Below are 55,588 nucleotides of genomic sequence, written 5' to 3'. Positions count from 1 at the left end.
CTGCACCACCTGCCGGACTCCGACACCGGCCGGGAGCGCCTGCGCGATGAGATCATCTGCGGGTGCGCTCCGGCGGCGCGTCGGGTAGCACTGCGCTTCCGCAACCGCGGCGAGGAGCTCGACGACCTGACCCAGGTCGCCACCATCGGTCTCATCAAGGCCGTCGACCGGTACGAGCCCGACCGCGGCGTGCCGTTCGCCAGCTACGTGCTGCCCACCATGCTCGGCGAGATCAAGCGCTACTTCCGCGACCGCACGTGGACCGTCCACGTGCAACGGTCGCTTCAGGAGCTGCACCTGGCGGTGTGCCGGGCGGTGCCGGAGCTCAGCCAGCGGCTGCAGCGCACACCCGGGGTCGAGGACCTCGCCGAATACCTGCACGTGCCCGCCGAGCAGGTGCGCCGGGCGCTCGACTGCGCCACGGCGTACACGGCGGGCTCGCTCAACGCGCCGGTCGGCGAGGACGGCGCCGAGGGGCAGTTGCAGGACCTGCTCGGCGATTACGACGGCGAGGTCGAGGGCCTGCCCGACCGCGACGCGCTGTTCCAGGCCATCGACAGCCTGCCCGAACGGGAGCGGCGCATCCTGCACCTGCGCTTCGTCGACTGCCGCACCCAGACCGAGATCGCCGAGCAGGTGGGCGTCTCGCAGATGCACGTCTCCCGCCTGCTCACCCGCGCCCTGATCGTCCTGCGCGACCGCCTCACCACCGACGAGGACTGACCACGAAGCCGTGCAGTTTCGGGGAAAGTGCTGGAATCCGGGCCGAGATTCCTGCACTTTCCCCGAAACCGCCCATCCGCGCTCAGGTCACATGCGGGCCGGGGCGGCGATGCCGAGCAGGTCCAGGCCCCGGGCGATGGTGCGGCCGGTCAGGTCGCACAGGGCCAGGCGGCTCGCCCGTACCTCGCCCTCGGACTTCAGCACCGGGCAGGTGTCGTAGAACGACGTGTACGCCCCGGCCAGCGCCTGGAGGTACACCGTGATCCGGTGGAACTGGAGCGTCTGGCCCGCCAGCGCCACCACGGCCGGGAACAGCAGCAGCTGGAGTGCCAGCGCCCGCTCGGCCGGGTGCGTGACCAGCACCGGCGCCGACCGGTCCGGCACGACCCCGCCCCTGCGGAAGATCGACTGAATCCGCGCGTACGCATACTGCAGGTATGCCCCGGTGTCGCCCGTGAACGACAGCATCCGGTCCCAGTCGAACGTGTAGTCCTTGCCGCGCTCGCTGGACAGGTCGACGTACTTGATCGCGCCGATGCCGACCGCGTGCGCGACCGACGCCTTCGTCTCCTCGTCCAGGTCGGTGTTGTCGACCAGGGCCAGCGCCCGCGCCACCGCCTCATCGAGCAGGTCGGCGAGCTTGACCGTGCCACCGGCCCGCGAGGCCAGCTTGCGCCCGTCGGCGCCCAGCACCAGCCCGTAGCCCACGTGCAGCGCCTCGGCGGGTTCGGCCAGCCAGCCCGCGTCCCGAGCGGTCTGGTACACCATCTCCAGGTGCTGGCGCTGCTCGTTGCCGACGACGTACAGCATCCGGTCGGCGTGCAGCTCCTGCGTCCGGTACCGGATGGCGGCCAGGTCGGTGGCGCCGTAGCCGTAGCCGCCGTCGCTCTTGCGCACGATGAGCGGCAGCGGCTCGCCGTCGCGGCCGGTGAACCCGGCCGGGAAGGCGCACTGCGCCCCGTTGCTGTCGCGCAGCAGCCCGAGCGACTTCAGCTCGTCGACCACGGGGGCCAGCCGGTCGTTGTAGAACGACTCGCCGCAGAAGTCGCCGCTGGTGAGGGTGACGCCGAGGGTGGCGTACACGTTGAGGAAGTATCTCTCGCTCTCGGCCACCAGCAGCCGCCACAGCCGCAGCGTCGCCTCGTCCCCGGCCTGCAACGCGACCACCCGGGCCCGCGACCGGTCGGCGAAACCCGGCTCGCTGTCGAACTTGGCCCGCGCGGCCTGGTAGAAGCCGCTCAGGTCGCCCACCGACAGCTCGTGCACCGCCTCGGCCTCGCCGACGTCGAGCAGGTGCTCGATCAGCATGCCGAACGGGGTGCCCCAGTCGCCCAGGTGATTGGCCCGCACCACGTCGTGGCCCAGCCACTCCAGCACCCGTGCGGCGGCGTCGCCGATGACGGTCGAGCGCAGGTGGCCGACGTGCATCTCCTTGGCCACGTTCGGCGCCGAGTAGTCGATCACCACGGTGCGCGGCGCCTCGGCCAGCGGCACCCCGAGCCGCTCGTCGGCGTTGACCTGCGTGACCATCCGCGCGATCGCGTCGTCGTGCAGGCTGACGTTGATGAATCCGGGCCCGGCCAGGGTCGCGTCGGCCAGGTCGGCCAGGTCGGCGGCGGCCAGCACCTCGGCGCCGACCTCCCGCGGGTTGCGGCCGAGCCTGCGGGCCAGGGCCAGGGCGCCGTCGGCCTGGAAGTCGGCGTGCTGCGAGCGGCGCAGCGCCGGGTCGGCGGGGCCGCCGGCGACCGCCGCGAAGGCGGCCGCGAACCGGTCGTGCAGCAATGATTCCAAGTCGATCATGAGGGCAGCGCTTTCTGCGAGAAGGCAGGGCATGGCGAAGGCAGATCAGCCGGGGGTATGGCGGCAGCGACGCTGGCGGGCGCGGAAAGCGCTCAGCGGGCTGCCGGAACGCGTCGTCGCGCGACGCGGGACCCGAACGCGGGCAGGGACCGGCCAGGACGGCGGTCGCGGAGCCACTGCGGGGTCATGCGCCAGACCATACCCGATCGGGTGCGAAACCGGGTCGTGTGATCCGCGCGACGGCGCCAGGATGGACCCATGACCCAGGCACCCGACTACCGCTTCTACGGCGATCTCGCCCCCTGGTGGCCGCTGATCTCCCCACCCGAGGAGTACGCCGAGGAGGCCGCGTTCGGCGCCCGCGTGCTGGACACCGCCACGATCGGAGTCCGCGAGGTGCTGGAACTCGGCAGCGGCGGCGGCCACAACGCCGTCCACCTGCGCGAGCGGTACGCGATGACGCTGGTCGACCTGTCCGAGCCGATGCTGGCGATGTCGCGGCTGCTCAACCCCGACAGCCCGCACCACGCCGGCGACATGCGCACCGTTCGCCTCGACCGCACCTTCGACGCCGTCTACGTCCACGACGCCGTCGACTACATGCTCACCGAGGACGACCTGCGCGCCGCCGTCGCGACCGCGTACGCCCACACGCGACCCGGCGGCCTCGCCGTGTTCGTGCCCGACGAGACCGCCGAGAGCTGGCAGCCCGGCAGCGACCACGGCGGCGCCGACGCCCCCGACGGCCGCGCCGCCCGCTACCTGTCCTGGTCCTGGGACCCCGACCCCACCGACACCTGGACCGCCACCGAGTACGCGTTCCTGCTGCGGGAGGCCGACGGCACCGTGCACAGCGTCCACGAGACCCACCGCACCGGCCTGTTCGGACGCGGGGTCTGGCTGCGCCTGCTCGCCGAGGCCGGGTTCGACGTCCGCGTCGTCGAGGAGGAGACCAGCGAGGACCGGCCGCCCCGCGAGTTCTTCACCGGCCACCGCCCCGCGATGGACTAGCGTGGTCCGGGTACGCCGGAACCGCCGGTGAACGGCACCGGAAGGCTCCTGCTCATGCCCGGCATCCACGCGCCCCGTCCCGCCGTGCGCCGCACCGTGCTCGCCGCCGGGACGCTGGCCGCCGCGCTGCTCGGCGGCTGCGGTGCCGACCACGCCGGCATGGGCCACGGGATGTCGGCCCCCGCCGCCGGATCGTCGTCGGTGACCTCGTTCAACGACACCGACGTCATGTTCATCCAGATGATGATCCCGCACCACCAGCAGGCGGTCCGGATGTCCGACCTGGCCGTGACCAGGGCCGGCGACGCCCGGGTCAAGGAGCTCGCCGCGCAGATCAAGGCGGAGCAGCGGCCGGAGATCGCCACCATGCTGGACTGGCTGGACGCGTTCAAGCAGCCGACGCTCGCGCCCACGGGCATGGACATGGGCCACGGCCCCGACCACGGCGCCATGGCCGGCATGGCGACCGAAGCGCAGCTCAAGGCGCTGTCGCAGGCGTCCGGCACCCCGTTCGACAAGATGTTCCTGACCCTGATGATCGCCCACCACCAGGGCGCGCTGACCATGGCCGACCAGGAGCTGGTCGACGGCACCAACCCGCTGGCCCGGCAGCTGGCCCAGCAGGTCGTCAACAGCCAGTCCACCGAGATCGCCACCATGCGCTCGGTGCTCGACCGCCTGTAGCCGCCGCCTCCGCCTCTGCACGTGCGGCCGAGCACACCCCCGTCCCACACCGCGTCCGGCGCCCCCTCCACCAGCCCCAGCGGGCGACTTCGCGCCGCTCCCACCGGCTTGCGCCGCTCCCACCGGCTTGCGCCGCTCCCACCGGCTTGCGCCGCTCCCACCGGCTTGCGCCGCTCCCACCGGCTTGCGCCGCTCCCACCGGCTTGCGCCGCCCCACCGGCTTGCGCTGCACCCTGCGCTTGCTCTGCACCTACGCGCTTGCTCGGCACCCTCGGGCGCATCACGGTTGGGCTGCTCGGGTGATCGCTGTCTGCGGTCGAAACATCGCGTCCTGCCGCAGAAATTGACCGCGAATGCCGATCACCGGGCTCCGGATCGGCTTGATCGCGGTCTGCGGTCACCTTGGCCCGGTTGGGGGCGGCTGGGGAGTGGGGGGGGGGCGGCGAGCTAGGGGTGTGCCAAGGGGTTGGGGGGCGACCGCTGGCCGTCCGAAGGATTGAATCACTCTCGTCGATCTGACAATATCGACAACCATCGTGCTATTCCGGCATTCGGCGACTATCCACACCCCCTGGAAGGAAGCCACATGCGGTTCACCCACCGCGTAGCGATCGCATTCACGCTGCTCGCAGCCGCCCTCCCGATCCCGGCCACCGCCGCGGGCGCGGCGGCGCCACCCCAGGCGGCGTCACCCCGGGCGGCGCTCGCCCAGATCGAGGAGCGGGTCTACGTCGAGTCGACCGTGGACTCCAACGGCGACGGGCGGCTCGACCGGATCGCCATCGACATCGCCCGGCCGTCGACGGGCGGGCCGTACCCGGTCGTGTTCGAGCAGAGCCCGTACCGCAACGGGCTGGCCAGTGCCGCGAACCACGGCGTGAACGTCAGCGCCCTGCCGCAGGAGGGCCTGTTCCCGCTCGCCCCGGGCGCCCCGCCGACGGCCGGGCCCGGCGTCAGCGTGGCCAGGCCGGTGCCGGACCTGCCCGACTGGTACGACGACTACTTCGTACCCAAGGGGTACGCGGTCGTGCTCGGCCACAGTATCGGCACCGGCGACTCGGACGGCTGCCCGACCAGCGGGGACATGCAGGAGACGCTGGCCACGACCGCGGTGATCGACTGGCTCAACGGCCGGGCCCGCGGGTTCAGCGCGTCGGGTGCGCAGGTGACGGCGTCCTGGAGCACCGGCAACGTGGGCATGATCGGTGTGTCGTACAACGGCACGCTGCCGAACATGGCGGCCGCCACGGGCGTCGCCGGGCTCAAGGCGATCGTGCCGATCTCGGCGATCTCCAGCTGGTACGACTACTACCGGGCCAACGGGCTCGTCGTCGCCCCGGGCGGATACCAGGGCGAGGACACCGACGTGCTGGCCAGGGCCGTGCTCGACCGGACCGACTGCACGAGCCGGATCAACCAGATCGAGACCGACCAGGACCGGGTCACCGGCGACTGGAAGCAGTTCTGGGCCGACCGGGACTACGTCGGCAAGGCGAACAAGGTCGCGGCGGGCGTGTTCGTCATCCACGGCCAGGCCGACTGGAACGTCAAGGGCCAGCAGTACGCGCAGTGGTGGGACGCGCTGCGGGCGAACAACGTGCCGCGCAAGATCTGGCTGCACAACGGCGGCCACGGCACGACCTCGCGCGCGGACTACAAGGCGACGGTCGAGCGCTGGTTCGAGTACTTCCTCAAGGGCATCGACAACGGCATCCTCACCGAGCCCCGGGCCGAGGTGCAGTTCAAGGACGGCACCTGGCGCCAGTACGCCGACTGGCCCAACCCCGGCGCCGCCCAGGCCGTGTTCAAACTCGACGCGGCGTCGGCCACCGCACCCGGCGGGCTGACCCTCGGCACGCCGACGGGCACCACGGCGCAGTCGTTCACCGACAACGGCCGCACCAGTACGGCGACGACACTGGTCGCCAGCCCGGACAGCGCCAACGGCAACCGGCTCGTCTACCGGACCGGCAACCTGGCGAGCGCGGTGACGCTGACCGGCTCGCCCAAGGTCTCGCTGCGCCTGGCCGTGACCAACCGCAACGACGCCAACGTGACCGCGCTGCTGGTCGACTACGGCGGCACCGGGACCAGCACCACCCCCGTGATCGTGACCCGCGGCTGGATCGACCCGCAGAACCGTAACAGCCGCGCCACCAGCGAGAAGGTCGTGCAGGGCACGGAGTACGCGCTGAACTTCAGCATGCAGCCCAAGGACTATGTGTTCGCGGCCGGTCACCGGATCGGCCTCGTGGTGATCTCCACCGACTACGACTACACGCTGCGGCCGCCGGCCGGGGCCGCGCTGCGGCTCAACCCCGTCGGCAGCACCCTGACGATCGCGCAGACGGGTCTGGCCACCGGCGACGACTACTCGATCTCGGTGTCCCCGTCCGGTGGCGCGACCAATCCCGGCGGCACGCTGAGCGCGACGGTCGCCACGGCGGTGACCAGCGGGTCCAGCCAGAACGTGGCGCTGTCGGCGGCCGGGCTGCCGACGGGGGTGACCGCCTCCTTCAGCCCGTCGACCGTGGTGGCGGGCGGCAGCGCCACGCTGACGCTCAGCACCACGGCGTCGGTCGCGCCGGGGACATATCAGGTCACCGTCACCGGTACGGGCACCGGCGCCACGCGTACCGCGAGCTATGCGCTCACCGTCAACGGGCCCGGCGGCTGCAACGGCACCAACCCGGCCGATGTGGGGATCCCGGACGCGGGGGCTGCGGTGGAGAGCACGGTCACGATCAGCGGCTGCCCGGGGGCGGCCTCGGCGTCGTCGACGGCGGAGGTCCACATCGTCCACCCGTACCGCGGCGATCTCGTGGTCAGCCTGGTCGCGCCGGACGGGTCGAGCTACTCGCTGAGCAACCGCTCCGGCGGCAGCGCCGACGACATCCACCAGACCTTCACGGTGAACCTGTCCGGTGAGACCGCCAACGGCACGTGGCGGCTGCGCGTACAGGACGCGGCGGCTGCGGACGTCGGCCGGATCGACACCTGGACGCTGACCCTCGGCCCGTAGGCGCCACCGTGCCACGGCCCCGCGACGACCGCCCGACAGCGGTCGCCGCGGGGCCGCGGCACAGGCGAGGTGCGGTCCTCACACCCGCCCGATGATCTCGCCGTGCAGGACGGTGAACCAGCCGTCGGGATCGGCGGCCCACTTCTGCCACCCGGCGGAGATCTTCCCCAGCTCGTCCTCGGTGGACAGGCCCTCGCGCAGCAGCTGGTCGGCCAGGGCCGACTTCAGGATGCGGTCGGCCCACATCCCGCCCCACCACTGCCGGTCGGTCTCGTCGGCGAAGCACCACAGGCTGGCCGACGCGGTGACCTCGCCGAACCCGGCCGCCCGCGCCCAGGACAGCAGGCGCCGCCCGGCGTTGGGCTCCCCCTGGTTGTGGTGGCATGCCTGGAAGTACAGGTCCAGCCAGCGGTCCAGGGCGGGCGACTGCGGATACCAGGTGAACCCGGCGTAGTCGCTGTCCCGGGCGGCCACGATCCCGCCGGGCCGGCACACCCGGCGCATCTCGCGCAGCGCCCCGACCGGGTCGGCGACGTGCTGGAGCACCTGGTGCGCATGTACGACGTCGAAGCTCGCTTCCGCGAACTGCAACCCGTGCACGTCGGCCACGACGAAGTCGATGTTGTCGACGCCGCGCGCGGCGGCCTCGGCGCGGGCCAGTTCCAGCGCCTCGGCGGAGACCTCTACGGCGGTGACCCGGCCCGGGGCGACGATCTCCGCCAGGTCGCAGGTGATGGTGCCGGGGCCGCAGCCGACGTCGAGCAGCGACATGCCTGGGGCCAGGTGGGGCAGCAGGTAGGCGGCGGAGTTCTCGGCGGTGCGCCAGCGGTGCGAGCGCAGCACGCTTTCGTGGTGGCCATGGGTGTAGACCTGTTTCGGCATACCGCCCACGCTAGTCTGCGTCCTGTATTCCGAGACAATTTTCCCATGATATGAACACGCGTCGTGAAACGGCATGTCGGGAAGCCTTATGGATGCGCGATACTCGCCGGATGCATGTGGACTATCAGTGGCGCGACGGGTTCGACAACGGTGAGGTGGAGCGGCTGCACGCCGAGGGCTTCGGCTATGAGCCGACCGGCCACGACTGGCTCGCCCAGGTGGAACGGCACAGCCTGGGCTGGGTGTGCGCCCGTGCGGACGGCCGCCTGGTCGGCTTCGTCAACGTGGCCTGGGACGGCTCCGCGCACGCGTTCCTGCTCGACACCGTGGTCGCCGCCGACCTGCGCCGCCACGGTGCCGGCGCCCGGCTGGTCGCGGTCGCGGCCGAGCACGCCCGCGCCGCCGGATGCGAGTGGCTGCACGTCGACTTCGAGGACCGCCTGCGCGACTTCTATTTCGAGGCGTGCGGCTTCACCCCCACCCCGGCGGGCCTGATCCGCCTGGGGTAGTGGGCGGCGCGGCTGCGCTCGGCCGCTGACCTGGGCGAGCGCCCTGGCCGCGGTGGCAGCGATCATCGCCGCCCGCCGCCCGCCGCGTGCGCTGAGTGGGGCAGGGGTGCGTGCAGTTTCGGGGAAACTGCACGAATCCGGCCCATGATTCCCGCACTTTCCCCGAAACTGCACGCCGACCGGGGGACGGGCGCGGGGAGGGGGAGGGACGGGCGGGAGGGCGGTCAGAGGACGTGTTTGCGGGCGCGGTCGCGGGAGCGCTGCGTACGCGGCATCCGGGAGCGCGACGTCCACGATTCGGCCTCGCAGCGTACGCAGCTGCGTACGCCGCCGACCGCGATCCGGTCGCCGTCCTCGCCGACGTACTCGAACCCGTCCTGACGCAGTTGCTGCCCGCAGTTCGGACACTCCTCCAGGGACGTGCTGGTCGCGATGTACGCGACGCTGTGCTCGGCTTCCCGGATGGTGGAGTATGCCTTGTCGTCGCCGACCCGCAGCCGCGGGTTGCGCGGCGCCCCGGCGAACGGCCCGGTCTCGGCTTCGGACACCGCCCCGCCGATGGCGCCGAGCGTCTTGAACCGCTGCCGCAGCCGCGCGAACATCGTCGAGCTGTGCTCGGCGAGCCACTGGTCGTCGGACTCGGCGCGCCACGCCTCGTCGTAGGCCATGTGCCACATCCCATCGCGCCAGGAACCGTGGTCGACCGTCGCCACCGCCATGGCCCCCGCCACCGACCACTCCGCTTCGTCATAGACGTTGGCCTATCACGTCGACTGTACGTCGATCGAATTCGATGTCATAGGCCAACGTCTATGGAAAACGGGGCGCTCGGCGGGGCGCTCGGCGGGGCGCTCAGCGGGGCGCTCGGCGGGGCGCTCAGCGGGGCGCTCGGCGGGGGTCTGCTTGGCGGGGGTGCCGCGCCCGGCCTGGATGCGTCAGGTCCGGGCCGGGCGCGGCGGTAGGGCTCAGGACGGGACCGGTACCCGAGCCCGGCTGGTCGCCTCCACCAGTGCCAGAGCAGCGGAGGCGACCGCGCATGCGGTCATGGTGTAGTAGATCCCCGGATAGTTCCACCCCGTCGCGATCAGCCCGGCCAGCGGACCGCCCGCGGCCAGGCCGATGTCCCAGAAAGAGGTGAACGCGCCCAGGGCCGCACCCTGCTGCGACTGCTCGGTCCGGTTGATGACGACCAGGGCCAGCGCCGGGAACAGCAGCGACAGCCCGGCCCCGACGATCAGGCCGCCCGCGACCGCCACGATCAGGTTGGGCGCGACCGCGATCGTGAGCAGGCCCACGGCCTCGACCAGCGCCGACCACAGCGCGACCCGGCTGGGGCCGAGCTTGTCGGGCAGCGCGCCGAGGAACAGCCGCACCCCGACGTAGGTGAAGCCGTACGCGTTGAACGCGGCGATGCCGCCGCCGATGCCGCGTGCCTCCAGGTGCAGCACCACGAACGCGGCCAGCGCCGCGTAGCCGAACGCGGCCAGGGACAGGGCGATGCCGGGCAGCACCGCCGACGGAGCCACCAGCGGCGGCCGGGCCGTCGGCGCGGCCTGCTCGGGTCGGGGCTTGAGCGTGATCAGCAGCGCGCCGACCGCCGCCGCCGCGACGCAGAACAGCCATACTGCGGTGTAGCCGCCGGTCCACTTGAGGATCAGCGTGCCGATCAGGGCGCCGAGCGTGATGCCGGTCCACATGCAGATGCCGTACAGGCCGACGACCCGCCCGCGCCGCGCGGTGGGCGACAGCAGCACCAGCCACGCTGCTCCCGCCGTGTAGATCATGCCCTCGCCGGCGCCGTGCAGGATCCGCACCGCCACCAGCACGACCTCGTTCGCGGCGAGCAGGTAGGCCAGGCTCGCCGCCGCGCAGACGGCCGCTCCGGCGAGCATGACGCCCTTGTAGCCGCGCCGGTCGGCGTACCGGCCCGCGATCGGGCGGGTCACCACGGCCGACACCGCGATGGCGGCGATGACCACGCCGACCATCACGTCGCCGCCGTGCAGTTCGCCCTTCACGTACAGCGGCAGCACCGCCAGCGATGCCCCGACGCTGAGCAGGCAGCAGAAGATGGCTCCGAACAGGGGCTGGAACGGCGCGTAGAAGCGCAGTGCCTCGAACCGTCCCGTCATCGACCGCTCCGCTGGTGCGGGATGCCCGCCGGGCGTACGTGGAAGAAGTGCGTGGGCAGGTGCACGGCCACGCCCGCCCAGATCTCGGCGCACACCGCCAGGCCGGGCTGGGCGAACGTGCCCGGCGGCGGCTCGGCGATGCGGATGCTGGACCGGCCGCCGTCGAGCAGCCGGGCCGCCATCGCGAAGTCGCCGACCAGCGCGCAGCCGGGGTCGACCATCCGGGTGCGGCTGATGATCGTGCCGTTGCGGGCCAGGTCATCCAGCAGGGTGCCCTTGCCGACCAGGTTGAAGTAGTAGTCGTGCGGGTTGATGATCATCGCGTGGGCGGTGGCGCCGGTCTGCTCGATCTCGTTGCAGGCCGCCATCAGCCCGGCCACGTAGTCGCCGTGGTACGGCAGCTCGGCGATGCCCGGGTGGCTCAGCAGCCCCTGCTCGCCGATGGTCAGCGCCTGGTTCTCCGCCGTGGCCAGCCGCACCAGCAGCCGGAAGTCCACGAACACGGCCAGCGCCTCCTGATCGTCGACCAGCTCCGGCGGGATCTGCACCCACGCCCGCACCGGCGCCGTCTTCGCGCTGGACATGCCGAACTTGAACGCCGCCTCGCGGCGCAGCCCCGACTCGTGCACCGTGGCCGCCTCGTCGACGGTGGGGCGGCTCTCACTCCAGAACCGGGTCTCCTCCCCGTCCACCGGCCGCTTCTTGAACAGGTTGCGGACGGTCACCCGGGGCCGGTCCTTGGTCGGCTGGAACGCGTCGGTGATGGTGAAGTCGAAGACGACCTCGGCCTTCTCCCGGTCGGCGGCGTACGCGCGGGCGAACGCCTCCCCGGGGGACAGGCTGCGGTCCACGGGCGTCACAACGGCGGTGCTCACAACGGTTCTCCTGTCATAGCGCGTGCTCAACAAGGCGTTCGTAGAAGGGAAGGTGGTGGTCGTAGTACGACCGGAGCAGGTCGTGGTTGGCGACCGTGGCCCGGTACTGCTTGGCCGGGACGGTGAACCCGCTGCTGTTGCTGGCGTCGACGTGCCACTGCCTGGTGCGCTGCCACTCGGCCCGGTCCTGCGGCTCCCAGGTCAGCGCCTCGGGCCGGAACGGCAGCCCGACCGCCGCGCAGTACGCCGCCACCACCGCGGCGGGCTCTTGCAGCAGCCGGTCGGCGTCGACCACCACCGGCTCGCGGCCCATCACGGTGCGGGCCAGCTCGAACAGGTGCCACTGGTGCTCGTAGCCGACGTCCGAGCACGACATGGTCGGCTTCATCGCGAAGTGCGAGCTGATCGCCTTGGCCGGGTCGCGCACGATGAACGTGTGCTCGATGCCCGCGATCTCGTCCGGGTGGTCGTGCAGGTACTGGTAGCGGTACTCCATCGTGTCCTTGAAGAACACGGTCCGGTCCCGGCCCAGGTCGACCAGGTGCGCCATGATCTGCCCGGGGGTGCGGCAGACCGCCGTGCCGCCGTCGCGGTCCGGCAGCGCGGTCTCCTGCCAGTCGGTGAGCGTGACCAGCGGTTCGTGTACGACCGTGACGTCCCCGCGGGCGATCATCATGCGCAGGAACGCCGTCGAGGCGGCCCGCGGATGCGCCCACATGGCGATCACGGTCACATCGACCACCAGGTCGGCGACCGGTCCCAGCGGTGCTCGCGCAGCTCGGCCAGCAGGTCGGGGCTCAGTGCCGTGCCGTCGCTGACGCCCAGGTTGGCGCGTACGTGGGCGCTGCGGCGCATGCCCGGGATGACCGTGCTGACCGCCGGGTGGTGCAGGATGAACCGCAGTGCCAGCTCCGGCAGGCCCACGCCGTCGGGCAGGATCTCCTTGAGCCGGTCGGCCCGCGCCACGCTCGGCCCCAGGTTCTCCTCCCCGAAGTACGTGGACCGCCAGTCACCCTCGGGGAAGACCGTGTCGGCGTTCAGCGTGCCGGTCAGGGCCCCCTCGTCGAACGGCACCCGCGCGATGATCGCGACGTCGTCGCGCTGGGCCCGCTCGAACAGCTCGTCCTCGGGCGCCTGGTCGAAGATGTTGTAGATGACCTGGATCGCGTCGATCAGCCCGGTGTCGAGCGCCTTCAGGCAGTTGGCCGGCTCCCACCGGTTGACGCTGATGCCGATCCCGTCGATCAGGCCCTCGCGCTTGAGGTCGCTCAGCGCCTCCTGCCAGCGCCCGTCGTCGGCCCAGCGGTCCTCCCACACGTGCAGCTGCATCAGGTCGATGCGGTCCACGCCCAGGTTCTCCAGGCTGCGCTCGGTGAACTCGCGGATGTGGTCGGCCGGGAAGACGTCGTCGAGGGTGTCGGCCGGGCGCGGCGGCCACTCCCGGTTCTTCGGCGGGATCTTCGTCGCGACGTACAGGCGGCGGTCGGGGTGGCGCTTGAGCAGGGCGCCGAGCAGCTGCTCGCTGACGCCCCGGCCGTACACCCAGGCGGTGTCGAAGAAGTTGCAGCCGAGCTCGACCGCCTCGTCCAGGGCGCCGGGCGCGGTGTCGTAGTCCCAGCCGGTGAACCCGCCCGGGCCGCCGCCGATGCCCCACATGCCGTAACCGACCTCGCTGACCTCCCAGCCGAGCCGGCCCATCTTGCGGTGCTGCATGTATTTCCTCTCGTTGTTGCTTCAGTGCGCCGGTGTGAGCGCCGGCAGGTCCAGGCGGCCCAGCGGGGCCAGATGGCGGTCCAGGTGCTCGCGGTAGGCCTCGATCGGGGCGTACAGCCACTCGTCGGTCAGGCCCCAGCGCTGCTCCAGGTGGCGGCACTCGTCCTTGGCGAACAGACGCGGGTTGTCGGTCAGCAGCCCGCCGAAGCGGCGCCCGACCGCGTGCTCGGTCGCGCCCGGCGGCACCTTCAGCAGCGTGAGCAGCGTGTTCAGCTCCGCGTCGCCGGTGTCCAGGGCGGCTTCGCGCAGCCGGGCCAGGAAGTCGGTGTTCGGGATGCGCTCGATCGGGCGGCCGACCCGCGACAGCACATCGCCGAAGCAGACGCTCTCCGGGTGGAAGACGTGCAGCGTGCGGCCCCACGCCGCCGGGTCGGTCACCCCGGCCACGACGCGGCGGGCCACGTACCCGACCGGGGTGTAGTCGGAGCGGCTTGCCGCACCCGGGCACACCCCGAGCCGGTGGTAGGCCGACAGCAGCAGGTGGGTCAGCGCGCGCCGGTTCGGGAAGCCGTTGTCGGCGTCGGGCATCACCTCGCCCAGCCGGTAGACCGTGATCGGCGCGCCCTGGGCGGCCGCCTGCGCCAGCAGCCGCTCGGCGACCCATTTGGACCGGCCGTAGCCGCTGTGCGGGGTGGTCGCGGCGGCCACGTCGAAGCGCTCGCCCAGCGGGCGGCCGTGCCGCACCGCCTCGGTGTCGAGCACGCCGAGGGTGGACACGTGGTGCAGCTGCTTGGTCCGGTGCGCCAGGGCCAGGCGCAGCACCTCGTACGTGCCGGTCACGTTGGCGGCCCGGTGGGCGCGGTAGTCGAACAGGAAGTTGACCAGCGCGCCGTTGTGCAGCACCGCGTCCACGGTGCGGGCCAGGTGCTCCCAGGCGGCCGGGTCCAGGCCGAGCAGGGGCCGGCCCAGGTCGCCCGCGTACGCCCGCAGCCGCTGCCCGAACCGCGGCTGCCACAGCCCCTGCTCCGACAGCGTCGCCACCACCCGGGACATGGCCCCGGCGTCGTCGTCGGCCCGGCACAGGCACACCACCTGTATCGACGTGCGCGACAGCAGCTCGTAGACCAGCCTGCTGCCCACGAACCCGCTGGCGCCGGTGACCAGCACCGTGCGCGGCTCGCGGCCGCCGCCGACCAGGGCCGGGACGGCCAGCCCGGCCGTGGCGCGGGCGTCGTGGTCCATCAGCGCCGACTCGTCCACCTCGGTCTCGGCCGGGTCGGCCACCCGGCTGGCGACCAGCCCCGACAGCAGCTCGGCGGTCGGGTGCGCGAACAGGTCCTGCACCCCGACCTTGACGCCGCAGTCGCGGGTCAGCACCGAGGTCAGCGTCAGCGCCTGGAGCGAGTCGCCGCCCGCCCGCACGAAGCTCTCGTCGGCGCGCAGCTCCGGGCGGCCGAGCGTACGCCGGAACAGGGCCAGCATCCGCGCGGTGGGCTCGTCGGCACCCGGGCCGTCGTCGGTGAGGGCGGCGGCGTTGCCCGCCAGCCACGCGTCCAGCCGCTGGCGCAGCGCGGCCCGGTCGACCTTGCCGTTGGCGTTGCGCGGCAGCTCGGCCAGCACGAAGTGGTGGCGGGGCAGGCTGTTGCGCGGCAGCGCCCCGCGCAGGTGCTCGCGCAGGGCGGCCTCGGTCACCACGCCGTCGACGAACAGGGCCAGCGACTTGGCGCCGTCGTGCTCGGCCACGAGCACCCGCGCCTGCCGTACGCCGGGGCAGGTCTCGGCCACCGTCTCGATCTCGCCCAGCTCGATGCGTACGCCGCCGATCTTGACCTGGAAGTCGCGCCGCCCGTGGAAGTGCAGCAGCCCGCGCTCGTCGTAGCGGCCCAGGTCGCCGGTGCGGTAGAGCCGCTCGCCCGGCAGCTGCGGGAACGGGTTGGGCACGAACACCTGGCCGGTCCGTTCCGGATCGCCCAGGTAGCCGCTGCCCAGGCAGGCGCCGCCGATGGCGATCTCGCCGACCGCGCCACGCGGCAGCGGCCGCAGCGCCTCGTCGACGACCACCGCGTAGCAGTTGTCGATCGGGCGGCCCAGCGGGACCGCGCCGGACTCCTCCGGGTTGACCCGGTGGAAGACCATGCCGATCGACGCCTCGGTCGGGCCGTACCCGTTGGTGAGGCTCACCGCGGGCAGCAGCGCCATCAGCCGGTGCGCGAGCTGCCGGTTCATCTCCTCGCCGCCGACGATGAGCCGCCGCAGCGTGCTGATGCGCGCCAGCGCCCGCTCGTCGTGGTCGACCAGCGTGACCAGCGCGTTGAAGATGCTCGGCACGAAGTCGGTCATGGTGACGCCGTACTCGGCGACGGTGTCGACGGTGCGGCCCAGGTCCAGGAAGTCGCCCTGGGCCGGCACGACGGTGCGCCCGCCGGTGGTCAGCGGCCAGAACAGCTGCCACACCGAGGAGTCGAACGTGTGCCGGCTGTTCTGGAGCACCACCTGCTCGCCCGCGCCGAAGTAGCGGGTCATGAACCGGAACCGGTTGGTCAGGCCGCCGTGCAGGTTCATCGCGCACTTGGGCGTGCCGGTGGTGCCGGAGGTGAAGATGCCGTAGATGACGTCGTCGGGGCCGAGCGCCACCCCGGGCCTGCGGGCGGGCGCGGCGTGGGCGCCGACGGCGAACGGCAGCGCCCGCTCGCGCCAGGCGGGCGGCAGCGCGGCCGCGTCCGCGCACAGCACCACCGGGGCGGCCAGCACCGACAGCGTCGCCGCGAGCCGGTCGGCGGGCCAGGACGGGTCCAGCGGCACGAAGGCCGCCCCGAGCTTCATCAGCGCCAGGTACGCCACCGGCAGCTCCAGGCTGTTGCCCAGCAGCACCGGCACCGCCGTGCCCAGGGCCACGCCGCGGCCGGGCAGCGCCGCGGCCAGCGCGTTGGCGTGGTCGTCGAGCTCGCGGTAGGTGAGGGTGCGCCCGCCGTAGCTCACCGCGGGCGCGTCGGGCCGCTCGTCGACCCGGTCCTCGATCATCGCCGGGATGGCCCGGAACGGGCCGTGGTCGACCTCGCGCCCGGCCAGCCGCCCCAGCAGCAGGTCGCGCGAGGCGGCGCCGAGGCCGTCGGCGGCGGCGGGGGACAGGCCCGGATCGGCCAGCAACGCGCGTACGACCTCGGCGAACAGCTCCGCCACCGCGTGCGCCGCGCCGGTCCACGGGTCGCCCGGCGCGACCGCCACGTCGGCGGTCAGCCGGTGCTCGACGATCCGCAGGCTGATCCGCACGCCGGTCTGCGGCCGGCCGGTGCCCTGCCCGAGCAGGACCTCCAGCGCGGGCTCCGGATCGGCGGGGAAGGTGTCGAGCAGCTCCCGCACCTGCTCGCGAGCTTCGGCGCCGTCGTGCTCGCGCAGGCTGTCGGGCCAGTCCCGCAGGCAGTGCCAGCTGTCCGCCTCGCGGACCCGGACCGGCATCGTGCGGGCCAGCCGGGTGGCCGTCTCGACGGCGGCCAGGGCCGCGGCGCAGACGAGCTCACCGGGCCGACCGCTGCCGCCCGATTCCGGGTACGCGGGGATGGTGCACGAGTAGCGACCGTTTCCCGGGGTGCTGCCGGAGCCCATCCGTCCTCCATCGTCGGTGGACGTCCGGGCGCGGGGTGGGCGCACACGGTCCATCCATCCATACGTGCACATGCCTGATGGAGGGGAAGACTAAGGCATCCAACGGAGTTTGCGAATATCTCCGGCGATCGTTTACGAGACTTTAAATAGTTGTCCGCAAGATTCACATGCGGCTGCATCAGGAGAGAAGTCGCCCGGCCGCCATCATTTCATTCATTCCCGTGATCGCGGTACGCTCCCCGGCGACGGCCTCGGCCAGTGCCCGTCCCACCGCCGGGGCGATCTGCACGCCGTACCCGCCGAGCCCGGCGAGCCAGTGGAACCCGTCGGCGGCCGGGTCGGGGCCCACCACCGGGACGTCGTCGGGCGTGCTGGTGCGCAGGCCCGCCCAGGCGTGCCGGACCCGCCGCGCGGGCAGCGTCGTGGCCTCCCGCAGCCGCTCCAGCCCGATGGCCACGTCGAGGTCGTCGGGGCGGGCGTCGCCGGGCACGGCCGGTGTGGCGTCCACCGGCGACACCAGCAGCGCACCGGACTCCGGTTTGCAGTAGAACGTCTCGGTCACGTCGCAGACCATCGGCCAGGCGCCCGCGTCCTCGGGCGCGTCCACCAGGAACGCCGTACGCCGCCGGGGCACCAGCCCCACCGGGCGCACCCCGGCCAGCGCCGCCACCTCGTCGGCCCAGGCCCCGGCCGCGTTGACCACCACCGCCGCGCGCACGTCGCCCGCGCTGGTGCGCGCCCGCCAGCCGCCGCCGTCGCGGGCCAGCTCGTGCACCCGGGCCCGGGTCAGCACCAGCCCGCCGGTGGCGGTCACGGCGCGCAGGAAGCCGCGGTGCAGCGCGTCCACGTCGATGTCGGCGGCGGCCGGGCGCAGCAGTGCGCGGGTGAACCAGTCGCGGCGCACCACCGGGCAGTGCCGGGCCACCTCGTCCGGCCCGATCTCGTACGCGGGCACCGGCGCCGTGGCACCCCGTGCGAGCGCCTGCTCGAACAGCTCCTCGGCCCCCGGCGGGCACAGTGCGACCACCCCGCGCGGGGTCAGCAGCGGGTGCTCGGTGAACCCGTCCGGCGGCTCGGTGAAGAACGCCCGGCTGGCGGCGGTGAGCGCGCGCACGGGCGGATTGCCGTAGTACTCCGAGAACAGTGCCGCCGAGCGGCCGGTGGCGTGGTAGCCGGGTGCGGCCTCCATCTCCACCAGCGTGACCGTGCCGTGGCGGGACAGGAAGTAGCCCGCCGCCGCTCCGGCGATCCCGCCGCCCACGACGAGGAAGTCTGTCATGCCTGCGAGACAGTACCGGCAATGATGGACGTATGTAAATGCCTGATCGTCAGGCGGGTGCGGGGACGGCCGCGTCCGCCCGGCGCAGCCGCCGGATCGGCGGGACGACCAGCAGCAGCACGCAGCCGGTCACGCCGACGGCGCACCCGGTGAGCAGCAGCTGGCCCGGCCCCAGCAGCCCCGCCAGCGGCGCGGCGAGCACCTGCCCGACCGGCACCCCCAGCACCGACCCGGCCACCTCGTACGCCGACACCCGGTTGAGCACGTCGCGCGGGATGTGCGTCTGGATGCTGGTGGCCCACATGACCGACCAGAACGCCCAGGACAGCCCGCCCACGGCATGCCCGGCCAGCAGTACCGGCAGCGGCGTGTCCAGCGCGGTGGTCAGCGGCACCAGCACGAACCCGACCAGCACCACGGCACCGGCGGCCAGCGGCCGCACCGGCTTGAGCCGCATCGCGGCCAGCCCGCCGAGCACCGTCCCGGCCCCCATCGCCGACATCGCCCACCCGTACGCCGCGTCGCCCAGCCGGTCGGTGATCAGCGCCGAACCGATCGGGATCAGGGGTCCGAACAGGACGACGCCGTACCCGAACCAGATCAGGATCACGCTCCACATCCAGCTGCGCGACCGGAACTCGGTCCAGCCCTCGCGCAGGTCCCGCCGCAGCGTGGCGGTGGTGGCGGCGGCCGCCGGCGGGTGGGCGGGCAGGCGCAGCGCGAGCAGGCAGACCGCGCTGACCGCGAACGTGGCCGCGTTCAGGGCGTACACCGTGCCCGCGCCCGTCGCCACGACCAGCACCGCCGACAGCGCCGGGCCGAGCAGTTGCGCACCCGCGTCGGCCACCCGCAGCACCCCGTTGGCCCGCTGCACGTCCGCCGCCAGCAGCGGCACCATGCTGGCCACGCCCGGCTGGAACATCGCCGCCGCCGAGCCCGCCAGCACCGACATGCCCGCCAGCAGCCACAGCGGGGAGTGGCCGGTGAACAGCGCCACCGCCGTCACCGACTGCGTCGCCACCCGGACCAGGTCCGCGCCGACCATCAGCCGCCGCGCCCCGGCCCGGTCGGCCAGCACGCCGCCGAACAGGATCAGCCCCACGAACGGCACCATCCACGAGGCCAGCACCAGGCCCACCCCGGACGCGCCGTGCCCGGCGCCGCGCACCGCCAGCGCCACCGCGACGGGCAGCATCCCGTCGCCGAGCAGCGCCACCGCGCGCGCCACGAAGTACAGCACGAAGTCACGCGTCCACAGCCGGGCCATCCGTCCGCCTCCCCAGGTTCGTACCGATCATGAACCGAGAACTGTAAACACCCCTTCCCATTAAGGGGTGTGGCGCTGGTCACGGCGAGCCGCGGTGTTACATGGATCCGATACCAAAAGGGAAGGTGGCCGACATGAACCACGAAACGCCCACACCGCTGCTCGACGCGCAGTGCGAACCGAACGGGCGGCGCTGGACCCTCGCGCTCGTCCGCGAGCTGCCGCACCCGCCGCGCACCGTGTGGGCCGCCCTCACCGATCCGGAGCAGATCAACCGCTGGGCGCCCTACGACGCCGACCGCGACCTCGGCACCACCGGCGGCGCCGTGCTGACCATGGTCGACGGCGACCAGCGCCATGACCTGCCCGCCGAGGTGCGCCGCGCCGAACCGCCGGTGCTGCTCGCGCACACCTGGGGCGAGGACGGCCTGCGCTGGGAGCTGGCCGCCGCGGCGGCGGGCACCCGGCTCACCCTGCGCCACACCACGGCCGACCGCGACTGGCTGCCCCAGGTCGCCGCAGGCTGGCACCTCTGCCTCGACGTCCTCGCCCGCCTGCTCGACGGCGAACCCGTCCAGCCGATCCGCGGCCAGTCCGCCATGGACCACGGCTGGCCCGCCCTGCGCGACGCCTACGCCGCCACCCTCGGCCCGCGCTGACCGGTGCGGGGGATGATCGCTGTCTGCGGTCGATAGCGCACGTGAGCGTCGTGTCCTGACCGCAGAAGGTGATCACCTGCCCGATCGCCGGACGAAACCTGGAGGCGATGTGTAGTCCGCGTCGCTAAGGTCGCCGCGTGGCATCGAACTTCGAATGCGTCGGCCTCGCCGTGGGCGATCGCGCCGAACTCGCGGAACTGGTGAGCCGCGCCCTGGCCGGCGCCGAACCGGTCGGCCACGTCGGCGGCATCGACGTGTGCGTGTGGCAGGACCCCAGCGGCGTCCGCCTGGTCTTCTCCCTGAAGAACGGCAAGATCCTCGACTTCGTGCCGTCGTTCGCGGGCACCGAGGGCGCCCGCCTGTCCGCCGTACGGCCCGCCAACGACGAGGTCGCCATCGCCAACGTGGTCGACGGCGACGGCGAGATGATGACCATGCTCGCCGTCGAGCTGGAGCAGCGGCGCCTGCTGACCGGTGCGGGGCGCTCCGTGTCGGGCCCCGCCAGCGTGATCGCCTTCGGGCAGGACGTCAGCGTCCACGCCGATGAGGACGCGTTCGCGGCCTCCGACGCCAGCCTGCTCGATCCGGACGACGCGGGCACCGAGCCCCCCGCCGACCACTCCGAGCAGGGCCTGCCGTGGCCGCCCCGGATGGGGCCGGAGTCGTTCATCTCGTACGGCGTGTTCGGCCCCGCCGAGCAGGCGCAGGCCCTCGCCCGGCTGCACGGCACCGTGCTGGACGCGCAGCGGCGCACCGTCGCCGCCACCGGCCAGTCGTTCGTGGTCGCCCGGGTGCGGACGGTCGGTTTCGAGACCGACCTGTGCCTGCCCGACCTGCCGGACGCCGAGCTGCCCCAGCCGGGCAACGTGATCGGCGGCCACGTGTTCCTGGTGGCGTCCCTGCCGAGCCTCACCAGCCCCGACTCGGCCCGCCGCTCCTGGCTCCCCTGGCGCCGCTGACCCACCACCTGGGCGAGACAGTCAAGATCGTGCGAGTTGCCGGGCAATCGGGCGTATGCAGAGCACTCTTTCGCCCGATTGCCCGGCAACTCGCACGATCATGGACAGGCTCGTGGGCGGGGCGGGGCGGGGCGGGCTGGGTGGGTCAGGTGTGGGTGACGGTGAGGCTGGAGACTCCGGCTACGGCGTCGACGACGTAGCGGTCGGTGGCGGTGGCCCAGCCGGGCGGGGAGAACACCGAGCCGCCCGCCACGCCGAGGTGGCGGGTGCCGTCGACGGTGACGTCCGCCGCGCCGCCACCGGCGCTGACGCGGACCGGGACGCCGTCGGGCAGCCGTACCAGGAAGTCGCTCGCGCCGCCCGCCATCCGGACCGTCAGCGTCCCCTGCGGCCGCGGCAGCACGGTCTCGATCCGGGTCGACCCGGCCGCGAAGTCGACCGTTCCGAGCCGGCCCGCGCCCATGTCCACCACGGTCTCGGCGGCGCCGCCGGAGAACCGCAGGTCCCAGCGCACCTCGCGGTTGAGCAGCACCTCCACGGCGGCGGCCCCGTGCTCCCCGGTCGAGGCCAGGTGCAGCTGGTGGCGGCCGCCCGACTCGACGACCTCGGGCGAGAGCGCGGAGTCGCTCGGCGTGCTGACCCGGTACAGGTCGTCGCCGAGGTCGGCCGCCCGCACCGTGACCGTCGTCGCGCCGCTGACCACCGTCAGGGCGGCGGTGTCGCGGCCGCCCCGGGCCGCGGAGACCGTGTGCGCCGCGCCGAAGCCGTCCCGGCCGCGCCCTGGTTCGTCGCGCCCGGGTTCGCCGCGCCCGGGTTCGCCGCGCCACGGGCCGCACCCCGCCGCGAGCAGCGTCACCAGCAACGATCCAGTCAGGACGGCACGTCGGTTCATGACCCGTCGTTACCCGCCACCGCGAGCCCTTACACCGCGACGGCTTGCGGTCTAGAGTCACCGCGTGGCTACGGTCGACGCGGCGGTGGACGCCGAGCGGGTGCGGCGCTACTACGACAGCAACGCCGCCGCCTTCGAGCGGCTCGGACAGGGCGGCGCCTCCATCCACCGCGCGGTCTGGGGGCCGGGCGCCACCACCCGCGCCGACGCGTTCCACTACGTCGACGAGCTGATCCTGGCCGCGCTGCCGCCCGACGTCGCCGTGCCGTCCGTCGTGGACCTCGGCTGCGGCCTCGGCGCGAGCCTGCTCCACCTGGCCGCCCGCACCGAGCTGACCGGCGAGGGCGTCACCATCAGCGCGGCGCAGGCCAGGCGGGCCGCCGAGCTGATCGAGCAGGCCGGCGCGGGCGCGCGGGTACGCTGCCGCCAGGGCGACTACCTGGCCCTGCCCGACGACCTGGCCGGCTCGGCCGACCTGGCGTTCTCGATCGAGGCGTTCATCCACAGCCCGGACGCCGACGGCTACTTCCGCGAGGCCGCGCGCTGCCTGCGCCCCGGCGGCCGCCTCATCGTCTGCGACGACTTCCTCACCTCGGCCGCCCCGCCGGACTCGCCGCGCACCGCCCGCCGGATGGCCGAGTTCCGCACCGGCTGGCACGTCGGCTCGCTGCTCACCGTCGACGAGGTCCGCGCGGCGGCGGCCCCGCACGGGCTGAGCCTGGTCCGCGACGTCGACCTCACGGCATACCTGGAGCTGCGGCGCCCGCGTGACCGGTTCATCAGCACGCTGCTGGCCGCGGGCCGGGTGTTCCGGCCGTCCGGGCCGTACTGGCAGTCGCTGGTCGGTGGTGACGCGTTGCAGTGGGCGCTGCTGCGCGGCCTGCTCGGCTACCGCTTCCTGGAACTGCGCCGCACCGCCTGACTTCTCAGCCGGCCGCCTGCTCGACCAGCGCGGCGATGCGGGCCGCGTCGTCGGCGGTCAGCTTCGTGATCGCGTACGCGTTGGGCCACATGTTGCCGTCGTCCAGGTTCGCCACGTCGCTGAAGCCGAGCGTCGCGTACCGCGTCTTGAACTTCTGCGCGGGCTGGAAGTGGCAGACGATCTTGCCGTCGCGGGCGTACGCGGGCATGCCGTACCACAGCTTCGGCGCCAGGTCGGGGGCGCTGGCGGTGACGATCGCGTGGACCTGCTCGGCGAGCGCCCGGTCGGTCTCGGACATCTCGGCGATCTTCGCGAGCACCGCGGCCGCGTCCGCCTCCCTGGCCGCCTCGGCGCCGCGCCCGCCGCGGCGGGCGGCCGCCTTCAGCTCCTGGGCGTGGTCCTTCATCGCGGCGCGCTCATCCTCGGTGAACCCCTCGAACGCGCCCTCCTTGGCGGCGGCGCTCCTGGCGGTCTTCTTCACGGCCATCGTCGGCTCCCTTTTTCGCGATCGTCCTGGGCTGATCTTCATGCTAGGCAGCCGCCCAGGTCGGGCGCTTCTCCGAACCTGACCGATCGCACCCCGCCCGCGCCGCCGTGCCCCACCCGCCCGGCCGCGACCGCCGTCCGCCCGCGTCCGCCCGCGCCCGGGTTCGTGCAGTTTCGGGGAAACTGCGCGAAAGCACGCCAAGATTCCTGCACTTTCCCCGAAACTGCACGAAACGCACGCTGATCATGGCGGGTCTGGTGGTCGAGGTGGGGGCGGTTTAGGGTGGGGGCGTGGCCAAGGCGGTGCTGGAGCATGAATGGCGGGTGGACGCGGGGCTGGACGAGGTGTTCCGGCACCTGGCCGACCCCAACAGCTACATCGGCCTGTCCCCGCTGGTCGTGACCGTCCGGGACGTGCGCATGGCGGTGGACGAGCGCGACCGGCCCGTCCTCGACTACATCGCGGTCGAGCGCTTCAAGTTCCTCCGGAAGCTGCGCTGGGACAACCCCATCAAGGTGCGCATGCGTACGCTGCCCGACCAGGGGAAGCTGGCCCAGAGCGTGAAGAGCCCCGGCGGCGTGCGGTTGGAGTCCACGGTCGAGCTGATCGCCGACGGCGACGGCACCCGCATCCTGGAGCGGCTGGACCTGTCGATGCCCGCCCCGCTGAAGGGCTTCGTCACCGGCCAGGCCCGCTCGGTGCAGCTGTTCCGGGCGGCCGAACTGGCCCGCCGGATGGCGCGGTCCTGAGTCAGCGCCCGGCCGCGAGCTCCCGCAGCGCCGCCACGTGCGGGTCGGTGCCGGTCGCGGCCAGGTCCTCGACGTACACCGCCACGACCCGGTCGCCGTCCCCGAGCCGGGCCCGCAGCGCACGCCAGCCCCACAGGTTCGGGTGCGGCAGGTCGGTGCACGCCTCGGCGGGAGCGAGTTCGGCCAGGACGGTGTCGAGCTCGGCGGGGGTCAGCTCGTACGACGCGTCGCCGCTCACGTGCCCGCAGGTGCCCGCGACGATCACGGCGGGCAGCAGTCCCGCGCCCACGTTCACGTGCGCGAACTCGATCCCGTCACCGAGCGGGAGGCCGAGCCCGAACGCCGACGGCGGCCGGTAGCCGGGGATCGCCTGCTCCCGCTGCGCGCGGGCCGCGTTGATCTCCTCGACGGTGTGCCACTGCTCGCTCATCCGCCGATGATCGCACGCTCCGGTGCGCGCAGCGGTATGCGGTCGATCACCGTCCAGCTGTAGTAGGTCACCGGATCGCGGTGCTGGACCACGTCCACGACGTGCACCTCGCCGACGGTCATCGGCGCGTGGCTGGGCCGCACCCGGGTGCGCAGCGCGCTCTGCACGTCGCCGGAGTCGCCCGCGCCGGACGCGTAGGCCAGGGTCAGGTGGCCGGGCATGGCCTCGTACTCCAGCGCACCCGGCCCGAACAGCTCCCCGATCACCTTGCGGGTCAGCGTGTACACCGTGTGCAGGGGCTGGCCGGGCAGGTCGCCGTCGAGGTCGAGCGCGACGGTGCTCGCCCCGGCCAGCGGCGATCCGGCGGTGAGGGTGAACGCGGGCACCCCGCTGAGCGCGGCGCGCAGCCGGGAGGCGAACTCCGCCCGGACAGCCGCGTCGACGGTCGCGGACGGGACGCCCATCACCGGCGCGACGGTGGCGTGGATCCAGTGCGGCGCCATGGGCGGGATGAAGTCGTACCCGGACATTATCCGGCCGCAGTCGTCGACCAGCCGGGCCAGATCGCGGTCGCGGTCCAGGTCGGGCACCAGGTAGACGTGCAGCAGGCCGAAGCCGTCGGGCCAGGTGCGCCTGCGGCCGAGGAACCGCCTCATCGCCGCGATCACTGCCCGCGCGGGGGCTGCCACAGCTCGACGCGGTTGTCCTCGGCGTCGTACACCCAGCCGAACCTGCCGAACTCGCCGTCCTCGACCTCGTCGACCACCTTGACCCCGGCCGCCCGCAGCTGCGCCAGCATCGCGTCCAGGTCGTCGACGCGGAAGTTGAGCATGAACGGCTGCCGGGCGTCGCCGAAGTAGTCGCTGTCGGCCTCGAAGACCGACCAGGTGGTGGAGCCGCCGGCCTGCCAGAAGAACCGGTGCCCGCCCCAGGCGGAGACCTCGATCCCCAGATGGTCGCGGTACCAGGCCTTGAGGGCGTCGGCGTCGCGGGCGCGCAGGAACACCCCGCCGATCCCGGTCACTCTCTGCATTCGGACAGTGTGCCAGAAGTCCGGCGAAAGTCCAGGCATTCTGGATCTTCCAGAGCGCTCGACGCGGCGGCGCGGCGGGCGGATGATGCTGGCATGCTTCGTTCGATGATCGGCGGTGTCCCGGCCGACGCCACCGCGCGTGTCGTGGACAGCCGCAACCCGGCGGACCTGTCCGATGTCGTCGCGCAGATCGGGCTCGGCGAGCCCGCCGAACTGGTCGCGGCCGCCCGGTCGGCCCACGCCGCGCAGCGGGCCTGGGCCGACGTGCCCGCTCCGGTGCGCGGTCAGGTCGTCGCCAGTGTCGGCGCCCTGGTCGAGGCGAACGCCGAGGCACTGGCGCGGCTGGTCACCCGCGAGATCGGCAAGCCGCTGGCCGAGGCGCGCGGCGAGGTCCAGGAGATCGTGGACACCTGCCGCTTCTTCCTCGGCGAGGGCCGCCGCCTCTACGGCCAGACCGTGCCGTCGGAGATGCCGGACAAGCAGCTGTTCACGTTCCGCGAGCCGGTCGGCACCGCGATGATCATCACGGCGGGCAACTTCCCGGTCGCCGTGCCGTCCTGGTACCTGGTGCCCGCGCTGCTGTGCGGCAACACGGCCGTCTGGAAGCCCGCCGTGTACGCCGCCGCCAGCGCCGACGCCCTCTACCGGCTGTTCGTGCGCGCCGGGCTGCCCGAAGGCGTGCTCAACCTGGTGCACGCCGACGGCCCGCAGACCTTCGCCGGGCTGCGCGCGTCACTGGAGCAGGGCCTGGTGCAGAAGGTCGGCTTCACCGGTTCCACCGAGGTCGGCCGGGCCGTCGGCGAGCTGTGCGGCCGCCACCTCCAGACGCCCTGCCTGGAGCTGGGCGGCAAGAACCCGATGGTCGTCACCGAGGACGCCGAGCTGGACCTGGCCGTCGAGGGCGCGCTGTTCGCCGGGTTCGGCACCGCCGGGCAGCGCTGCACCTCGCTGGGCACCGCGATCGTGCACGAGTCGGTGCACGCCGAGTTCCTGCGCCGCCTGTCCGCCGCCGTCGCCGCGGCCGCCATCGGCGACCCGACGCAGGACGTGCTGTACGGCCCGCTGCTGGACGAGCGCTTCGCCACCTCGTACGAGGGCCATCTGAAGTCCATCACCGACAGCCAGCGGGTGCTCGGCCCGACCGGCCGGATCACCGCGGCCAACCCGCGCCCCGGGTTCGTCGGCGACCCCGAGCGCGGCCTGTTCTACCACCCCGCCGTCGTCGACGGCGTACGCCCCGGCGACGCCCTCTTCGACGAGGAGACGTTCGGGCCGATCATCGGCGTCACCACGTACCGCAGCCTCGGCGAGGCGATCGAGCTGGCCAACGCGCCCGGCTACGGCCTGTCCAGCGCGATCTACACCACGGACCCGGCCAAGGCGTTCGCGTTCCGGCGCGGCATCGGCGCGGGCATGGTCAGCGTCAACAACTCCACCTCCGGTGCCGAGGCGCACCTGCCCTTCGGCGGCAACGGCCGCTCCGGCAACGGCAGCCGCCAGTCGGGCATGTGGGTGCTGGACCAGTTCACCCGCTGGCAGGCGATGAACTGGGACTACTCCGGCCGCCTCCAGAAGGCGCAGCTGGACGTCGCCGTCATCACCCCCGACCTCGACTACCGCCTCTGACCGTCCTCTCGCCCGAGTTGCCGGGCAATCGGGCGCATCGGAGCCCCGCATCGCCCCGACTGCCCGGCAACTCGGACAGAGGTGGCGTCGTCAGGGGGTGACGGTGTCCAGGTCGTGCAGGCCCTTGAAGGTGTCGGTCTGGATGGCGTCGTCGGGCACCGCGGCGATGCGCAGCTGCTCGACCGCGGCGGCCACGAAACCGTCCGAACCGGCCACCAGGTAGGTGGCGGGCGGCTCGACCAGGGCGACCTCGGCCAGCTTCGCGGCCAGCTCCGCCCGGCCGACGCGGTGGTACGCGATCGGCATCTGCGCGAACTCTCCCGCGTACAGGTGCTGCTCGCGGGCGGCGTGGACCAGGGCCACCGGGGTGCTCGGCTGGTGGGCGCGCAGATGGCGCAGGATCGACCGGAACGGGGTCACGCCGATGCCGCCGCCGATCATGACCAGCGGCCGGTGCGCGTCGTCGGTCAGGCGCAGGTGGCCGCCGATGCCGAACACCTGCATCGCCGCACCCGGCTGCAACGCCCGGAAGTGCTGCTGGAACGGCGAGTTCGACGAGTGGTCCAGCGTGAACCACACCTCGTCGTCGCCCGGCGCCGAGGCGAACGAGATCTCGCGCACCGGCTTGGTGAACCGGCGCAGCAGCTGCGGGAAGAACAGGTGACCGTACTCGCCGGGGCGGAAGTCGAGCCGCCCGTCCGGACGGAACCGATAGGTGTGCACGTCACCGTACTCGTGGGTGCTGCCGATCAGGTGCAGCCGGGGCATGCGGACCTCATCTCTGGACGGGATGTCGCGCACATCCTCGCAGAAACCACTGGGCCGCCCGACGCCCGGCCGCGACGATGGGCGGATGGCGCCCACCTCACCCCAGCACCCCGGACCGGGTGCGCCGACCCTGGCCTGGCTGGCTCGCGTGCTGCCGCACCCGGTCACGGCCGTGGCCGCGCTTCGGGGCGGCATCGCCAGCAGCGTGAGCGCGGTGCACACCACCGACGCGGTCTACGTGCTGCGGCTGTGGTCGCGGCCCGGCTGGGAGGACGACCCGCCGGTCTTCACCGCGTACGACGAGATGCGCGCCCTGGCCATGCTGGAGCGCAGCGGCCTGCCCGTGCCCCGGCTGGTCGACGCCGACCCCGGCGGTGCCTGGTGCGAGTTCCCCGCGCTGCTGATGACCTGGCTGCCCGGCACCATGCTGCACGGCGCCACCCACCGGGCCGACGGGGCCGAGGAGCTGACGCCGGACATGCTGCGCCAGCTCGTCGAAGCGGGCCACGTCCTGCACTCGCTGGACGGGGCCGGGCTGCCGGACTGGCTGCCGTACACCGATCTGGGGCGGGTCGGGCCGCCGCCCACCAGCACCCGGCCGCAGCTGTGGCGCGACGCCGTCGCGGCCGCCCGGCCCGCACCGCCCGCGCCCGGCGTCTTCCTGCACCGCGACTTCCACCCGGGCAACACGCTGTGGCGCGACGGCCGGCTCACCGGCATCGTCGACTGGACCAACTCCTCGCGCGGTAGCGCCGGCTACGACTTCGGCTACCTGCGGGTCAACCTGCTGCTCGCGTACGGCCAGGCCACGGCGGACGCGCTGCTGCCGCTGCTGGGCGGGCGCGACCGCCACGGCGATCTGCTCGCCTTCTTCGACATGTACTGCGACGACGAGCTGCCCGGCCCGCTGGAGCTGGTCGAGCCGTACCTGGCGAGCCTGCTCGCCTGACCCCGCGCCCACGCCCGCCGGCCCCTTGACCCTGCGCACCGGGGGACGCCCTCCAGCCCGTGAGTTCCATAGACGTTGGCCTATCTCATCGAAGACGATCTCGTGTCAGTCGATGTGATAGGCCGACGTCTATGAAAGGTGGGCTGCGCGGCCGGCGTTCCAGCGTGGGTGTTCCAAGCCGCGAACCAGCCCGCACCCGGCTGCCGTTGATCTCATCATCAGCGTTTTCACAGCTTGGTGCCGTTAGGACGGCGACAAGGTGTCGACGGAGGGAAGTGATGGGTAGATGAACGGGTTCTGGCGGGAACGGTTGCGGGCTGATCTGCCCGCTTCCCTGGTGGTGGTCCTGGTCGCGCTGCCGCTGTCGCTGGGCATCGCGGTCGCGTCCGGGGCGCCGGTGATCGCGGGCCTGATCAGCGCGGTCGTCGGCGGCATCGTCGCCGGCGTGCTCGGCGGCTCGGTGGTGCAGGTCAGCGGCCCGGCGGCCGGGCTGACCCTGATCGTGGCGCAGACCGTCGCCACGTTCGGCTGGCGCGGCGCCTGCGCGATCACGGTCGCGGCGGGGCTGCTGCAACTGCTGCTCGGCGCCTCGCGGGTCGCCCGCGCGGCGCTGGCGGTGTCCCCGGCGGTGGTGCACGGCATGCTCGCCGGGGTCGGCGTCGTGATCGTCCTGTCGCAGATCCACGTGCTGCTCGGCGACGCGCCGCAGGCCTCGCCGCTGGCCAACCTCAGGGCGCTGCCGCGCGAACTGATGCACAACCACACCACGGCGGTGCTGATCGGGGTGCTCACCCTGGCCGTCCTGGCGCTGTGGCGGTATGTGCCGGCGCTGCCCAGGTGGATCCCGGCGCCGCTGGCCGCCGTCGTGATCGGCACCGTGACCGCGGCGGCCACCGGCTGGCCGGTGCAGCGGGTGGAGATCCCCGACGACGTGCTGTCGTTCGAGGCCGGGCCGCAGTGGCCGACCGGACCGCTGCACCTGGCGCTGGCGGCGGTCGGCGCCGTGGCGATGGTGGCCAGCGTGGAGTCGCTGCTGTGCGCGGTGGCCGTCGACCGGATGCACGCCGGGCCGCGGGTCAACCTGGACCGGGAGCTGTGCGGGCAGGGCGCCGCCAACCTGGTCGCCGGGGCACTGGGCGGCCTGCCGGTGGCGGGGGTGATCGTGCGGTCGTCGACGAACGTACGCGCCGGAGCCCGCTCGCGGCTGTCCACGGTGCTGCACGGCGTCTGGATCCTGGCGCTGGTCGTCGCCGCCGTGCCGGTGATCGAACTGATTCCGCTGCCCGCGCTGGCGGCGCTGCTGGTCTATACCGGCGTCCAGATGGTCAACCTGACCCACGCCCAGCAGGTGCACCAGCACCGGGAGACCCCGGTCTACCTGCTGACGCTGCTGTCGGTGGTGGTGCTGGGCCTGTTCGAGGGCGTCCTGGTCGGGATGGGCTGCGCGCTGCTGCTGTCGGTGTGGCGGCTCACCCACGCCACGGTCCGCGCCTACCTGGACGGCCAGGGCTGGCACGTCGTGGTCGAGGGCTCGGTGACGTTCCTGGCGGTGCCGCGACTGAGCCGGGAGCTGGCCCAGGTGCCCGCCGGGACCGCGGTCTCGGTCGAGCTGAACGCCGACTTCATGGACCACGCCGCGGTGACCGCGCTGCACGACTGGCTCGTCGGGCACGAGCGCGGCGGCGGCACCGTCGAGGTGCACGAACTGCACCACGACTGGTACGCCGGTGCGATCACCGGCCAGCGGCCGCCGGCCCGCAAGCCGCACCCGGCCGCGTGGTGGCTGCCCCGCATCCACCGCCCAGCCGGGGCCGCCCCCGCCGCGCCGGACGCGTCCATGCCGGACGGCGTATCGCACGGCGGCGGGGCGCGCGAGCGGCTGGCCCGCGGGGCGCGGATGTTCCACCGCCACGCCGCCCGGCGGATCGCGCCGCTGCTGGCAGACCTCGCCCGCACCGGCCAGCAGCCGACGCAGCTGTTCATCACCTGCTCGGACTCGCGGCTGGTGCCCAGTCTGATCACTGCCACCGGCCCGGGGGACCTGTTCGTGGTGCGCAACGTCGGCAACCTGGTGCCCGACTCCGGCGACGGCGACGCCGCCGGGGTCGGCGCGGCGGTCGACTTCGCGCTCAACGTGCTCGAGGTGCGCACCATCACCGTGTGCGGCCATTCCGGCTGCGGCGCGCTGGCCGCGCTGCTGCGGCCGGTGACGCACCCGGCGCCGATGCCGCACCTGGGCCGCTGGCTGCGCCACGCCGAACCGAGCCTGGCGAGGGTCGAGGCGGCCGCGCCGTCCGATGTCGACCACCTGACCCGGCTGTGCCAGACCAACGTGGTCCAGCAGCTGGAGCACCTGATGTCGTATCCGGCGGTGCGCGAGCGGGTCGCCGCCGGGCGGCTGGAACTGGTCGGCATGTACTTCGACCTGGCTACCAGCCGGGTCCACCTGCTCGGCGCGGACCAGGCGTTCGTGCCGGTCGAGGCCCTGAGCCGGAGCTGACCGCGCGCCGGGGCGGCCCTCAGGCCGCCCCGGCCGCCGCCTCGACCAGCGCGTCGGCGAAGCGGGCGGCCGGTCCGGTGCGCGCGTCGCGGGTGCGCAGCGCGGCGTACACGGCGCGCCTGGGCGGGTCGCTCAGCTCGCGGATCGCCACATCGGCGCGTACGGCCGGCGCCAGCAGCCCCGGGACCAGGCACACCCCGAACCCGGCCGCCACGAACGCGAGCTTGCCCATCCAGCCGCCGGTCTCGATCTCGACGCGCGGGGTGAACCCGGCCCGCCCGCACGCGCTGGTCAGCACTGCCGCCGCGCCCGCGTAGTCCTCGACCCACGCCTCTTCGGCCAGGTCGGCCAGGTCGACGCGCTCGGCTGCGGCCAGCCGGTGGCCGCGCGGCAGGGCCAGCAGCAGCGGATCGTCGAGCAGGTGCACCACGCGTACGCCGTCGAGCACGGGCAGGCCGGGCGGGTAGTCGGTGACCACGACCAGGTCGAGCTTGCCGTCGCGCAGCCGGGGGAGCAGCCGTGGGGTGACGCCTTCGGCGAAGCTGACCCGTACGCCGGGTTCGTCGGCGGCGAACCGGATCAGCGCCCGGGGCAGCAGGTGCCCGACGGCGGTGGGCACCGCGCCGACGCGCAGCCGGGCGGGTTGGCGGGTGCGGGCCGCCGCTACCTCCTCAGCGGCCCGCTCGACCCGGGCCAGGATCGCCGCCGTGTGCGCGAGCAGCGCCTCGCCCGCCGGGGTGGGCCGCACCCCTCGGGCATGCCGGTGCAGCAGCGGGCCCCGCAGCGCCGCCTCCAGGGTCGCGAGCTGCCGCGACACCGCGGACTGGGTGTAGCCCAGCGCGGTGGCGGCGGCGCTGATCGAGCCCTGCTGGCACACCTCGTGGAACGAGCGCAGCGCGGTGAGGTCCATCGGGGCAGCGTAGTCAGCCATGCGGAACACGCATGGCTCAGATGACATACGTGCGCTACTGCACCGGGCCGCGACCGCCCACAATGATCGAGTCGATCTGGAAAGGACAACGTGATGTCGCACGTCGTACGCATACCGGCGCCCGAGGGCCTGGCCGGGTCCCCCAATTACAGCCACGTCGTCCACGGCACCGGCCGCCTGGTCGCCGTCGCCGGGCAGGTCGCCTTCGACGCGGACGGCAGGCTCGTCGGGGCGGGTGACCCGCTCGCCCAGGCCCGCCAGGTCTTCGCCAACCTCGGCACCGCCCTGGCGGCGGCCGGGGCGACCTTCGCCGACGTGGTGAAGCTGGGCTGCTTCGTCACCGATGTGGCATACCTGCCCGCGATCCGCGACGCGCGGGCCGAGGCGATGGGGGAGGTGCTGCCCGCGAGCACGGCGGTGCAGGTCGTGGCGCTGTTCCGGCCCGAGCTGCTGCTGGAGGTCGAGGCGTGGGCGATCGTGCGGGAGGACCGGGCGTGAGGGTCGCCGTCTGCGGGCTGGGCCGCATGGGCGCGGCGTTCGCCGGGGTGCTGCTGGCCGCCGGGCACGAGGTCGCGGTGTGGAACCGTACCGCCGGCCGCGCGGGCGACCTGGTCGGGCGGGGCGCGGTCGAGGCGCCGACCGCCGCCGCGGCCGCGTCCGGCGCGGACCTGGTCGTGCTGATGGTCTTCGACGGTACGGCCAGTGAGCAGGCGCTGTTCGCGGCCGACGGCATCGCCGCCGGTGCCGCCGCGGGCACGCTCATCGTGAACGCGAGCACGGTCGGGCCGGACGAGTCGGCGGCGCTGGCCGCCCGCGCCGCCGACGCGGGCCTGCGCTACCTGGAGGCGCCGGTGCTCGGCTCGGTGCCCGCGGTGCTGTCGGGCACGCTGACCGTGCTGACCGGCGGCGACCCGGCCGACGCGGCCGAGGCGGAGCCGGTGCTGACCGCCTGGTCGCACGCGGGCCGCCGCCGCCACGCCGGGCCCGTCGGCGCGGCGACCGCGCTGAAGCTGGTCGCGAATCTGGCCCTGGGCGTGGTGGCGGCGGGCCTGCACGACGCCGTCACCCTGGGCGAGGACCTCGGCCTGCCCCGGGACCTGGTGCTGGACACCCTGGCCCTGGGCGCGTTCGAGCGGATCGCGGGGCGCAGCCGGGAGCGGCTCGGCGCGCAGGACTACACCGGGGCGCCGTTCACGCTGGGTGCGCTGGACAAGGATCTGCGGCTGGCGGCGGCGTACGCGCGGCGCCCGGTGCCGGTGCTGGCGGCGGCCGTGTCGCTGACCTGCGCCGCGGTGGCCGACGGCGAGGGGGACCGCGACATCTCGGTGCTCGGGCGGGGGACGGGGGCCTGAGGACCGCGCCGCAGGTCAGGGGCGGCGGCCGGGGACGTATCCTTCGGTGCGATGAACACCGGCACCGCTCCCGCCCTGGCCGCCTTCCTCGCCGCGTACCTGGGGGACTGGCCCGACCGTGACGGGCTGACCGTGGTCGGCTCCGACCTGCGCACCCGGCCCGGCTGGGACGGCCAGGTCCGCGAGGTGGTCGGGATCTCCCGGCCCGGCGGCGGGGTGCTGTCCGTGCCGCCCGAGATCGCCGACGCGGTACGCGCTGCCGTGCCCGGCTGGGCGGACGTCCCGGCGCGCCTGCCCGCCGCCGTCGGCCGCCCCGAGGCCCGCACCTTCGCCGGGGTGTTCCGCTGGACCACCGCGCCCACCGGCCTGCCCGACGCCGGGGTCTGGGTGCCCGCCACCGACCCCCGGCTGCCCGAGTGGCTGCGCCCGTTCGGCGGCGACGCCCTGGTCGCCTTCGACGAGCAGGGCCGGTACGCCGCCGGGGTCGGCGTCAAACGCCACAACCCCGCCGGCATGGAGATCTCCGTCGGCACCGACGAGGCCCACCGCGGCCGCGGCCTGGCCTCCCGCCTGACCGCCCAGGCCGCCCGCTGGATCCTGTCCACCGGCGCCGTCCCCATCTACCTGCACGACCCGGTCAACACCGCCTCCGACCGCACCGCCCTCGCCGCCGGCTTCCCCAACCCCGGCTGGCACATCCACGGCCTCCACTAACCCCATCCCCCACCCCCACCCCACCCTGCCCCCGCACCACTGGCCCGGGACCACCAGGTTGGCCCGGCACCGCCACGATTCCGGCGCAAGTTGTGTCGTGATCGCTAACTGCGGTCACGATGTGCGCTACAACCGCGCGCTCTGACCGCAACTGGCGATCATCCGCCCCCGCCCCCGCCCCCTCCCGTTGATCATGAACTTATGGCCGGGTTCGACGGTGTGTCGCCACCCTGGCACCGTGATCACCGGCCGTCGTGGTCGGGCGCGATGCAGATCCCGTCCGCAAACGCCGATCTTCGGCCAGCTGGCCGTGCCGACCACGGCGGCGCCGACGCGAGCGGCAGGGAGGCGGATGATCGCCAATTGCGGTCCGATCGCGCGGTTGTAGCGCACATCGTGACCGCAGTTAGCGATCACAACGCAACTAGCGCCGAAATCGTGGCGCTGCCGGGCCAACCTGGCGCTGCCGGGCCAACCTGGCGCTGCCGGGCCAACCTGGCGCTGCCGGGCCAACCTGGCGCTGCCGGGCCAACCTGGCGCTGCCGGGCCAACCTGGCGCTGCCGGGCCAACCTGGCGCTGCCGGGCCAACCTGGCGCTGCCGGGCCAACCTGGCGCTGCCGGGCCAACCTGGCGCTGCCGGGCCAACCTGGTGGTGCCGGGCCAGCGGCGCGTGGTGGGCTCGGGCCGAACTGGCGTTGGTGATCACGGTGCCAGGGTGGCGACACACCGTCGAACCCGGCCATAAGTTCATGATCAACTGGGTGGGTCGGGGTGGGGAGGGCCGGGTGGGGCTGGGCGGGTAGGTGGGGTGGGGGTCGGCTGAATCGGAGGTGCGGTCGAGGCGGGCGGGGGATCATGGCGGTGTGCCGACCGATCCGGACCAGGTCGCCGACGCGCTGTACGCCGCCTCACCGGACGGTTTCGTCGCCGCCCGTGACGCCGCCGTGGCCGAGGCGAGAGCTGCGGGCAGGGCCAAGGATGCCGCCGCGATCGGCAGGCTGCGCCGGCCGACGATCGGTGCCTGGCTGGTCAACCGGCTCGCACTGACCCGCCCCGACCTGACCGCGCAGCTCGCCGACCTGGCCGACCAGCTCCGGCGGGCACAGCGCGACCTGGCGGGCGACCGCGTACGTGCCCTGTCGACCCGCCGCAAGAACCTCCTCGCCGACCTGACCGCCCAGGCGGCCGACCTGGCCGTGCAGGCCCAGCCAGACGTGTCCGCCGCCCGCCTGCCGCTGACGGAAGCGGAAGAGTCGCTGGCGGCCGCCCTGGCCGATCCGGACATCGCCGAGCAGGTGCGCACCGGCCGCCTGCTGCGAGCGGTGTCCTACACCGGCTTCGGCTTCGCGACCGCCGAAGCCGACCAGCGCGACGAGGCCGACCAGCACGACGAGGCCGACCAGCACGACGAAGGCAAGCAACACGATGAGGCCGGCCAGCAGGACGGGGACGACCGGCGCGATTCGGCGGGGCGGCTGGACGAGGCCGGAGCGGCGTCCGGTGGACCTGTCGCGCCTGAGGAGCCGGGCGCGGCACCGGGGCGAGCTGCGCGGCGGCGGGGTGGCCGCACCGCGCCGTCCTCCCCGGTCGCGCCGGAGCCGGTCGCGTCCACCCCGGTCGTGCCAGCGCCGGTCGGCAGGGATCGGGTGGACAACGTCATCGACATCGGCCGCCACGACCGTGCCGCATCCCGCCGTCGCGGCGCGGCCGCCGCACCCGGGCATCCCACACCCGGGCATCCCGCGCCCGAGCGCCCCGTGCCGCCCCGGGCCGGTGCCGCTGCTTCAGCCGACGAGACCGTGTCCACGCAGGTCGAGGCGGCCGTCGACAGAGCGCCGGAGCGGTCCGAACAGGAGCGGGCGCGGCGGGAGCTCGCGGCCGCGCAGGCGGAGCTGGCCGAGGCGGCTGAGCGGCTGGGCGCGGCCGACCGGGCCCAGCAGACGGCGGCAACGGAGCTGGCCGAGGTCGAGCAGGCGCTGCTGGCGCTGGCAGCGCGCCGCGAACAGGCCCGAACCGATTCGGTACGCGCCAAAGCCGAGCACAGCGCCGCGCGCCGTGCCCTGGTCGCCGCCGAACGCAGGCTCACCAGGGCCGAGTCGGCCTGAACCGCAACGGTCCGGGCGTCGCGTCGCACGCCGCCCGGACCGCTCCTCCGCGCACTGCCCCGGGCCCCCAGGCCGGACAGGCATACGATTCTTACATGATTTGCTTCAAAAATTGCAACTTCAGATGTGCTCTTGTCTTAACAGAGTCAACGTTTTAACCTAACAACACCGTCGGCGCGACTCAGGCGCCGGCTCCGCGATCCAGGCGGGCGTTGGCGACTCCCCGAAGTCCCGGCGCCCGCTTTTGCCTGTCCGGCCGTACGCCCGAGCTGTCGACGGCGCACGAAAGAGTGTCCGGTTTGGTGGCTGTCGCATCACCGTCGCAGCTCTGGCCGATGTGGACGGCACCGGGCACACTCGGTCGGAAATACGCTCAGTAGTTTCGTCGTCTACTGGTTGACACCGGTGGGGTTGGTCTATATATGCTGCTCGCGCGCGGATAACCAGCAGTTTGGTACGGCAGCACCACAGCAAACCGCTGGTTGTGTCGGTGTGCTTCCACGTCCTGTCCGGGGCGTTGCGGGCCCGGGCCGGTAGGCACCGTCCCGCGTGGCCGACTCATCGAGCTGGAGGCGACGATGACCCAGACCCCGACGGCACCACCGACCGACGCGAGCCTGTACGACCTCATCGGCGGCGCCCCCGCCGTACGCGAGGCCGTGTCCCGGCTCTACACCTACCTGCTCGCCGACGAGCAGCTGCGCGGCTACTTCGACGGCGTGGACCTGGCGGCGCTCAGGGGCCACATGGCCCAGCTGCTCACCTACGTCCTGGGCGGGCCGGGGACGTACCCGGTGGAGCGGTTGCAGGCCGCGCACGCCCGCCTGGAGATCAGCGGCGCGGACTTCGACCGCACGGCGCAGTACGTCGCGGGCGTGCTGTTCGAGCTGCACGTGCCGATGGACATCATCCTGGAGATCGGGCAGATCCTGGCCGGGGTCCGCCCGATGATCGCGGCGGCAGCCTGACCATGGACGCCGCCCGGTTGCAGCGCAGTTTCGCCGTGGTCCTCCATCAGGGGGACCGGGCGGCGCAGCACTTCTACGCCTACCTGTTCGTGGCGTACCCGGAGCTGCGCGACATGTTCCCGATCTCCATGGCCGCGCAGCGCGACAAGCTGCTGCAGGCGCTGGGCCACATCGTGTCGCATGTCGACCGCCTCGACCGGGCGGCGCCCTACCTGGAGAGCCTGGGCCGCGACCACCGCAAGTTCTCGGTGGTCGGCTCGCACTACGCCCAGATCGGCCAGGCGCTGCTGGCGACGCTGGAGCACTTCCTCGGCGACGCGTGGACCCCGGAGCTGGCCGGCGACTGGGCCTACGCGTACGACCAGGTGTCGGCGGCGATGATGCGGGCGGCCGAGCACGCCGCGCGCAGCCAGCCCGCCTGGTGGACCGCGGACGTGCTGGAGCACGAACTGCGCGGGCCGGACCTGGCCGTGTTCACGGTCCGGCCGACCATGCCGCTGCCGTACTGGCCGGGGCAGTCGCTGTCGCTGGAGTGCCCGCTGCGGCCCCGGGTGTGGCGCTACTTCTCGCCCGCCAACACCCCGCGCGCCGACGGGACGATCGAGTTCCACGTCCGGGCGTACCGGGGCGGCCAGCTCAGCCCGGCGCTGGTCTACCAGCTGCGCGAGGGGGACCAGATCCGGCTCGGCGCCGCGGTCGGCGACCGGCTCACGCTGCTGCCCGGCGGCGGCCGGGACCTGCTGCTCATCGCGGGCGGCACGGGACTGGCCCCGCTTCGGGCGCTGGTGGAGCAGGTCGAGGTGGAGACCGGCTCGGGGGTGCCGGTGCGCGGGGTCGAGCTGTACGTCGGCGCCCGCACCGACACCGACCTGTACGACCTGGAGACGCTGCGCGGCCTTCAGGCGGCGCACCGCTGGCTGTCGGTGGTGACGGTCACGGGCGACCGCGGTCGCGACGACGTGGTGGCCGCGGCGCTGAGCGCGGGCAAGCTCGGCGATCTGGAGATCTACGCGTGCGGTCCGCCGGCGATGGTGGCCGCCGCTCGGGAGGACCTGGCGGCGGCGGGGGTGCCGGCCGACCGGGTGCATGTGGAGGAGTACGACGGCACGCGATACCGACCATCCACCACCGGCGCGGGATACTCCGCGGCGGCCCGCTAGAAAGCAGGCAGGGTGACCCCGATCAGCTCCGCTAGCGCCCACGAGCAGCCGGACCTGCGCAGGCGGGTGCCGCACACGCCAGAGTCGATCATGCGCTACCACCTGCCGGATGCGGCCGGCCGCAAGCGCGGCTACGACAAGGAGGCGGTCGACCGGCTGCGGCGCGGCCTGGCCGAGGACGTGGACGCCCTCAACGCGTACATCCTGGCGCAGCAGGCCGAGCTCGACCGGGTCAAGCGGCTGGGCGACCGGTTCCAGCCGGTGGACGCGGCGGCGCGGGCCCGGCAGGTCGCCGCCGAGGCGGTCACGCTGACGGCGCGGGCGCAGGCGCAGGCCGACACGGTGATCGCGGCGGCGCAGGAGCAGAGCCGCCTCATCGTGGAGTCGGCCGAGAAGCAGGCCGCGCTGATCATCGATACCGCCCGCCGCGACGCCGACCGGGCGGCGGCCAGCTACCGGGCCACGGCCGGGGGCGCCTACAGCCCCGACCGGGAGCGGCTGGCCCGCGACGTGGCGATGCTGGCGACCTGCCTGCGCGCGCTGGAGACGGCCCGGTCCAACCTGCCCGCGATCCAGGCCCAGTTCGACGCGGTGATCATGGCGTTCGGGCACCAGCTCGACGAGTTGCAGGACTCCGCCGGCAACTGACCGGCTAGCGGGGCACGGGGCACGGGGACAGGCTTGCCGAAGGCATCGGGCTTGTTCGATGATTATGCGCAGTGGAGGATCCACGATGCGGTATCCCCGTCCGCTCGATGAGACGCGGCACGACCCCGGAAGGGCCGAACGCATGCCTCTTCCCAGCGCACCGCCGGCGCTCCCGCCCTTCGCCGAGCGGTACAACCGACTGCTGGAGACGATCCAACCGGGCGGCGTGCGCCAGACCGACGAGATGGTGGCCCAGGCGACCGAGGTGTCCGCGCAGTACATCGGGATGCTGCGCACCGGCAAGCGCACCAATCCCGGCCACGAGCTGGTCGGCCGCATCGCGGCCCACTTCGGCGTCGACGTCGGCTACTTCCTCGACCCGGACCGGGCCGCCGCCGTCGACAAGGAGCTGCGCCTGCTCGGCGCGCTGCGCGACTCCCGCGTACGCCGTCTGGCCCACCGCATGTCCGGGCTGTCGGCGGCCAGCCTCGACCTCACCGCCGAGATCATCGAGCGTCTCCGCCGCCTGGAGGGTCTGCCCGACACCGACTGACGGCCGGGCCCGATCACAGGTGAGGCGGCTTGCGAGGGCGTGCTCCAATGTCCGGCATGTCGGATGATATTGAAGCGAGGCTGGCCGTGGCCGCCGAGGCCGTGCGCGAGCATCAGATGGTCACCGTGCGCTGCGCCGAACTGCGTGGTCGCGTCAACGATGTTCAGGAGCATGTGCGGTTCGCCACCGGCCGGCACGCTATCGAAGCCGACGATGTCGCGAAGTTGGAAGGCCTGTCGCTGACCCGCATCCTGGCGGCGCTGCGCGGCTCGCGCGACGACGCGCTGGCGCGCGAGCGTGCCGAGGAGCAGGCCGCCGCCTACCGGGTGGCCGAGGCGAGGGAGCGGCTGCGGGTGGTCGCCGACGAGCTCGCCGCCGCCAAGGCCAAGCTGGCGTCGCTGCGCACCGCCGAGGCCGACCACGCCGCCGTGCTCGCCGAGAAGGAGCAGCACCTCGCCGCGGTCGGCGACCCGCGCGCCGCGCGCCTGCTGGAGCTGGCCGAACGGCGCGGCTGCCTGACGGCCGAGGCCAAGGAGCTGCGGGAGGCCGTCGCCGCGGCCGTCCGGGCCGCCGACAGCCTCGACCAGGTCGCGCTGCTGCTGAGCAAGGCCGACGACTGGTCCCGCTACGACACCTTCTTCGGCGGCGGTGCCTTCAGCAGCTCGATGAAGCACGAGCGGATGGACGAGGCGGCGGCGGCCGCGGCGCTCGCCGACCGGCACATCGCGGTGCTGCGTAACGAGCTCGCCGACGTGCGCGGCATGGACCTGACCCTGCCGGAGCTGGCACTGGCGGACTTCACCCGGTTCGCCGACGTGTGGTTCGACAACATCTTCACGGACCTGGCCGTCCGCGACCGGATCAAGACGGCCATCGCCAACGTCGAGCGCTCGACCCAGCGGGTCTCGGGTCTGCGCCGTACGCTCAACCAGCGCCTGGCCGACGCGACCGCCGCCCTCGACGGCGCCGAGCGGGAGCGCCGCCTCCTGCTGGCAGGCTGAGCCTGGTCGAACCCGGCCCGCGTCCTGGCCGAGGTTTAGCGGCGGCCGCGCCGGGCAATGGCCACAGCGCCGACGATCGGAGGGCGCGATGGGACACCTCGTCCAGCACGAACCGACCGCAGTGCTCGACCCGCGCTACAGCGGGGGCGGGGCCGAACCGGTGCCGTGGGCGCAGGCCCGGGTGCGCCTGGTGGACGCGCCGGTGTTCTGGCTGTCGACCGTACGCCCCGACGGCCGCCCCCACGTCACCCCGCTGCTGGCGGTCTGGTCGGAGGAGGCGCTCTACTTCTGCACCGGCGCGACCGAGCGCAAGGCCCGCAACCTGGCCGACAACCCGCACTGCGTGCTCACCACCGGCACCAACGCCCTCGACGAGGGCGTGGACCTGGTCGTCGAGGGCGAGGCCCGGCGGGTGCGCGACACCGCCGAGCTGTGCCGGGTGGCGCTGGTGTACGAGTTCAAATACGGCCCCGACTGGCGCTACGAGGTGCGCGACGAGGCGTTCCACCACGTCGGCGGCCGAGCCCTGGTGTTCCGGGTGGACCCGGTGCGCGCCCTCGGTTTCGCCAAGGGCGCCCGGTTCGGCCAGACCATCTGGACCTTCCCGCAGGCCGGCGACGCGACCTGACGCGACCTGATCAGCGCACCAGGTCGGCGTAGACGACCGACTCGGTGTATCCGTCCTCCTGCGCAGTGCCCGAGCCCGGCGCGAGCCGGGCGGCGGCGGCCGCGAGCGCGTCGCGGGCGGCGTCCGGTGCCGACCACGGCGACATGGCCAGGAACTCCGGCTTGTCCCCGGCGTACACCTGGTAGTCGGCCGGGTCCGTCGCGGCGCGCTCGCCCGTGCCGACGTAGCGGCGGCCGGGTCCGGCCGCGCCCCGGCCGGTGATCGCGCTCTGGCCGTCGAAGACCAGGTCGAACAGGTTGCCGGTCATCATGGGGGTGACGTTGTAGCGGAATCCGACCGTCGGGTCGGCCACCGCCCGCCAGGTGGAGCCCATCCACTCCAGGGGCTGCCAGCCGCCGCTCTGCGCCGCCGTGGCCCAGCGGCCCGGGTTGGCGTCGGCCTGCACCATCAGGTCCACGCCCTGCGCGTCCAGGCAGGCCGCGTACGACACGAGCAGATCCGCACACGGGTCGAACCCGGCCGGGCGCTGCCCGAACGGGTAGCCATAGGCGAACGCGGGCAGCGAGGTGGCGAACCCGACCCGGAACCCGGCGACGTCGACGCCGCTCGCGTTGGCCCGCCCGGCCGCACCCGCCGAAGGGCCCTCATCGAGGCCGAGCAGGTCCAGCTCCAGCGGGGTCAGCGGCACCTTCTCGTTGCGGAACAGCAGGTTGCGCTCGAAGTCGGGCGCGTCGGGCCGCACCTCGTCGGGACCCCACAGGAACGTCGCGTTGGGCACGCGTGCCTCGGTGGCCACGTACGCCGTCCCGGTCGTGCGGTAGGCCGGGTCGGCGAACAGGGCGACCTCGGCGGGGTCGTGGCTGACCCGGTAGCGCGCCTGGTTGTTGCTGGCCACGACGTACACGCCGTAGTCGCGGGCGATCTCGGAGAAGGTGCGGCTGAAGGCGCGTACGAAAGTGTCGGTCGCGGCGAGCAGCACCTGCTTGCGCGGATCCACCCCGCCGAAGCGCGCCTGGTAAGCCGCGATCTGCGGTGCGTACGCGACGTTGAGCTGCGCCAGCGCCCCGGCCATGCCCAGGGGCACCGCATCGGAGGCGGCCCGCGCCGGGCCGCGCGACTGCGCCCGCACCCCGGCACCGCGCGGGCCGATGCCGACCGTGGGCAGCCCGATGTCCTCCGGGAACACCACCAGGGTGGGTACACCGGGCCTGAGGTGCGGCACCACCGACTCCTCCATCAGGCACCGCATCGCGGTCCGCCACGACGCATAGCTCTCCGCGTGCCCGAGGTCGAGGTGGTAGCCGATCGCGAAGGCGCGCAGCCGGGCGTTCGGGTCGTCGTGGCCGGTCACCGGCGCCCGGTTGGCGGCACGGTAGCCGGCGCAGGCGGCGGCGTCCGGATGGTCCGGGCCGCCGTCGGAACCGGCCGCCGCGGACAAGGCCCCGGGGAGCTGGCTGCTCAGCGCGACCAGGGTCCACGGCACCACGACCAGCAGCGCGAGCAGCCGCGCCAGCCGGGCGCCCCGGCCCAGCGGCGCGCTCAGCCGGGCGGTCACCGCGACCGGACCACGGTGGTGAAGGCGAGCCGGTCCCACATCGCCTGCCGGGTGGGCGAGAACGCGAACAGCGCCGCGAGGATCCAGCCCAGGCCCAGGGTGGCCGCGCCGAACAGGCCGACCACGCCGATCGCGTACACGCCCTGGCGCAGCGCCATCGTGCGCAGTCCCGCGGGCTCGGCCGACACCGCGTCGACGACGCGCAGGCCGAGCAGCCGCTTGGCGGGGGTGCGGCCGTGGCGCCACTCGTACACCGACCAGGCCAGCCAGCCGACGACCAGGGTCGCCGCGCACAGCAGCAGCTCCAGCCCGAACCCGGCCAGCCGTCGGCCGAGCCCGGCGAGCTGTGGTTCGGCGAGCAGCGGTCCGGCGGCCGCGGGGTCGGCCGGGTGGCCAGCGGTATCGATCATGCGGGGGACCCTATAGCGAGAATCACTCGCATACCATCCCCCACCATGGACGCAGATGTGATCGTGGTCGGGGCCGGGGTCGCCGGGTTGACCGCCGCCGACCGGCTCGTGGCCCAGGGCCGCAGCGTGCTCGTGCTGGAGGCGCGCGACCGCGTCGGCGGCCGCACCCTGACCGCCGACGTCCCGGGCTTCCCGCCGTACGTGGTGGACCAGGGCGGGCAGTGGGTGGGGCCGGGCCAGGACCTGCTGTACAAGGAGCTGTCCCGGTTCGGGCTGGCCACCCAACCGCAGTCGACCGGCGGCAGCGCACTGGTCGTGTTCCGGGGCAAGGCGCGCCGCTACACCGGCCGCATCCCGAAGCTCGACCCGCTGACGCTGCTCGACGTCGGGCAGACCCAGTTCCGGTTCGACCGCCTGGCCAGGACCGTGGACCTGGCGCAGCCGTGGCGCACCCCGCGCGCGGCCGACCTGGACAGCCAGACGTTCGAGACCTGGCTGCGGCGCACCTGCTTCACCGAGCGCGGCCGCGACTTCTTCCGCACCGCGTGCGAGGCCGTGTTCGCCACCGTCCCGGCGAACCTGTCGCTGCTGCACGCGCTCTTCTACTGCGCCAGCGGCACCAGCCTGGAGACCCTGATCAGCACCGTCGGCGGCGCGCAGCAGGACCGGGTGGTCGAGGGCCTGGGCACCCTGGCCGTGCGCCTGACGGCGCACCTGGGCGACCGGGTCCGGCTGGGCACGCCGGTGCGCGCGATCAGCCAGGACGAGACGGGGGTACGGGTCCAGACCCCCACCGGTGAGCTGAGCGCCCGGCGGGTGATCGTGGCGGTGCCGCCGACGCTGGCGGGGCGGATCGCGTACACCCCGGCCCTGCCCGCGCGCCGCGACCAGCTCACCCAGCGTGCCCCGCACGGCGGCATCATCAAGTGCCACGCCGTCTACGACAGCCCGTTCTGGCGTGCCGACGGCCTGTCCGCCGAGGCCGCCAGCGACCGGGGGCCGGTGAAGGTCGCGTTCGACGCCAGCCCGGCCGGTGCCGGCGGACCCGGCATCCTGCTGGCCTTCCTGGACGGCCCCGAGTCGCTGCGGCTGGGTGAGGTCAGCGCTGAGCAGCGGCGGGCGGAGGTGCTCCAGTCGCTGACCCGTTTCGTCGGGCCGCGAGCGCTGGAGCCGGTGGCGTTCCTGGAACGCGACTGGAACGCCGAGGAGTGGACCCGCGGCTGCTACGGGGCGCACCTGCCACCGGGAGCGTGGACGCAGGTGGGGGCGGCGCTGCGGGAGCCGGTCGGGCGGGTGCACTGGGCGGGGACCGAGACCGCCGAGCGGTGGTGCGGCTACGTCGACGGGGCGATCGCCTCCGGCGAGCGCGCCGCGGCCGAGGCGCACACCGCCCTCAGCTGAAAGACGAAGGAAGGGCACCTTCTCCATCGGAATCCGATGGAGAAGGTGCCCTTCCTGACTTCAGGCCGCGAGGGTCACGCGTCGGCGGAGGTGCTCTCGGCGGTGACGGCCGGGACGGTCTCGGCGGCGGGGGCCTCGGCCTGGGCCGGGGCGGCGTTGACCGGGTTGCGGCGCGAGCGGCTCGGCTTCTTGGCCGGCTCCTCGACGGGGACCGGCACGCCCTCGATGAGCTCCGGCGCGGTCAGCTCCTGGATCTCGGCGGCGATCTCCTCCTCGGTGCGGCCCGCCATCCGGCGCTGGGAGGCGCGGTCACGCAGGAAGGCCGCGTACAGCTCCTTGTCCTGGGAGTCCTGCTCGTCGACGAAGATGGCCTCCTGGCCGTCGCGCCTGGCGCGGATCTTCTCGGCCATGTCGGTCAGGCCCAGGCGGCCCGCCAGCGACGACACGAAGCTGGAACCGCGGGTGATGCCGGTCGCGATGAGGAACGCGCGGCGCTTGAGCCACACGCCCAGCAGCTTGGCGAGCTCGACCAGGATCTCGATGACCGCCGCGAGCAGGGCCAGCACGCCCAGGTAGACCAGGGTGTAGACGACGGCGACGATGACCGAGCCGGTCCAGCCCCAGTGGAACGTCGACACCAGCACGCCGCCGACCAGCGCGGCGAGCACGGTGCTGGAGAAGAACGTCGCAATCGGGTCCTGCAGGCGCTCCAGCCGGCGGCCGGCGGCGACACGCTGCAGCACCACCAGGTGGGTCAGCAGGACGGCGCCGATGATGAAGGCGGGCGCCACCGACGAGCCGAAGTTCGGGTCGGCGTTGTCGAAGTTGTCCAGCCACTGCACGGCCTTGCGCATCGGCAGCTCGCCCCAGGGCCAGCGGTCCGAGAAGTAGACCAGGTAGAGCGGGATGGACAGGATCGAGAGCGCGAACGCGAACTTCTGCGGTCGCTTGTCGAAGAAGACGGCCTTGACGAAGAACGCCACGGCCGCGAGCAGCACTACGGCCACTGTCCAGACGAGAATGTCGCCTACTGACACGATGATCCTTTGGATTGGTGGGCCACTGGTTCATTGACCTATGGCAGTCGCCCGCCGACCGTCAGCCCGGCAGTGCCGTGTTGAAGTCGCCCCGCCGGGACTCCTGACCATTCACAGACCCGTGCCCGAGCCGCCAGGCCCGACCGTGGCCGATGTCGGTGTCACCCAACCACCGCCGCCAGCAGCACACAATCAGATGATCAGACCGATGGGCATCGGACGTCCATACCGGTCGGAACGGTGAGGAGAATGATGCGCCCCGGCACATCCGGAAAGCCGCTTTTGGGCGGTGTCCTCCGGCGCTCTAATGCGGTCGTGCAGTAACCGATCCGACACATTGTCATGTGTGCTTTTAGCGGCTTTTACAGGTGCATTGTCCGGTTACCACGGCAGGGGCCGGCCGTGCCGGAAGAAGCCTCCGGTCGGCCCGCGGTCGGGCAGATCCACCGCCCACAGCACGCTCGCGGCGCCGTCGGCCACTGGGCCGCCGCCGGGGCCGCCCATGTCGGTGGCGATCCACCCCGGACAGACGGCGTTGACCAGGATGCCGCCGCCGGCCAGGTCGTCGGCGAGCTTGCGGGTCAGCGCGTTCAGCGCGGCCTTGGACACGCCGTACGCCGGGGTCTCGCCGCCCATCCCCGTCAGCGACCCGCTCTCGCTGGACACGTTGACCATGCGCGGATGGCGGCCGGCGCGCAGCAGCGGCAGCAGCGCCTGCGTGGTGCGCCACGCGCCGAGCAGGTTGGTCTCCAGCGCCTCGCGCACCGTGTCCAGGTCGGCGTTCTCGGTGCGCTGCCAGGTGTCGTACAGGACGGCGGCGTTGTTGACCAGCACGTCGAGCCGCCCGTACCGCTCGCCGACCGCGGCGGCGACCGACCGCAGGTTCACCGGGTCGGTGACGTCGAGCCGCAGTGCGACGATCTCACCGCCGCCGGACAGCTCGGCACGCAGCTCGGCCGCCGCCTGCTCGCCGCGGGCCTGGTCGCGCGAGCCGAGCACCACGCTCGCCCCGCCCTGCGCGAGCTGCCGCACCACTTCGCGCCCGATGCCCCGGTTGGCGCCGGTGACCACGGCGACGCGTCCGGCAAACCTGTCCTGATCCACACCGCCATTGTCCCCGGCCGCCGTGATGGGGCGTGTCGCGGCACGCGCGGACAAGTGAGTGAAAGATCGTCAATTTCCCCGGATAAGGGATAAGCTGTCTGCCCGCCTCGTGCACGTGAGGAGACGCGGATGCGCCAAGTGCTGCGCCGTGCCGACTTCCGACTGCTGTTCTGCGGCCTGATCGCGAGTATGGCCGCCGAGTCGATCCTGGTCCTGGCCCTGGCGATCTGGGTCAAGGACATCACCGGCTCCAGCGGCCAGGCTGGAATGATCATATTCGCGGTGGTGGCGCCGATCCTGCTCGCGCCGCTGGTCGGCTGGTTCGTCGACCGGTTCCGGCGGCGGCCGTTCCTGGTCGGGGCCAATCTCACCGTCGCCGCCGCGCTCACCCCGCTGTTCGCCGTACGCGACCGCGCCGACGTCTGGATCATCTACCTCGTGGCCGTCCTGTACGGCCTGTCCTACCTGGCCGTCAGCGCCGCCCTCACCGGTCTGATCAAGGTCGTCGTCCCGGACGAGCTGCTGGCCGAGGCCAACGGCGCCCTGCAGACGGTCCGCCAGGCGCTGCGCCTGGGCGGGCCCGTCGCCGGGGCCGCCCTCTACACCGCCGTCGGCGGCTGGACCGTCGCCGCGGTCACCGTCGCCGGGTTCGTGATCTCCGCCCTGGCCGTGGCCGTGATCCGGGTCCGCGAGGCCGCCCCCGAACCCTCCGCGCCGCACTGGCTGACCGAGGCCGGTGCCGGGCTGCGGCACGTGGCCGCGCACCCGGTGCTGCGCCGGATCACCACGGGCATGGCGTTCAGCATCTTCATGCTCGGCTTCAACGAGACCCTCGTGTTCGCCTACGTCGACCAGGGCCTGCACCGGCCGCCCGGGTTCGTCGGGGTGCTGTCGGCGGTGCAGGGCATCGGCGGCCTGCTCGGCGGCGCGCTGGCCATCGGCCTGATCCGCCGCCTCGGCGAGGTGAGGGCCGTCGCGCTGGGCATGCTCGCGCTCACCCCGGCGTCGCTGTCGTTCGTGATACCGCAGCTGTGGCTGTCCATACCCGGCATGGTCTTCTTCGGATGCGGGCTGGCCGTGACGGTGGTGAGCTTCCACACGCTGCTGCAACGGTCCACCCCCGCGGCGATGATGGGCCGCGTCGCGGCCGGGGTCGACGCGCTGATCAGCGGGCCGTCGGCGGCGGCGATCGCGGCCGGGGCCGGGCTCGTCTCCATCGTCGACTACCGGCTGCTGTTCGTGTTCACGGGCCTGTCGCTGCTGGCCTCCGGCTGGTCGGTGTGGCGGTCGCGCCGGCTCCTGCCCGCGCCGCCGCCCGTCGAGGCGGGCCGCCCCGCGGTGGCCGGTCCGGCCGCGGTGGCAGATTGAGCACCCATGGAGACACCCGGCCGAGTTACCGTTAGGTCACCCTCACCGGGAGGCACCCCCATGACCATCGCCGTACCGTCGGACCAGTCGACCGCCGTCGCGGGCATCGAAGTCGGCCGCTACCTCGGTCTGCTGCGCCAGTACGCCACGACCGTCACCGTGGTCACCACCTCCGGCCACGGCGACGCCGGACCGGCGGGCTTCACCGCCACCTCGTTCACCTCGGTGTCGTTGCGGCCGCAGCTCGTGTCCTTCTGCCTGGACCGCGACTCCTCCAGCTGGCCCGCCGTCGCCGGGGCCCGCCACGTCGCGATCCACCTGCTCGCGGCCGGCCAGCAGGAGGTGGCGCGGACGTTCGCCACCCGCGGCATCGACCGCTTCGCCGACACCGGCCTGTGGGCCCCCGGGCCGTACGGCGTGCCGATCCTCAACGGGGTGCTGGCCACGCTGGTCTGCGAGGTCGTCGAGCGCATCCCGGCCGGTGACCACGCGATCGTGCTCGGGCGGCCGGTCGACGCCCAGCAGCGCGACGGCGAACCGCTGCTCTACCACATGGGCGGATACTCGCAGCTGGCCCGCTGAGCCGCCTACCGCGCCACGAGGGGCAGGACGTGGGTGCCGATGCGGGTGGCCTCCTCGCGGTGCGGCCAGGCGGACAGGATGAACTCGTCGAGCCCGAGCGCGGCGTACTCGCTGATCCGCTGCGCGACCTCGGCGTAGCTGCCCACCAGCGCCGTGCCCGCGCCCTCGCGGACCAGGCCCACGCCCGCCCACAGGTTCGGCGACACGACCAGGCTCTCGGCGGTGCCGCCGTGCAGGGCCGCCATCCGCGCCTGCCCGACCGACTCCATCCGGGCGAACCGCTGCTGCGTCGCCGCGACGCGCTCCGGTGACATGCCCGCCAGCAGCCGGTCGGCCTCGCCCCACGCCTCGTCGGCGCTGGGCCGCGCGATCACGTGCAGGCGGATGCCCAGCCGCAGGGTGCGGCCCTGCGCGGCGGCCAGCGCCCGCATCCGGGCGGCCCGCTCGGCGACCGCGGCCGGCGGCTCGCCCCACATCAGATAGACGTCGGCGTGCCGCGCCGCGACCTGCTCGGCGGCCGGGGACGCGCCGCCGAAGTAGATCGGCGGCGCCGGGTCCAGCGGCTGGTTCAATCCGCCGTTCTCGACCTGGTAGTGGCGGCCCCGGTAGTCGAACTTCTCCCCGGCCCAGGCGCGGCGGAGCACGTCGAGGCATTCCGCGGTGCGCTCGTAGCGGTCGCCGTGGTCGAGGTGGTCGCCGTACGCCCGCTGCTCGGCCCGGTCGCCGCCGGTGACCGCGTTGAGCGCCAGCCGCCCGCCGGTCACCGACTGGAACGCCTCGGCCTGCTGCGCCAGCAGCGTGGGCAGCGCGAACCCGGTCCGGAACGCCACCAGCAGCTTGAGCCGCTCGGTGTGCTGGGCGACTGCCGCGCAGACGATCCACGGGTCCGGGCAGCCCGCGCCCACCGGCGTGAGCGCGGCGGTGAATCCGGCCTGCTCGGCGGCCTGGGCGACCTCGGACAGGTAGCCGATGGTGGCGGCGCGGGAGTGCCGGGCCGCCCCGGCGGCCACGGTGGCCGCGCCGATCTCGTGCCCGTCGCCGGACGTGGGCAGGAACCAGTGGAACGCGGTCATGGTGGAGCTCCTCGACGTCGGGCGGGCGCGCCGCAGACGATAGCCTACTAGTCCGGTAGGAAAAATGGGATAGCAGGTCCGTGCTGACCTGCGGCTGGACATCGAGGCATTGACGTACACCGTAACGCGTGGTCTGATCCCCGAGCAAATCTCACGTTCCTATGAGGAGAAAGGGGCACCGGTGATCAGACTCCGTCGCATCACGCTCCTGGCGGCGGTCGTCACGGCGCTCGGCTCTGGCGCCGTGGCCGTCGCCACCCCCGCCACCGCAGCCCTGCCCACGGCGGCCGTGGCCATCGGCGACAGCTTCATCAGCGGCGAGGGCGCGGGCTCCTACCAGCCCGTCGTCGACGTCAACGGCGTCAACCAGGGCTTCCCCGGCTGGTCGGCCGCGAACAACAACGCGTTCTTCTGCCACCGCTCGGCCAACGCCTCGCTGCTCCAGGCCAACCTGCCCGGCATCGCCGACCGGTACAACCTGGCCTGCTCCGGCGGCCAGCCGCGCGACATCGCCAGCGCGTCCAACGCCCGCACCAACGGCCGCCTGGTCGCCGCGCAGCTGGACCAGCTGCGGGCGGTCGCGCAGACCCACGACATCGACCTGGTGCTGGTCGGGCTCGGTTCCAACAACAGCTCGTTCACCTTCGGCGACGTCGCGTCGCTGTGCGCCAACCGGTTCATCGCCGACGCGTGGACCGGCTGGTGGGAGTTCTGGGCGTACATCAACGGCCCGGTCCCGCAGGAGCCGTGCTCCGACGCCGACCTGGCCACCTCGGCCGAGGTCGCCGCCGCCACTGCCGAGACGACCAACGCGCTGCGCCAGCTGCTGACCACGCTCAACGAGATCGACCCCGACGGCCAGCACCGCATCGTGCTGCAGGACTACACCAACCCGCTGCCGCCGGAGCTGTACTCGTCGTTCTGGACCGAGGACGACCGCGACGACACCCGCGACAAGTTCCGGGCGCTGGGCGCGGAGCGGTACGCCGCGGGCTGCCCGATCCACCGGGCCAGCCTCACCCCCGGCCGGAACTTCTCGGCCGCGCTCGGCACCATCGTCAGCAACGCGCACGCGACCCTGTCGGCCGAGTTCCCCGGCGCGGACCTGGTCTACCTGAACGTGCAGCGGGCCTTCGACGGCGCCCGGCTCTGCGAGAACGCCAACAGCCCGACCGGCGCGCTGGCGACCCCGGTGCGCATCCAGGACGGCCCGACCGGCGTGCCGATCACCAACCTGTCCGGATACGACAAGATCGCGATCCAGCGGTTCGCGAACGCCTGTGTCACGTACTTCCAGACGTGCCAGGAGTCGTGGCACCCGAACGCGGCCGGTCACGCCGTGCTCGGCCAGTGCCTGGCGGCCGCGGCGGCCACCGCCAACCGCACCCTCGCCTGCGTACGCAACACCAACGGAACCCTGACCTTCCAGTGACCCCGGTCGCCTGACCGGGCCGCACCGGCCGCACCTCCCGGGCGGCGTGCCCGCGCACCGACGTGCGCGGGCACGCCGCCCGGACCCGTCGGGGCCCGCGACACGGGCGCAGCCGGTCCGTCAGTCGTGAATGGACGTTCCCTCATCCGGCCGCGAGGGCAGCATCTTCGCTGATCAGCGCGATCGGCCCGAGGGAGTCGCCGCGTCCGCGGCCGAAGCGGTCCGGATCAGGGGTTCCCCGGCGGCGGCCGGGATGGTCTGCTTAGCGCGGGACGTGCCGGTCGGCGCCCCATGCGACGGAGGAACTGACGACGATGGTTTCCGACGAGGAAGTCGCCGAACTGGGCGAGCTGCTGCGGGAGGCGGCCGAGTGGGAGCTCGCCGAGGCGCGGTGGGAGCAGGTGCTCGCCCTCGTCGAGGTGATCGAGTCGGCCCTGGCCGCCCGCGACGCCGACACCGTGCGCCAGGCCTGGAGCGACCTCGAACTGTCCGGGCCGGTCCGGCTCACCAGGGTCGGCACCACCGCGACGGTCCCGCCGCCGAAGAAGGTGCGCGACACGCTCAACCGGCTCGTGCACACCCTCGGGAACGGAGGCGCCCCGGATGGCGGCACGTCACATCGTTGACCAGCAGCTGGTCGTCCACCTGTACGCGCCGACGGACGGCCCGGCCGCCGAGGCCGCCTACCGCCGGCTGCACGAGGTGTGGGCGGGCTGCCGCCACGCGTTCGCGATGACCGAGGCCATCCCCGGCACGGGGCTGCCGTCGCACCTGCCGGAGACGCTCGGCGAGCTGATCGGCGCCGGCTCCGGCCAGGAGCGGGCGGTCGCCGGGCAGGAGCACCGCGGCGCGGTCGACCAGGCCGTGCTGCGGCTGCACCACGACGTGCTCTGCCTGTCGGTCGGCCTGGCCCCGGCCCGGCCCGAGACCGGGACCTGGTGGGCGCGCACCGACCTGCGCTGGCGGGAGCTGGTCGGCTCGGCCGGCCCGTCGCTGCTCGGACAGGCGATGGTCTACGGGGCCCGGCTGGACGGGCCGGTGTCCGCCTCGGCGGAGGAGGGGCAGCAGGCGCGGCTGCTGCTGCCCGCCCGCGCGGAGGCGGCCGACTGGTGGCAGCGGGGCTGCCTGCTGCCCGACGGGGTGGCCATGTGGGAGATCACGCCCCAGGAGGACTCCCGCGACCTGCGCCGCCTGCTGTGCGCCGTGCCGGAGCCCGACGACGCGCAGCTGAGCGCCTGGATCTGGTCCGACGGCGGCACCGCGATCCCCCCGCTGGCCCGGTATCTGCTGCACGCGGCGAAGCTGCGCTACCTGCTGCGGGTGTGGGAACGCGACCGGCACGCCGGCCGCGGCCGGGTCGACCTGGGCGCGCTGGCCGACCGGCTGCGCTCGCTGGCGAAGGAGCCCGGCCCGGCCGACGCCGAGCTGCTGAAGTCCGTGCTGGGACAGCTGGACCGGCTGCACCAGGACGGGCTGGAGTCGGCGATGTTCGGGGCGTCGCTGAAGGAGCTGCGGCTCACCGCCGAGATCGCGCTGTCGAACATGGCCAAGGTGGTGGCCGCCGAGTCGGTCCCGGACCACTGCGACCTGGTCGCCGACGACCGGGCGGTGGGCGGCTGGCTCCTCGACCAGATCGGCACTGACCTGAGGTATCTCGACCTCGACAGCGGCCGGGCCCGGCAGGTCGCCGACCTGGGCGCCGCGGTCGCGCCGCCGGCGCGGGTCCAGGCGCGGCCCGCGCCGACGGCCAAGGACGACGACCCCGACGCCCGGCGGCGCGTGTTCGTGGTGCACGGCCGGGACGAGGCCGTGCTGGAGCAGATGTTCGAGTTCCTGACGGCGATCGGCCTGCTGCCGATGCCGTGGGAGGCGCTGGTCGCGAAGACGGGCAAGCCGATGCCGCACCTGTCGGAGGTGATCTCGCGGGCGGTGGCCGTCTGCCAGGCGACCGTGGTGCTGCTGACCCCGGACGACCAGGTCAGCCTGCACTCCAGCCTGCACCGTACGACCGACGACCCGGCGCACCGGGAACCGGGCATGCAGGCCCGGCCGAACGTGCTGATCGAGCTGGGGCTGGCCCTCGGCGCGCTGCCCGACCGGACGCTGATCGTGAAGGCGGGGCGGATGCGGGAGATCGCCGACCTGGCCGGGCTGAACTTCGTCCAGCTCGACGCGGGCCCGGACTGCCGCCGCAAGCTCGCCAACCGGCTCAAGCTGGCCGGCTGCGCCGTCGACACCAGCGGTGAGCGGTGGCTGGCCGAGAAGTGGTTCACCGGCCTCGACGCGTACCGCCGAGGCCAGTGAACCGGCCGCCGCCGCTCAGCGGCGCCGCAGCCACCAGTGGGCGACCAGCAGGTTGGGCACCCAGGCCAGGAACGGCACGACCAGGTACGCCCGGTCGAACGCCGTCTGCCCGTCCACCCCGGCGGCCGCGACCTGCGCCACGATCAGCACCGGCAGCCACAGCCGCAGCGTGACGGCGGCGTACGTCAGCGCGAACGTGCGCACCATCCACTGCCGGTGCGCCTCGACGTCGCCGCCCCGGATCGCCCGCAGCGCCGTCACCGCCGACCCGACCCACAGCACCGCCAGCGCGCCGAACCCGAGCGTGCCGGCGATCCCGGCGCTGCTGAACGGCGCCAGCACCAGCCCCGCCGCGCCGCCGACCATGATCGCGCCGAACACGGTCCGCCCGACCACCCGGTGCAGGCGCGGAGCGCGTTCGCGCAGCCGCGCCGCGAACTGCAGCGGCGACAGCAGCAGCGCCAGCGCGGCGCCGACGATGTGGGCGTACAGCGCGAACTGGACGGTCGCCGGGCGGTGCGCGTAGTTGGCGGCCAGCCCGTTGTCCGCCTCGGCCAGGCTCGGCAGTGAGCTGGTCAGGTACGGCAGCGCGGCGAACACCGCGATCGCCGCCGCGCTCAGCGCGAACCACCAGAAGCCCACCTTCCGCCGCACCCGGACCGGTGCCGCCGTGGCCGTCATGTCATCTCCTCCGCCCGATCGCCGCGACCCTCGCGGCGTCCCGGGGCCATCATCGGCGGCCGGTGCCCGCCGTCGGCAGGGTGGTTTCCCTGAGCCTGCGGCGTGGTCGACCCTGATCTCCGCACCGCTCGCCCGCGGCGCCCAGGTGCAGGCCGGAGGGCTGTGATCCGGCCAAGCGCCTGCTCGGCGGCCCCCGTCCGGGGATCATCAGGGTTATGTCGGCCCGCACCGCGGCGCTGCCGCCGCGCCCCGGACCAGCGCCCCGGGTGTCCATCCCGGTGCCGCACGTGTCGTACCCGCTCCAGCGGTTCCTGGCCACCGAGGCGGGCAGCGGCCTGCTGCTGCTGGTGGCCACGGTGGTCGCGCTGGTCTGGGCGAACATCCCGGGCGGCGGGTACGAGCAGTTCTGGCACACCGAGGCGTCGGTGCGCGTCGGCGACGCCGGGATAACGCTGGACCTGCGGCACTGGGTCAACGACCTGGCGATGGCGCTGTTCTTCCTCACCGTCGGCCTGGAGATCAGCCGCGAGACCACCGTGGGGGAGCTGCGGCGGCCCCGAGCCGTGCTGGTGCCGGTGCTCGGGGCGCTCGGCGGCCTCATCCTGCCCGCCCTGATCTACCTGGCGTTCAATCCGACCGGCCCCCCGGCGATGGGCTGGGGCATCCCGGTCTCGACCGACACGGCGTTCCTGGTCGGGATCCTGGCGCTGTTCGGGCCGCGCTGCCCGGACCAGCTGCGCCTGTTCCTGCTCACCCTGGCCATCGCCGACGACATCGGGGCGATCACCGTGATGGCCGTGTTCTACACCGCGCACGTGTCCGTGCCCGCGCTGCTGGCCGCGCTGGCCCTGGTGCTGGTGCTGGCCGGGCTGCGCTGGGCCCGGGTATGGCAGTTGCAGCCGTACGTGCTGGTCGGGCTGCTGCTGTGGGCGGCCGTGTACGCCTCGGGCGTGCACCCGACGCTGGCCGGGGTCCTGGTCGGGCTGCTCGTGCCCGCCACGCCGGTCGAGCCGGAGCAGGCCGAGCGGCTGCGCTTCTACGGCCGGGCCGTGCTGGAACGCGCCGACGCCGCCCGCGCCCGGCTGGCCGCCTCGGCGGCACGGGCC

The 55,588-nt window shown here is 73.4% G+C and carries 52 protein-coding genes (2 of these 52 only partly in view); 29 read left to right on the top strand and 23 right to left on the bottom strand.

Annotation, left to right across the window (positions count from 1 at the left end):
- On the top strand, positions 1-723 hold the 3' portion of the coding sequence (locus Cs7R123_RS27165; RefSeq protein WP_212830538.1) for a SigB/SigF/SigG family RNA polymerase sigma factor. 81 nt of this gene lie to the left of the window's left edge; 723 of the gene's 804 nt are visible here — the last part of the coding sequence; its start codon lies off the left edge, out of view; it ends in the stop codon at positions 721-723.
- 87 nt (positions 724-810) lie between these two features.
- Here Cs7R123_RS27165 and argS read toward each other — a convergent pair whose 3' ends face one another.
- On the bottom strand, positions 811-2,520 hold the full coding sequence (gene argS, locus Cs7R123_RS27160; protein ID WP_212834550.1) for an arginine--tRNA ligase: 1,710 nt from the start codon (positions 2,518-2,520) through the stop codon (positions 811-813).
- Between the two features lie 261 nt (positions 2,521-2,781).
- On the opposite strand from argS, the gene Cs7R123_RS27155 reads away from it, so the two are divergent.
- The 3 genes from Cs7R123_RS27155 to Cs7R123_RS27145 all read left to right on the top strand — a co-directional run bounded on the left by Cs7R123_RS27155 (position 2,782) and on the right by Cs7R123_RS27145 (position 7,240).
- On the top strand, positions 2,782-3,534 hold the full coding sequence (locus Cs7R123_RS27155; RefSeq protein ID WP_212830537.1) for a trans-aconitate 2-methyltransferase: 753 nt from the start codon (positions 2,782-2,784) through the stop codon (positions 3,532-3,534).
- A 54-nt stretch (positions 3,535-3,588) separates the two neighbouring features.
- The gene (locus Cs7R123_RS27150) at positions 3,589-4,218 is read left to right on the top strand and encodes a DUF305 domain-containing protein (protein WP_212830536.1); all 630 of its coding nucleotides are present in this window, start codon (positions 3,589-3,591) and stop codon (positions 4,216-4,218) included.
- Positions 4,219-4,804: 586 nt separating this feature from the next.
- The gene (locus Cs7R123_RS27145) at positions 4,805-7,240 is read left to right on the top strand and encodes a Xaa-Pro dipeptidyl-peptidase (RefSeq protein ID WP_244872172.1); all 2,436 of its coding nucleotides are present in this window, start codon (positions 4,805-4,807) and stop codon (positions 7,238-7,240) included.
- A gap of 78 nt (positions 7,241-7,318) precedes the next feature.
- Here the strand turns inward: Cs7R123_RS27145 and Cs7R123_RS27140 are convergent, their stop codons facing one another.
- Positions 7,319-8,122 carry a class I SAM-dependent methyltransferase gene (locus Cs7R123_RS27140; RefSeq protein ID WP_212830535.1) on the bottom strand — a complete coding sequence of 268 codons (804 nt, stop codon included), beginning with the start codon at positions 8,120-8,122 and terminating at the stop codon, positions 7,319-7,321.
- Between the two features lie 110 nt (positions 8,123-8,232).
- Here Cs7R123_RS27140 and Cs7R123_RS27135 point away from each other — a divergent pair, with 110 nt between their 5' ends.
- On the top strand, positions 8,233-8,631 hold the full coding sequence (locus tag Cs7R123_RS27135) for a GNAT family N-acetyltransferase (RefSeq protein ID WP_212830534.1): 399 nt from the start codon (positions 8,233-8,235) through the stop codon (positions 8,629-8,631).
- A 224-nt stretch (positions 8,632-8,855) separates the two neighbouring features.
- On the opposite strand, the gene Cs7R123_RS27130 is transcribed toward Cs7R123_RS27135, so the two are convergent.
- From Cs7R123_RS27130 to Cs7R123_RS27095, 8 genes are all read right to left on the bottom strand, one after another.
- Positions 8,856-9,362 carry a hypothetical protein gene (locus tag Cs7R123_RS27130; protein ID WP_212830533.1) on the bottom strand — a complete coding sequence of 169 codons (507 nt, stop codon included), beginning with the start codon at positions 9,360-9,362 and terminating at the stop codon, positions 8,856-8,858.
- Between the two features lie 234 nt (positions 9,363-9,596).
- Positions 9,597-10,763 carry an MFS transporter gene (locus Cs7R123_RS27125; protein WP_212830532.1) on the bottom strand — a complete coding sequence of 389 codons (1,167 nt, stop codon included), beginning with the start codon at positions 10,761-10,763 and terminating at the stop codon, positions 9,597-9,599.
- Positions 10,760-11,638, bottom strand: coding sequence for a family 3 encapsulin nanocompartment shell protein (locus Cs7R123_RS27120; RefSeq protein ID WP_212830531.1), 879 nt, complete (start codon positions 11,636-11,638; stop codon positions 10,760-10,762). The genes Cs7R123_RS27125 and Cs7R123_RS27120 overlap by 4 nt, the downstream gene beginning before the upstream one ends.
- A gap of 13 nt (positions 11,639-11,651) precedes the next feature.
- A complete protein-coding gene (locus tag Cs7R123_RS27115; RefSeq protein WP_212830530.1) occupies positions 11,652-12,371 on the bottom strand; it encodes a hypothetical protein in 720 nt (239 codons plus the stop codon).
- Positions 12,368-13,351 carry an aldo/keto reductase gene (locus Cs7R123_RS27110; protein ID WP_212830529.1) on the bottom strand — a complete coding sequence of 328 codons (984 nt, stop codon included), beginning with the start codon at positions 13,349-13,351 and terminating at the stop codon, positions 12,368-12,370. The genes Cs7R123_RS27115 and Cs7R123_RS27110 overlap by 4 nt, the downstream gene beginning before the upstream one ends.
- Positions 13,352-13,372: 21 nt before the next feature.
- The gene (locus Cs7R123_RS27105; protein WP_212830528.1) at positions 13,373-16,954 is read right to left on the bottom strand and encodes a non-ribosomal peptide synthetase; all 3,582 of its coding nucleotides are present in this window, start codon (positions 16,952-16,954) and stop codon (positions 13,373-13,375) included.
- 178 nt (positions 16,955-17,132) lie between these two features.
- A complete protein-coding gene (locus Cs7R123_RS27100) occupies positions 17,133-18,233 on the bottom strand; it encodes an FAD-binding oxidoreductase (protein ID WP_212830527.1) in 1,101 nt (366 codons plus the stop codon).
- 49 nt (positions 18,234-18,282) lie between these two features.
- Positions 18,283-19,500 carry an MFS transporter gene (locus Cs7R123_RS27095; protein ID WP_212830526.1) on the bottom strand — a complete coding sequence of 406 codons (1,218 nt, stop codon included), beginning with the start codon at positions 19,498-19,500 and terminating at the stop codon, positions 18,283-18,285.
- Positions 19,501-19,634: 134 nt separating this feature from the next.
- Between Cs7R123_RS27095 and Cs7R123_RS27090 the strand changes: the two genes are divergently transcribed.
- Together Cs7R123_RS27090 and Cs7R123_RS27085 are read left to right on the top strand one after the other, a co-directional pair.
- On the top strand, positions 19,635-20,159 hold the full coding sequence (locus Cs7R123_RS27090; RefSeq protein ID WP_212830525.1) for an SRPBCC family protein: 525 nt from the start codon (positions 19,635-19,637) through the stop codon (positions 20,157-20,159).
- A gap of 137 nt (positions 20,160-20,296) precedes the next feature.
- A complete protein-coding gene (locus tag Cs7R123_RS27085; protein ID WP_212830524.1) occupies positions 20,297-21,118 on the top strand; it encodes a hypothetical protein in 822 nt (273 codons plus the stop codon).
- 145 nt (positions 21,119-21,263) lie between these two features.
- Here Cs7R123_RS27085 and Cs7R123_RS27080 read toward each other — a convergent pair whose 3' ends face one another.
- Positions 21,264-22,010, bottom strand: a complete 747-nt coding sequence (locus Cs7R123_RS27080; protein WP_212830523.1) for a hypothetical protein — start codon at positions 22,008-22,010, stop codon at positions 21,264-21,266.
- Positions 22,011-22,074: 64 nt separating this feature from the next.
- Between Cs7R123_RS27080 and Cs7R123_RS27075 the strand changes: the two genes are divergently transcribed.
- Positions 22,075-22,932, top strand: coding sequence for a cyclopropane-fatty-acyl-phospholipid synthase family protein (locus Cs7R123_RS27075; protein WP_212830522.1), 858 nt, complete (start codon positions 22,075-22,077; stop codon positions 22,930-22,932).
- Between the two features lie 4 nt (positions 22,933-22,936).
- On the opposite strand, the gene Cs7R123_RS27070 is transcribed toward Cs7R123_RS27075, so the two are convergent.
- Positions 22,937-23,419: an iron chaperone gene (locus tag Cs7R123_RS27070; RefSeq protein ID WP_212830521.1), complete on the bottom strand. Its 483-nt coding sequence runs from the start codon at positions 23,417-23,419 to the stop codon at positions 22,937-22,939.
- A gap of 290 nt (positions 23,420-23,709) precedes the next feature.
- Here Cs7R123_RS27070 and Cs7R123_RS27065 point away from each other — a divergent pair, with 290 nt between their 5' ends.
- Positions 23,710-24,168 carry an SRPBCC family protein gene (locus tag Cs7R123_RS27065; protein WP_244872171.1) on the top strand — a complete coding sequence of 153 codons (459 nt, stop codon included), beginning with the start codon at positions 23,710-23,712 and terminating at the stop codon, positions 24,166-24,168.
- Position 24,169: 1 nt separating this feature from the next.
- Here Cs7R123_RS27065 and Cs7R123_RS27060 read toward each other — a convergent pair whose 3' ends face one another.
- From Cs7R123_RS27060 to Cs7R123_RS27050, 3 genes are read right to left on the bottom strand one after another with little or no spacing between them, the layout of a single operon-like run.
- The gene (locus tag Cs7R123_RS27060; protein WP_212830520.1) at positions 24,170-24,598 is read right to left on the bottom strand and encodes a hypothetical protein; all 429 of its coding nucleotides are present in this window, start codon (positions 24,596-24,598) and stop codon (positions 24,170-24,172) included.
- Positions 24,595-25,254 carry a hypothetical protein gene (locus Cs7R123_RS27055; RefSeq protein ID WP_212830519.1) on the bottom strand — a complete coding sequence of 220 codons (660 nt, stop codon included), beginning with the start codon at positions 25,252-25,254 and terminating at the stop codon, positions 24,595-24,597. Before Cs7R123_RS27055 ends, Cs7R123_RS27060 begins: the two co-directional genes overlap by 4 nt.
- Positions 25,255-25,262: 8 nt before the next feature.
- Positions 25,263-25,631: a VOC family protein gene (locus Cs7R123_RS27050; RefSeq protein ID WP_212830518.1), complete on the bottom strand. Its 369-nt coding sequence runs from the start codon at positions 25,629-25,631 to the stop codon at positions 25,263-25,265.
- Between the two features lie 93 nt (positions 25,632-25,724).
- On the opposite strand from Cs7R123_RS27050, the gene Cs7R123_RS27045 reads away from it, so the two are divergent.
- Complete coding sequence (locus tag Cs7R123_RS27045; protein ID WP_244872170.1) at positions 25,725-27,257, top strand: aldehyde dehydrogenase family protein; 1,533 nt, start codon at positions 25,725-25,727, stop codon at positions 27,255-27,257.
- Positions 27,258-27,347: 90 nt separating this feature from the next.
- Here Cs7R123_RS27045 and Cs7R123_RS27040 read toward each other — a convergent pair whose 3' ends face one another.
- Positions 27,348-28,025 (bottom strand): FAD-dependent oxidoreductase, encoded by a 678-nt coding sequence (locus Cs7R123_RS27040; RefSeq protein ID WP_212830517.1) that lies wholly within the window; start codon positions 28,023-28,025, stop codon positions 27,348-27,350.
- 85 nt (positions 28,026-28,110) lie between these two features.
- Here Cs7R123_RS27040 and Cs7R123_RS27035 point away from each other — a divergent pair, with 85 nt between their 5' ends.
- Both Cs7R123_RS27035 and Cs7R123_RS27030 read left to right on the top strand, forming a co-directional pair.
- Positions 28,111-28,974 (top strand): aminoglycoside phosphotransferase family protein, encoded by an 864-nt coding sequence (locus tag Cs7R123_RS27035; RefSeq protein WP_212830516.1) that lies wholly within the window; start codon positions 28,111-28,113, stop codon positions 28,972-28,974.
- A gap of 286 nt (positions 28,975-29,260) precedes the next feature.
- The gene (locus tag Cs7R123_RS27030) at positions 29,261-31,474 is read left to right on the top strand and encodes a bifunctional SulP family inorganic anion transporter/carbonic anhydrase (protein WP_212830515.1); all 2,214 of its coding nucleotides are present in this window, start codon (positions 29,261-29,263) and stop codon (positions 31,472-31,474) included.
- Between the two features lie 19 nt (positions 31,475-31,493).
- Here the strand turns inward: Cs7R123_RS27030 and Cs7R123_RS27025 are convergent, their stop codons facing one another.
- Positions 31,494-32,405 carry a LysR family transcriptional regulator gene (locus tag Cs7R123_RS27025; RefSeq protein ID WP_212830514.1) on the bottom strand — a complete coding sequence of 304 codons (912 nt, stop codon included), beginning with the start codon at positions 32,403-32,405 and terminating at the stop codon, positions 31,494-31,496.
- Positions 32,406-32,498: 93 nt separating this feature from the next.
- On the opposite strand from Cs7R123_RS27025, the gene Cs7R123_RS27020 reads away from it, so the two are divergent.
- The 10 genes from Cs7R123_RS27020 (at position 32,499) to Cs7R123_RS26975 (ending at position 41,535) form a co-directional block, all read left to right on the top strand.
- On the top strand, positions 32,499-32,903 hold the full coding sequence (locus Cs7R123_RS27020) for a RidA family protein (RefSeq protein ID WP_212830513.1): 405 nt from the start codon (positions 32,499-32,501) through the stop codon (positions 32,901-32,903).
- Entirely contained in the window at positions 32,900-33,757 is an 858-nt protein-coding gene (locus tag Cs7R123_RS27015) for an NAD(P)-dependent oxidoreductase (protein ID WP_212830512.1), read from the top strand. Before Cs7R123_RS27020 ends, Cs7R123_RS27015 begins: the two co-directional genes overlap by 4 nt.
- A gap of 51 nt (positions 33,758-33,808) precedes the next feature.
- A complete protein-coding gene (locus Cs7R123_RS27010) occupies positions 33,809-34,471 on the top strand; it encodes a GNAT family N-acetyltransferase (RefSeq protein ID WP_212830511.1) in 663 nt (220 codons plus the stop codon).
- Positions 34,472-35,335: 864 nt separating this feature from the next.
- The gene (locus tag Cs7R123_RS27005; protein ID WP_212830510.1) at positions 35,336-36,577 is read left to right on the top strand and encodes a hypothetical protein; all 1,242 of its coding nucleotides are present in this window, start codon (positions 35,336-35,338) and stop codon (positions 36,575-36,577) included.
- Between the two features lie 578 nt (positions 36,578-37,155).
- Complete coding sequence (locus Cs7R123_RS27000; protein ID WP_212830509.1) at positions 37,156-37,545, top strand: group 1 truncated hemoglobin; 390 nt, start codon at positions 37,156-37,158, stop codon at positions 37,543-37,545.
- A gap of 2 nt (positions 37,546-37,547) precedes the next feature.
- The gene (locus tag Cs7R123_RS26995; RefSeq protein WP_212830508.1) at positions 37,548-38,705 is read left to right on the top strand and encodes a globin domain-containing protein; all 1,158 of its coding nucleotides are present in this window, start codon (positions 37,548-37,550) and stop codon (positions 38,703-38,705) included.
- Positions 38,706-38,717: 12 nt separating this feature from the next.
- On the top strand, positions 38,718-39,353 hold the full coding sequence (locus Cs7R123_RS26990) for a hypothetical protein (protein WP_212830507.1): 636 nt from the start codon (positions 38,718-38,720) through the stop codon (positions 39,351-39,353).
- A 142-nt stretch (positions 39,354-39,495) separates the two neighbouring features.
- Entirely contained in the window at positions 39,496-39,906 is a 411-nt protein-coding gene (locus tag Cs7R123_RS26985) for a helix-turn-helix domain-containing protein (protein ID WP_212830506.1), read from the top strand.
- A 56-nt stretch (positions 39,907-39,962) separates the two neighbouring features.
- On the top strand, positions 39,963-40,907 hold the full coding sequence (locus tag Cs7R123_RS26980) for a hypothetical protein (protein ID WP_212830505.1): 945 nt from the start codon (positions 39,963-39,965) through the stop codon (positions 40,905-40,907).
- Positions 40,908-40,995: 88 nt separating this feature from the next.
- On the top strand, positions 40,996-41,535 hold the full coding sequence (locus Cs7R123_RS26975; RefSeq protein WP_212830504.1) for a pyridoxamine 5'-phosphate oxidase family protein: 540 nt from the start codon (positions 40,996-40,998) through the stop codon (positions 41,533-41,535).
- Between the two features lie 10 nt (positions 41,536-41,545).
- Here the strand turns inward: Cs7R123_RS26975 and Cs7R123_RS26970 are convergent, their stop codons facing one another.
- Positions 41,546-43,090, bottom strand: a complete 1,545-nt coding sequence (locus tag Cs7R123_RS26970) for a hypothetical protein (RefSeq protein WP_212830503.1) — start codon at positions 43,088-43,090, stop codon at positions 41,546-41,548.
- Positions 43,087-43,500 carry an RDD family protein gene (locus Cs7R123_RS26965; RefSeq protein ID WP_212830502.1) on the bottom strand — a complete coding sequence of 138 codons (414 nt, stop codon included), beginning with the start codon at positions 43,498-43,500 and terminating at the stop codon, positions 43,087-43,089. Before Cs7R123_RS26965 ends, Cs7R123_RS26970 begins: the two co-directional genes overlap by 4 nt.
- A 45-nt stretch (positions 43,501-43,545) precedes the next feature.
- Here Cs7R123_RS26965 and Cs7R123_RS26960 point away from each other — a divergent pair, with 45 nt between their 5' ends.
- Positions 43,546-44,901 (top strand): flavin monoamine oxidase family protein, encoded by a 1,356-nt coding sequence (locus Cs7R123_RS26960; protein ID WP_212830501.1) that lies wholly within the window; start codon positions 43,546-43,548, stop codon positions 44,899-44,901.
- Positions 44,902-44,975: 74 nt separating this feature from the next.
- Here the strand turns inward: Cs7R123_RS26960 and Cs7R123_RS26955 are convergent, their stop codons facing one another.
- Both Cs7R123_RS26955 and Cs7R123_RS26950 read right to left on the bottom strand, forming a co-directional pair.
- Positions 44,976-45,938: a hypothetical protein gene (locus tag Cs7R123_RS26955; protein WP_212830500.1), complete on the bottom strand. Its 963-nt coding sequence runs from the start codon at positions 45,936-45,938 to the stop codon at positions 44,976-44,978.
- A gap of 381 nt (positions 45,939-46,319) precedes the next feature.
- A complete protein-coding gene (locus tag Cs7R123_RS26950) occupies positions 46,320-47,042 on the bottom strand; it encodes an SDR family NAD(P)-dependent oxidoreductase (protein ID WP_212830499.1) in 723 nt (240 codons plus the stop codon).
- Positions 47,043-47,171: 129 nt separating this feature from the next.
- On the opposite strand from Cs7R123_RS26950, the gene Cs7R123_RS26945 reads away from it, so the two are divergent.
- Together Cs7R123_RS26945 and Cs7R123_RS26940 are read left to right on the top strand one after the other, a co-directional pair.
- On the top strand, positions 47,172-48,410 hold the full coding sequence (locus Cs7R123_RS26945; RefSeq protein ID WP_212830498.1) for an MFS transporter: 1,239 nt from the start codon (positions 47,172-47,174) through the stop codon (positions 48,408-48,410).
- A gap of 60 nt (positions 48,411-48,470) precedes the next feature.
- Positions 48,471-48,992, top strand: coding sequence for a flavin reductase family protein (locus tag Cs7R123_RS26940; RefSeq protein ID WP_212830497.1), 522 nt, complete (start codon positions 48,471-48,473; stop codon positions 48,990-48,992).
- 5 nt (positions 48,993-48,997) lie between these two features.
- Here the strand turns inward: Cs7R123_RS26940 and Cs7R123_RS26935 are convergent, their stop codons facing one another.
- A complete protein-coding gene (locus tag Cs7R123_RS26935; RefSeq protein WP_212830496.1) occupies positions 48,998-50,065 on the bottom strand; it encodes an LLM class flavin-dependent oxidoreductase in 1,068 nt (355 codons plus the stop codon).
- Positions 50,066-50,246: 181 nt separating this feature from the next.
- Between Cs7R123_RS26935 and Cs7R123_RS26930 the strand changes: the two genes are divergently transcribed.
- The 3 genes from Cs7R123_RS26930 to Cs7R123_RS26920 all read left to right on the top strand — a co-directional run bounded on the left by Cs7R123_RS26930 (position 50,247) and on the right by Cs7R123_RS26920 (position 53,801).
- Positions 50,247-51,497: a hypothetical protein gene (locus Cs7R123_RS26930; protein WP_212830495.1), complete on the top strand. Its 1,251-nt coding sequence runs from the start codon at positions 50,247-50,249 to the stop codon at positions 51,495-51,497.
- A 314-nt stretch (positions 51,498-51,811) separates the two neighbouring features.
- Positions 51,812-52,123, top strand: coding sequence for a CATRA system-associated protein (locus Cs7R123_RS26925; protein ID WP_212830494.1), 312 nt, complete (start codon positions 51,812-51,814; stop codon positions 52,121-52,123).
- Positions 52,101-53,801 carry a CATRA conflict system CASPASE/TPR repeat-associated protein gene (locus tag Cs7R123_RS26920; protein WP_212830493.1) on the top strand — a complete coding sequence of 567 codons (1,701 nt, stop codon included), beginning with the start codon at positions 52,101-52,103 and terminating at the stop codon, positions 53,799-53,801. The genes Cs7R123_RS26925 and Cs7R123_RS26920 overlap by 23 nt, the downstream gene beginning before the upstream one ends.
- Positions 53,802-53,816: 15 nt before the next feature.
- Here Cs7R123_RS26920 and Cs7R123_RS26915 read toward each other — a convergent pair whose 3' ends face one another.
- A complete protein-coding gene (locus Cs7R123_RS26915) occupies positions 53,817-54,482 on the bottom strand; it encodes a DUF2306 domain-containing protein (RefSeq protein ID WP_212830492.1) in 666 nt (221 codons plus the stop codon).
- Between the two features lie 215 nt (positions 54,483-54,697).
- Here Cs7R123_RS26915 and nhaA point away from each other — a divergent pair, with 215 nt between their 5' ends.
- Positions 54,698-55,588: the 5' portion of a Na+/H+ antiporter NhaA gene (gene nhaA / locus Cs7R123_RS26910; protein ID WP_212830491.1), read on the top strand. It continues 507 nt past the right edge of the window; the window shows 891 of its 1,398 coding nt (coding positions 1-891); its start codon is at positions 54,698-54,700; its stop codon lies off the right edge, out of view.

It is taken from the genome of Catellatospora sp. TT07R-123, assembly GCF_018327705.1.
Lineage (GTDB): Bacteria > Actinomycetota > Actinomycetes > Mycobacteriales > Micromonosporaceae > Catellatospora.
The sequence above is the reverse complement of the archived record's forward strand: the minus strand, read 5'-3'. Positions and strand labels throughout refer to the sequence as shown.

Excerpts from the sequence above, each read along its gene's own strand:
- Cs7R123_RS27110 (WP_212830529.1), bottom strand. The coding sequence starts at position 13,351 with ATGCAGCACCGCAAGATGGGCCGGCTCGGCTGGGAGGTCAGCGAGGTC.
- Cs7R123_RS27040 (WP_212830517.1), bottom strand. The coding sequence starts at position 28,025 with ATGCCCCGGCTGCACCTGATCGGCAGCACCCACGAGTACGGTGACGTG.
- Cs7R123_RS27150 (WP_212830536.1), top strand. The coding sequence starts at position 3,589 with ATGCCCGGCATCCACGCGCCCCGTCCCGCCGTGCGCCGCACCGTGCTC.
- Cs7R123_RS26925 (WP_212830494.1), top strand. The coding sequence starts at position 51,812 with ATGGTTTCCGACGAGGAAGTCGCCGAACTGGGCGAGCTGCTGCGGGAG.
- Cs7R123_RS27145 (WP_244872172.1), top strand. The coding sequence starts at position 4,805 with ATGCGGTTCACCCACCGCGTAGCGATCGCATTCACGCTGCTCGCAGCC.
- Cs7R123_RS26960 (WP_212830501.1), top strand. The coding sequence starts at position 43,546 with ATGGACGCAGATGTGATCGTGGTCGGGGCCGGGGTCGCCGGGTTGACC.
- Cs7R123_RS26940 (WP_212830497.1), top strand. The coding sequence starts at position 48,471 with ATGACCATCGCCGTACCGTCGGACCAGTCGACCGCCGTCGCGGGCATC.
- Cs7R123_RS27000 (WP_212830509.1), top strand. The coding sequence starts at position 37,156 with ATGACCCAGACCCCGACGGCACCACCGACCGACGCGAGCCTGTACGAC.
- Cs7R123_RS27045 (WP_244872170.1), top strand. The coding sequence starts at position 25,725 with ATGCTTCGTTCGATGATCGGCGGTGTCCCGGCCGACGCCACCGCGCGT.
- Cs7R123_RS26945 (WP_212830498.1), top strand. The coding sequence starts at position 47,172 with ATGCGCCAAGTGCTGCGCCGTGCCGACTTCCGACTGCTGTTCTGCGGC.
- Cs7R123_RS27055 (WP_212830519.1), bottom strand. The coding sequence starts at position 25,254 with ATGAGGCGGTTCCTCGGCCGCAGGCGCACCTGGCCCGACGGCTTCGGC.
- Cs7R123_RS26980 (WP_212830505.1), top strand. The coding sequence starts at position 39,963 with ATGTCGGATGATATTGAAGCGAGGCTGGCCGTGGCCGCCGAGGCCGTG.
- Cs7R123_RS27155 (WP_212830537.1), top strand. The coding sequence starts at position 2,782 with ATGACCCAGGCACCCGACTACCGCTTCTACGGCGATCTCGCCCCCTGG.
- Cs7R123_RS27010 (WP_212830511.1), top strand. The coding sequence starts at position 33,809 with ATGAACACCGGCACCGCTCCCGCCCTGGCCGCCTTCCTCGCCGCGTAC.
- Cs7R123_RS27025 (WP_212830514.1), bottom strand. The coding sequence starts at position 32,405 with ATGGCTGACTACGCTGCCCCGATGGACCTCACCGCGCTGCGCTCGTTC.
- Cs7R123_RS27080 (WP_212830523.1), bottom strand. The coding sequence starts at position 22,010 with ATGAACCGACGTGCCGTCCTGACTGGATCGTTGCTGGTGACGCTGCTC.
- Cs7R123_RS27135 (WP_212830534.1), top strand. The coding sequence starts at position 8,233 with ATGCATGTGGACTATCAGTGGCGCGACGGGTTCGACAACGGTGAGGTG.
- Cs7R123_RS26965 (WP_212830502.1), bottom strand. The coding sequence starts at position 43,500 with ATGATCGATACCGCTGGCCACCCGGCCGACCCCGCGGCCGCCGGACCG.
- Cs7R123_RS27070 (WP_212830521.1), bottom strand. The coding sequence starts at position 23,419 with ATGGCCGTGAAGAAGACCGCCAGGAGCGCCGCCGCCAAGGAGGGCGCG.
- Cs7R123_RS26995 (WP_212830508.1), top strand. The coding sequence starts at position 37,548 with ATGGACGCCGCCCGGTTGCAGCGCAGTTTCGCCGTGGTCCTCCATCAG.
- Cs7R123_RS27050 (WP_212830518.1), bottom strand. The coding sequence starts at position 25,631 with ATGCAGAGAGTGACCGGGATCGGCGGGGTGTTCCTGCGCGCCCGCGAC.
- Cs7R123_RS27100 (WP_212830527.1), bottom strand. The coding sequence starts at position 18,233 with ATGACAGACTTCCTCGTCGTGGGCGGCGGGATCGCCGGAGCGGCGGCG.
- Cs7R123_RS27090 (WP_212830525.1), top strand. The coding sequence starts at position 19,635 with ATGAACCACGAAACGCCCACACCGCTGCTCGACGCGCAGTGCGAACCG.
- Cs7R123_RS27105 (WP_212830528.1), bottom strand. The coding sequence starts at position 16,954 with ATGGGCTCCGGCAGCACCCCGGGAAACGGTCGCTACTCGTGCACCATC.
- Cs7R123_RS27035 (WP_212830516.1), top strand. The coding sequence starts at position 28,111 with ATGGCGCCCACCTCACCCCAGCACCCCGGACCGGGTGCGCCGACCCTG.
- Cs7R123_RS26915 (WP_212830492.1), bottom strand. The coding sequence starts at position 54,482 with ATGACGGCCACGGCGGCACCGGTCCGGGTGCGGCGGAAGGTGGGCTTC.
- Cs7R123_RS26920 (WP_212830493.1), top strand. The coding sequence starts at position 52,101 with ATGGCGGCACGTCACATCGTTGACCAGCAGCTGGTCGTCCACCTGTAC.
- Cs7R123_RS27060 (WP_212830520.1), bottom strand. The coding sequence starts at position 24,598 with ATGAGCGAGCAGTGGCACACCGTCGAGGAGATCAACGCGGCCCGCGCG.
- Cs7R123_RS26935 (WP_212830496.1), bottom strand. The coding sequence starts at position 50,065 with ATGACCGCGTTCCACTGGTTCCTGCCCACGTCCGGCGACGGGCACGAG.
- Cs7R123_RS27030 (WP_212830515.1), top strand. The coding sequence starts at position 29,261 with ATGAACGGGTTCTGGCGGGAACGGTTGCGGGCTGATCTGCCCGCTTCC.
- Cs7R123_RS27020 (WP_212830513.1), top strand. The coding sequence starts at position 32,499 with ATGTCGCACGTCGTACGCATACCGGCGCCCGAGGGCCTGGCCGGGTCC.
- Cs7R123_RS27095 (WP_212830526.1), bottom strand. The coding sequence starts at position 19,500 with ATGGCCCGGCTGTGGACGCGTGACTTCGTGCTGTACTTCGTGGCGCGC.
- Cs7R123_RS26985 (WP_212830506.1), top strand. The coding sequence starts at position 39,496 with ATGCCTCTTCCCAGCGCACCGCCGGCGCTCCCGCCCTTCGCCGAGCGG.
- Cs7R123_RS26975 (WP_212830504.1), top strand. The coding sequence starts at position 40,996 with ATGGGACACCTCGTCCAGCACGAACCGACCGCAGTGCTCGACCCGCGC.
- Cs7R123_RS27140 (WP_212830535.1), bottom strand. The coding sequence starts at position 8,122 with ATGCCGAAACAGGTCTACACCCATGGCCACCACGAAAGCGTGCTGCGC.
- Cs7R123_RS27125 (WP_212830532.1), bottom strand. The coding sequence starts at position 10,763 with ATGACGGGACGGTTCGAGGCACTGCGCTTCTACGCGCCGTTCCAGCCC.